Origin of the sequence: Streptomyces sp. CA2R106 (assembly GCF_037034245.1) — a bacterium.
In the GTDB taxonomy this organism is placed as follows: Bacteria; Actinomycetota; Actinomycetes; order Streptomycetales; family Streptomycetaceae; genus Actinacidiphila.
In genome coordinates this window covers 1-56811 of sequence record NZ_JBAGKC010000031.1, presented here as the reverse complement: position 1 = coordinate 56811, position 56811 = coordinate 1, and the positions used below count along the sequence as shown (strand labels likewise).

Genomic DNA, 56811 nt, shown 5'->3' with positions numbered 1-56811 from the left:
GCGGCGAGCAGCTCCTCGAACTCCTCGACGCCCGGGTGCAGATCGCGCGCCTCGTACGTCACCAGGGCGTGCCAGTCCGCGGGGTGGCGGGCGAGGTGGTCGCAGAGCGCCTCGGAGGCGCCCATCACGCCCAGCAGGCGGTCGCGCAGGGGCTTGGCGCTGGTCACGGTGTCCAGCAAGGTGTGGCGCTCGCCCGGGTCGAGCGCCTCGGCGAGCCGGACCAGGCCGAGCAGCGCCTGGTCGGGGTCGGCGGTGGCGCCGAGCGCTTCGAGGAGCACCGGATCGCCGCGGACGCCCGCGAGGGCGTCGTCCTGCAGCAGCCGCTCGGCGGCCGCGGCATCGGTGAACCCGTGCCGCAGCAGACGGGAGAACGTACTGCTGCGTCGACCCTGCATCGGCCCTCCCGGGGTCACCGCGGTTCGCCGCGCTGCGGCACATGACGGGCGGCCGACCTGCGCCGGCCGCCGTGACGAGCCTAGCCGTCCGGCCGGTCCGCGGCGCCCGGCGGGGCCTGCGGTCCGGCCGCGCCGGGCGTACGGGTCGGGGTGCCGGGCGTACGGGGCCACGGCGTACGGTCCGGTGCGGCCTGTGTACGGTCGGGGCCGGCCGGCGTACGGTCCGGGCCGCCCGGCACCAGCGCGCCGTCCCGTACGGTCCAGTGCCCGGCCGCGCCCGGGCGCCCCGCGAGGTAGTGCGCGATGTCCGCGTCCCGCCAGCCGCCCGCCTCGCGCAGGCCCGCCGCGAGGTGGTCGAGGTAGGCCGCCGACGGCACCGTCCAGGGCACCTCGGCCATCGCCCAGGGCGCGGTGAACGTCAGCAGCGGTACGCCGTCCAGCGAGCCGGCCCGCACCAGCGTCTCGTAGCGGCCCGGGCCCAGCCGGTCGCGGCCGGTGGCCAGCACCCGCGTCAGGTCCAGGTCGCGGCCGGGCGCGGCGTACATCTCCTGCGCGGCGATGTCCGAGAACTGGCCGACCGTGACCAGGTGCGCGCGGGCCAGCACGCGGCCGGGCGCGGCCGGGTCGTAGAAGGCGCGGCCGCCGCCCCACACCGGGGAGTGCGTGGCGAAGTACATCGTGCCGGGCAGTTCCCACGGCACCGACCGGGCCGGGGGCGTGGTGTCCCGGCACCCCGGGTACTCCCGCGCGCCGCCGGCCGGGCGGCCGCCGGCCAGGTACCGGTGCAGCCGCGCCAGGTGCGTGTTGGAGCCGTAGGAGACGTACCAGACCGTGCGGGCGCCCATCCCCCCAGTGTGGCGCGGGTGGGGCGCTACTGCATCGGAGTGGCACGGGTGCCGGGGCGGGTTCACAGTGGTAGGAGAGCCCGCGTTTCGCCGGCGGGCAGTCGAGAGAGAAGGGGCTTGCCCCATGACAACCGCGGAGAACTCTGCCAAGACCGGTCCCGGCCGCCACAAGGAGACCGCCGGGCGGACCACGATCGCCGACTCGGTGGTGGCCACGATCGCCGGGATCGCCACCCGGGAGGTCGAAGGGGTCCACGCGATGGGCGGCGGCGCCACCCGCGCGGTGGGGGCGGTCCGCGACCGGGTCGCCCGCTCCGACGCGCATACCCGCGGCGTCAAGGTCGAGGTCGGCGAGGAACAGGCCGCGATCGACCTCGATGTCGTCGTCCTCTACGGCACCCATATCGCCGAGACCGCCTCCGACATCCGGGGCAGCGTCACCAGCGCCGTCGAGCTCATGACGGGCCTGGAGGTCGTCGAGGTCAACGTCAACGTCCGCGACGTGCACGTACCCGGTGAGGAGTCCGACGAGGAGGAGGAGTCCCCCGGGCGCGTCCGCTGACCCCTCCGCCCCGGCAGGCGGCAGCCAAGCGGTCCTCGCCGAACCGCGGTGGACCCGGCGGACGATCCCGCCGGGCCCACCGCACGTGCCCGCCGACGCCCCGGAGAACCCGCGCTTACAGGTTCGGGAGGTTCTTGCGGAGCTCGAAGGCGGTGACCTCGGAGCGGTACTCCTCCCACTCCTGCTTCTTGTTGCGCAGGAACTGACGCCCCGCCCTGCCCACCTCCCGAACGACGACCGCACTGCCGCCCGACATGCGGCGGAGCGGTCGTCGTTGGTCGTTGCCGGTCACCCTTGGGCGACGGCTGACGGCCCAGGGACGGCCCGGATCATCCCCTGCCGGGGTCGGGCGTCATCGAGACGCGGCCCAGGGCGCGAGCTAGCAGCGCATCGTCTTGCGGACCAACCCACTGGATTACTTCGACCGGACGATCAGAGTCATTATTTTCTCTCGAATTAAACTCCCGGGCGGATTGGGCGAGCGGAATATTGGTGACAACCAGCAATCCGCCAAAAATTGAGCGCGACCGGACCTGGGATACCACCCTTTCCACATCCGAAGCGGTGAATTTTCCCCGAGTCCTGTACTTGGTTTCAATTAGCGCCAACCGCCCCCCGTGGTCTATGGCAGAAAAATCGGGTGGATAGTCCCTAAAATGCGCCACAACTTCGCTCGAAATCTTCCATAGTGCAGAATTAACGGCAGCCTCGTAGCTCCTTGCCATTACTTCCGGGGAACGTGATAGCGCAATTGTATCGACGACCTGCCGCGCCGAACGTACGTAAGACCTTGCACCGTCGACCGTCAGTAGCAGATCACCTCCGTGCACGACCCGGTTCCGCAGTTCTCGCAGGTCGTGGGCCGAACGGATTACCGCCGGAGGCACGAATCCTTGTCGTTCTACCCATTGGAGGGCATCCGCAATATTTCGCGACCCCTCCGCGAATCCATCCGACTGGGCATGGCGCAAGGCAGATTCGACCTCGCGCCATGCGCCTAGTACAGCGCCCGTCGGGTCACTACTGGCTAGATTCTCTAGTGCAGAGAACGCTACGGGATCGGACCGAATTCTTTGGTATGAATAGCTGGCGCCGCTACTTGGAGGAGGAGGCGTCTCGTCGTTCTCGCCATCCGAATCGAAAGATCGAGTAGGCTCCCCTGAATTATCTTCTCCATCGAGGCCATGAGGGCGCTCCTGGTTCAAGTCTGCAAGATCTGAAATACCCTGCTCCGAGCCGCCAGATCCGAGATCTGCAATCAACGCACTTTGCTCTTCGGCCGCCTCTCTACCCACGGCTTCGGCCAATCGTTGAAATGTGGCAGATCCGACCGGTGTTTGAAGGGACTCGATGCGCGTAAATAGAGCGGCAATCTGCCGCTTGAAGACGAATCCAAGCAGCAGAACAACGATAGGCCAGACAAGCGCCTTAACATATCCCAGGGCCAGTTCCCATGACATAGGTGAGAGTGTTCCATAACCTCTACCATGCCGTCCGGCCTTAAACGAGATCCGTCGGCCTTCAGGTAACGGTGCACTGTCGTGCTCTGCTCGCTTGCCCTTTACCCAGGGTGACGGGTCCCATGCTCACCGACGTCCTCCGCCGCGCCCGAGGCCGACTCACGCAAGTCGACTCGCGTGAGCCACTATTGACGCAGCGACGTTGCAGGGGACTTGCCACGCGCCTGACGACTCAGTGAGGAGACCGTGTGCCCGACCAGTCCAGCCCACGGGGCACGTTCCTGGCGATCGCCGGACAGCTCCGGGAACAGATCATGAACAACGAACTGCCGGACAGACTCCCATCCCATGCCGCCATCGTGCAGGAGTACGGCGTCTCCCGTGGGGTGGCCATCCGTGCCCTTGACGTTCTCAAAGACGAGGGGTTGATCGCTTCGGTGCCTGGCGGCCGATGGCGGGTTGTACGCGACCGCGAGCGAGACGATGTTCGACCGCTTACAGAGCGAATCACGGCCCTGATCGTCGAGAAGGGGTTGCAGATTGGCGACAGTGTCCCCAGCACCGCCGCGCTCTGCGAGCTGTTCGATGTGTCGCGGCCGACCGTGCGGCGGGCGCTGGACAAGTTGGAGGCGCAGGGGTTGTTGAGTGCGGGCAGTCAAGGGAAGGTTCGGACTGCGCTTGCTCTGCCGGGCCAGGAAGGGACTGCGAAGCCTTGAGCGATGGTGGACTGACGGCGTGGGCGTATCCGCTCGCTGAGTCGTTGCTCGCCGACGCACTGCCGCGGCGGTGGGCGCACGTGCAGGGGGTTGCCGCGCGGGCGCGGAGCCTCGCGCCGATCCTGGGCGAGGATGCGGAGCTCCTGGAAGCCGCCGCCGTGCTGCACGACATCGGGTACGCACCGGACTTGGTGAAGTCCGGGCTTCACCCGCTGGACGGGGCCCGGTACCTGCGGGAGGTGGCGCGGGCCGACGAACGGGTCGTGCGGCTGGTGGCGCACCATTCGTGTGCGTGGATGGAGGCCGAGGCGCGCGGGCTGGGCGCCGAGCTGGACGCGTTTCCGCACGTGGCGTCAGAGTTGGACGACGCGCTGTGCTACTGCGACATGAACACCACGCCGGACGGCACGCCGACGAACCCCATTGACCGGATCAACGAGATCACGGGCCGGTACGGGCCGGACAGCCTGATCGGCACGTTCATCCGCCGCGCCGAACCGGAGATCCTAGCCAGCACCGCCCGCGTGCTCGATCAGGTCGCCGCGGTGAAGCGTCAGCCGATGTAGGTACCGGGGCGAGACCGGTCAAGGGCGTGGTCGATGCGCAGCCGCATCGTGGGGTGCACGTCGTAGTTCTGCAGGTCGGCCACGGGCACCCAGCGCACTTGTACGGTCTCGCTGCTCGTACGCAGCTCGCCACCGACCGGCCGGGCGCGGAAGCACAAGCTGAACTGCTGCCGTGCCTCGCCATCGTCGTACAACATGATGTGCCCGGGGTCGGTGTAGACGCCGGACAGGTCGGTGACCTCGACTTCGAGACCGGTCTCCTCGCGCACTTCCCGGCGTACGGTGTCGCCGATCGACTCCCCCAGGTCGTGGCCGCCACCCGGCAGGGCCCAACGGCCGTTGTCCGAGCGCTGGATGAGCAGCACGTCGCCGGCGTCGTTCTGGACCAGGGCGACCGCGCCGGGGTACACCGAGTTGGCCGGCGGGGCGGCGGGGTCGTGCAGGAAGTCGGTGCGTCCCATGGTTCATGGCTCCCGTGATGTCGTGCTCGGTCACTTCGAGGGCGGCGGCCCACGTCTGATCAGGGACGCACGCGTGACGCCGTGGACGGCATGTACCGGGCCGCCGCTGCCGCGCCCGACGGCCCACAGACGGCCCAGGAGGGGTGAGGCGGCCCCGTCCGGCCGGTGGGGGCGCCACCGGCCGGACCTCCCGGGTGGCCCGGGAACACCCTCTGAGCTGCGCTTACAGGTTCGGGAGGTTCTTGCGGAGCTCGAAGGCGGTGACCTCCGAGCGGTACTCCTCCCACTCCTGCTTCTTGTTGCGCAGGAAGAAGTCGAAGACGTGCTCGCCGAGGGTCTCGGCGACGAGTTCGCTGCGCTCCATCAGGGAGATGGCCTCGCCGAGGTTCTGGGGGAGCGGTTCGATGCCGAGGGCGCGGCGCTCGGAGTCGCTGAGGGCCCACACGTCGTCGTCGGCGCCGGCGGGCAGTTCGTAGCCCTCCTGGATGCCCTTCATGCCCGCGGCGAGCAGGACGGCGTAGGACAGGTAGGGGTTGGCGCCGGCGTCCAGCGAGCGGACCTCGACCCGGGTGGAGCCGGTCTTCCCGGGCTTGTACATGGGCACCCGGATGAGCGCGGAGCGGTTGTTGTGGCCCCAGCAGATGTACGAGGGAGCCTCGCCGCCGGCGCCCGCGGTGCGCTGGGAGCCGCCCCAGATCCGCTTGTAGGAGTTGACCCACTGGTTGGTGACCGCGGCGGTCTCCGCGGCGTGCCGCAGCAGGCCCGCGATGAAGGACCGGCCCACCTTGGAGAGCTGGAACTCCGCACCGGACTCGTAGAAGGCGTTGCGGTCGCCCTCGAAGAGCGAGAGGTGGGTGTGCATGCCGGAGCCGGGGTACTCCGAGAACGGCTTGGGCATGAAGGTGGCGTGCACGCCCTGCTCCAGGGCGACCTGCTTCATCACCAGCCGGAAGGTCATCACGTTGTCCGCGGTGGACAGCGCGTCGGCGTAGCGCAGGTCGATCTCCTGCTGGCCGGGGGCGCCTTCGTGGTGCGAGAACTCCACCGAGATGCCCATCGACTCCAGCATCGTGATGGCCTGGCGGCGGAAGTCCATGCCGACGTTCTGCGGGGTGTGGTCGAAGTAGCCGGAGTTGTCCGCGGGCGTCGGCCGGGTGCCGTCCAGCGGGCGCTCCTTGAGCAGGAAGAACTCGATCTCGGGGTGGGTGTAGAAGGTGAAGCCGAGGTCGGAGGTCTTGGCCAGCACGCGCTTGAGGACGTAGCGCGGGTCGGCGTACGACGGGGAGCCGTCGGGCATCAGGATGTCGCAGAACATCCGGGCGGTGCCGGGTGCCTCAGCGCGCCAGGGCAGGATCTGGAAGGTGCTCGGGTCCGGCTTGGCGATCATGTCGGACTCGTACACCCGGGCGAAGCCCTCGATCGCGGAGCCGTCGAAGCCCATGCCCTCGTCGAACGCCTGCTCCAGTTCGGCGGGCGCGACGGCGACCGACTTCAGGTAGCCGAGCACGTCGGTGAACCACAGCCGTACGAAGCGGATGTCCCGCTCCTCCAGGGTGCGGAGAACGAACTCCTGCTGCTTGTCCATATGCTTCCATCCTCGCCGCTCAGCACCGCTCCCCCGCCGTCGCCATACCGGGGGATCAGGAGCATTGCACCACACCGTTTCGCACGCGTTGCGCGCGCCGCTCCTCCATGGTGCACCCCGGGCGAGGCGGGCGCCGCACCCTGTCCGGGCGGCGGCCCGGCCGCTCAGCCGAAGGTGTCGATGGCGGAGATCTTCCAGCTGCCCGCCTGGCGCACCGCGTCGACCGCGAGCATGGCGGCGGAGTAGGCGCTTCCGGCGTTCGCGCCCTTGGCGGTGGAGGTGTTGGACTGGTCGGCGTAGACCAGCACGCGGGCCCGGTCGCCGCTGATCATCTCCACGCCGGTGGCGGTGACCGTGGTGGTCAGCACCAGCTTCTGCTTGGGGGCGGCCGCCTTCACCTGCGCGATCATCGTGGCGTACTGCTGGACGGCCTTGCCGGTGAGCACCTTCTTCGCGGCGGCGTCGGTGCGGGCGGTGTTGCTGTAGTCGTAGGAGAAGACCGAGTTCACGTCCTGGGCGATCTGGCCCTTGACCTCGGCGGTGCGGGCGTTGTCGGTGAGCGCGGTGTTGGCGGTGGCCGCGTCGTCGTGCAGCGCGGACGCCTTGCCGGCCGCCCAGGCCGCGAAACCGCCGAGCAGCACCGTCAGTGCCGCCAGCAGCGCGACGGCGAGCGGGAAGCGGCCGGGCCGCCGCGCGAGGCGGGTCCGGGACGGCCCGACGGCGTCACCGCCGCCGTCCGCTTCCGGGTCCGTGTCCTCGTCCACCGCGGGTAGGGCGGCCGGTTCCGGCGCGGCGGGAGCCGCCGGGTCGGCGGGAGGGTCGGCGGCGGGACCGGCCGTACGGTCGGGGGCCGGCCGTACGACGGTGCGCGCGCCCACCGCGGCGAGTCTGCGCTGCCGGTTGATGAGGTGGCGGGTGGTGGTCGACATGGGCTGCGGTCCTCTCGCGTACGAACGTACGGCGTGCGGCATACGGCGGTGCTGCGGTGCGGGCGGGGCGGGCGGGGCGGCTGTGCGGGGGCGCGGGCGGCGCGCCGGTGCGGGGGTCAGTGGCCGGCGGTCGTCGTGGGGGTGGCGGTGGCGGTCGCGGGGGCGGTGTCCGTCGAGGTGGCCGCGCTGTCGCCCAGCGGCGCGTCGCCGAGCGCGCTGAGCTTCCACCCGGCCGCGGTGCGGGTCATCTCGCCGAGCAGCCGGCTCTCCTTCACCGCCGGCTTCGCCTTGGGCGCCTGCACGGTGATCTGGAGCGCGACCATCACGTCCGCCTTCCCCGTACGGTCGTCGAGGTCGGTGACCGCGCCGCTGAGCACCTTCGCGGTGCTGACCGTCTGCGCCTGCTGCACCTGCTTCTCGAAGGCGCTGCGGCCCTGGACGAGTTCGTCGTGCAGGTCGCCGGTGGTGCTCTGCTCCCACACCGCGAGCCCGGCCGCGACATGGGCGTGGTCGAGCGTGTTCAGGTTCTGCACCGCCTGCTCGCCCGCCGCCAGTACGGTGTCCCGGCTGCGCGCGAACGCCGCGTCGTCGTCATGGGCGGCGGAGTACCACGACCAGCCGGTCCACGCCGCCGCGACGGCCGCGGCCGCCACGAGGGCGACCGCCGCGCCGAGGACGGGCCGCCGCCCGGTCGGCGCGGGCCGGGTGTCCTTCGGCGCGGGCGCCGCTTCCTCGTCGGTCTCCGCGGGGGCCTTCGTGGAGACCTCGGCAGGGGCCTCGGCGGCCCGGGGGTCGTCCTTGCGCGGTGGGCGCGAGCCGAAACGCATACGTGGCATCTGCCTCTCCCCTAGCGGGCCTTGAGTGCGGTGATCCGCCAGTGGCCGTTGATCTGCTCGGCGGTGACCGAGAGTTGGGCGGCGGCACTGGTGGCGGTGGAACCCGCGCGCTGCGCGGTCTGGTCGAGGAAGACCAGCAGCCGGGCGCGGTCGCCGGTGAGGCTGACCACACCGGCCCGTACGACCCTGGTGGTGAGGGTGAGTTGCTGGGCGGCGACGTTCTGCTTGATCTGCGCGAACAGCGCCTGGTACTGGGTGGCCGCGGCGCCGGCGAGGACGCTGCGCGCGGCCTGCTCGGTGGCGTCGGTGCCGTCGGGCGTGTACGCGAAGATCTGGCTCAGCGCACTGCTGACGTCGCCGATCGCCTGGTCGGTGGTGGCGGTGTCGGTGAGCGCGCGGTTGCGGGTGGCCGCCGGGTCCTTGAGGTCCTGAGCGGCGTAGAGCAGCCCGCCGGAGCCGAGCAGCAGGGCGGCGACCACCGCTGCCCCAACGATGCGCCGCCACCCGTACGCGCGCGTGCGCCGCAGCAGCCCCCGGAGCCGTCCTCCCGGCACGCCGGCGTCCACGGGCTCGGCTTCGGACTCCGGCGGCTCGGGCTCGGTCGCAGCCGCGGGTTCGGTGTCCGCCCCGGCGTCGGCGTCCGCGTCGGTGTCCGCGTCCGTGTCCGCGAGGACCTGCTCGGTGTTGTCGATGGTCGTCATCTCGTTGTCCCTCGCCCTCAGCTCGCACCGATCGGGACCGCGGTGAGCGCGGCGAGTTTCCAGGTGCCGTCCGTACGGGACAGGTTGGCTTCGAAGCGTTTGCGGTCGGTGGTGGCCGTGCCCGCCGCGGGGGTGAGCCGGACCTGCACGGTGACGATGAGCTGCGCGGTGCCCGCGCGGGTGTCCAGCTCGGTGACGGCCGCGTCCGTGACGGTGCCGCGGGTGGAGGTGGCGGCCGCCTTCATCGTCGCGGTGTCGGACGCGTGGGTGCGGGTGAGCTGGGCGTGCAGCGGGCCGGTGGTCACGCCGAGCCAGTCGTCGAGGTCCCGGGCGACGTGGGCGGCGTCCACGGTGTTGAGCCGGGCGACCCCGCGCGTGCCCGCGGCCAGCGCGGCGTCGCGCGCCTTGCCGTACGACAGCGCGCCGTCGCCGCGGGTGTCGGCGTAGGACCAGGCGGAGTAGCCGGCCAGCAGCAGTGCGACGGTGAGGGCGGCGGCCCAGGCGACCGCGGTGCGCCGGGCCCGCAGCGCCCGGGCGGCGCGTGCGGTACGCCCGCGGGTGGGCGGACGGCTCTCGGGCGCGGGGTCCGGCTCGGCCGCACCATCCGGATCAGGCGGCTCCGCCACATCCTCGGGCTCGGGCTCCGCCGCCTTCGGGCTCTTCGTCGTCCCGCTCATCAGTGGTCCTCCAGTCCGAGCAGGCCCGCCATGGTGGTGGGCCCGGCGGCGGGCAGCGCGGGCAGCGCGAGGGCGCCGGGCAGCGCCGAAGCCGCGGTGGTGGTGGCGGCGCTCACGGTGGTGGTCGCGGAGGTGGTCGTCGGCAGGACGGAGCCGGGCTGCGCCGGGCTCGGCACTCCCCCGCCGCTGGGCGCGTGCGCGGAGCCGCGTACGTCGGTGCCGGAGGAGGCGGGCGCGGTGCAGGTGGCCGCGGTGTTGAAGGCGGTCGTCGGCGGGCTGGTGTCCAGGCCGTTGCGGTAGGTGGTGCTCCCGTACCCGGAGGTGCACGGCAGCGGCGAGAAGAAGGTGACCGCCATGCCGAAGTCGAGCTTGCCGTCCTTGACCGCCGAGGAGCCGGCGGCAGCCACGGCGGGCATCTTCACCAGGAACTCCTGGATGCCGTTCTGCCGGGTGACCGCGACGTCGGAGGTGGTCAGCAGGTTGGCCAGCACCACGCTGAGGTTGGGGCCGACGTCCCGCAGCAGCGCGCTGACCTGGGTCGCGGCGCCGGGGGCGGCGGCGATGAGCCGGCGCAGGTCGGTGTCGGAGTCGTCGAGCTGCTTGGCGAGCTGGTTGGCGCTGGTGGCGAAGTTCCTGATCGCGTCGGACTCGTCGACCTGGGTGTGCAGCACCGTCTGCCCGTCGTCGATCAGCTTGGTGTCGGTGGGCAGGTTCTCGTCGGCGGCGGTCAGGAACTCGCTGCTGGTGTCCAGCAGGGACTGGAGGTTGTCGCCCTGGCCGCTGAAGGCGAGGCCGAGTTCGTCGACGTCGGTGCGCAGGGCGTCCAGCGGCACGGACTTGGTGAGGTCGTTGACGCTGGTGAGCAGGTTGGTGACCGGCGCGGGCACCTTGGTGCTGGCCTGCACGATGGTCGAACCGCCGTGCAGGTAGGGCCCGTTGTCGGTGGCGGGTTGCAGGTCGATGTACTGCTCGCCGACCGCGGACAGGTTGGCGACGACCGCGGTGAGCCGGGCGGGGATGCGGGGGGCGGAGTTGTTGATCCGCAGTTCGGCCCGCACGCCGTCGGCGGTGAGCCGGATCGGGCCGACCCGGCCGACCGACACGCCCCGGTAGGTGACGTCGGAGTGCTCGAACAGGCCGCCGGTCTGCGGGAGTTGGACGTCCACCGTGTAGTAGCCGCGCAGGCCCACGTAGCGGCCGAGGTCGGCGTAGCGGACGCCGACGAAGCCGATCACGAGGACCGCGACGATCAGGAAGGCGAGGTTCTTGGCGAGGGTGGCGCGGGTCAGCATCAGTTGCTCCCCGGGGTGGTGGCCGACGAGGAGGAGGGCGAGGACGGCGGGGACGGCGAGGAGGAAGTGGAGGGCGCGGAGGAGGTGGCCGTCGAGCCGGTCACCGAGGGCAGGGGCAGCGGCAGGTCCTTCGCGGAGGTGCCGGACTTCTTCGCGGAGGAGGTGGCCATCAGGCCGGGGTAGTCGCTGTCGCCCGCCTGGAGTTCGGGGATGAGCTGGGTGCCGGCGCTCGCGGTGAGGTCGAGGTAGACGTTGAGGTAGTCGCCCTTGACGCCGTTGAGCACCTCGTCGGTGAACGGGTAGGTCAGCAGCACCTGGAGGGAGTCGGGCAGGTCGTCGCCGGCGTCGGCGAGCCGCTGGAGGGTGGGGGCCAGCGATCTGAGGTCGGCGACGATGTCGTCCTTGCTCCGGTTGACGGTGTCGGTGGCGACCCCGGAGAGGGTGTCGAGCGAGCGGAGCATGGTGACCAGCGAGCCGCGCTGCTGCTCCAGCACCTTCAGGCCGGGGCTCAGGGAGGTGAGGATGGTGCCGATCTTCTGGTCGCGGGTGGCGAGCGTCGCGGAGAGCTTGTTGACGCTGTCGAGGGCGTCGGTGATGTCCTTCTTGTGGGCGTTCAGGTCGGAGACGAGCGTGTCGACCTGGGTGAGCATGTCGCGCACCGCGGGTTCGTTGCCGCCCAGCGCCTTGTTCAGCTCGGTGCTGATGGTGTGGATCTGCTGGATGCCGCCGCCGTTGAGCACCAGGGAGAGCGCGCCGAAGACCTCTTCGACCTCGGGGTTGCGGTTGGTGTGCGAGGCGGGGATGGTGTCGCCGGACTCCAGCCGCCCGGTGGACGTCTCGGTGCTGGGCGGGGCGGTGAGTTCGATGTACTTCTCGCCGAGCAGGCTGGACTGCTCCAGCTGGGCGTAGGCGTTCGCCGGGAGCTTGACCTTGCCGTTGAGCTGCATCGTCACGACCGCCGACCAACTGCCGTGCGCCAGCGAGATCTTGGTGACGCGGCCCACGGCGACGTCGTTGACCCGCACCGACGCCTGCGGCACCAGGTCCAGCACGTCGGCGAAGCGGGCCTTGACGGTGTAGGGGTGGCTGCCGACGTCGGCGCCGCCGGGCAGCGGCATATTCTGCACGTTGGTGAAGGAGCAGCCGGTCAGGGTGAGGGCGGCGGCGGTGAGCAGGGCGGCGGCGGCCGCGTGGCGTGCGTTCACTTCGCCGCCCCCTTGCCGGCGGAACCGGCGGAACCGGCGGAACCCGATGAACCGGAGGAACCGGCCGTGCCGCCGGTCGTGGTGTCGCTGCCGTAGACGGTGCCGACCGGCGGCAGCGGCAGCGGCACCGCGTCGTCGGCGGCCGTACCGGATGTCGTGCCGGTGGTGCTCGCCGTACCGGTGGTGGTCGTCGTGTTCCGCTTGACCGCGGACGCGCCGGTGTCGGTCGGGTCCACGCTGCCGCCCATGCTCAGCTCGTTGATGTCGGCCCGGCCGTCGAGGGTGCCGGTCGCCGGGTTGTACGTGTTGAGCAGGTTGTCGGCGGCCAGCGGCGCGTCGTCGAGGAGTTCGGCGAGCGAGGCGCGCTGGTCGACGAGGGTCTGGGTGATCGGGGTGAGCTTGTCGATGCTGGCCTTGAGTCGGCTGCGGTTGTCCTGGATGAAGGTCTTCACCGAGCCGAGCGCGGTGGACAGCTGCTGGAGCGCGCCGCCCAGGTCCTCCTTGTCGTCGGCGAGGAAGCCGCTGACCGTGGAGAGCTGGTCGGTGGCGGTCTTCACCTTGCCGTCGTTGTTCTTGAGCATCGTGGTGAAGGACTGGAGGTAGGCGAGGGTCGCGTACAGGTCGCCGCTGTGGCCGTTGAGGGTCTTGGTGGCCTGGCCGAGCTGGTCGATGCTGTCGCCGATGTCCTTGCCGTTGCCCTTGAGGTTCTGCGCCCCGACGTCGAGCAGGTCGGACAGGGCGCCGTCGGTGTTGGCGCCGTCGGGGCCCAGCGCCTTGCTGAGCTGGGTGACGGAGGCGTAGAGCTGGTCGATCTCCACCGGGGTGGTGGTGCGGCTGGCCGGGATGACGCCGTGGTCGGGCAGTTGGGCGCCGCCGGTGTACGCCGGGGTGAGCTGGACGTAACGGTCGGCGACCACGCTGGGCGCGACGACCACGGCCCCGGCCTTGGCGGGCACCTTGATGCCGTGGTCCAGCCGCAGGGTCACCTTCACCTGCTTGCCCTGCGGCTTCACCGACTCCACCGTGCCGACCTTCACCCCGAGGATGCGCAGGTCTGAGCCGGCGTAGACGCCGACGGTGCGGTCGAAGTACGCGGTGACGTGCTTGCCGGACGGCCCGCCGAAGGCGACGAACCCGGCGGTGACGGCCCCGGCGGCGACGATCGCCAGTACGACCAGCACGGACAGGGCGCGCAGCGGCACCCGCGGCCGGCGGCCGGTGCGCGGCGGCCGGGGGGTGGTGCGGCGCAGCCGCCGCGGGAAGAGGGTCACGACGCTCCTCCGGTCGCCTTGGGCGGCATGCAGCCGGTGGTCGGCTGGGTGCCGCTGGGCAGGTAGTTCTTGGGCACCAGGCCGCACAGGTAGCTGTCGAACCAGCGGCCGTTGCCGAGGGTGTTGCCGACCACCTGGTAGTAGGGGCCGGCCAGGGCCAGCACCTTGTCGAGGCTGGCCTGGTTGGCGAGCAGCACCCCGGTGACGCGGTCGAGGGCGTCGAGGGTGGGGGCGAGCTGCTGGGTGTTGTCGGTGACCAGGCCGTTGAGCTGGGTGCCCAGGGACTGGGTGCCGGTGAGCAGGGAGTGGATGGCGGTCCGCCGCTTCTCGACCTCGCCGAGGAGCAGGTTGCCGTCGGAGATCAGCTGCTGGAAGCGGCTGTTCTGGTCGGAGAGGGTCTTGGTGAGCTGCTTGCTGCCGCTGAGCAGCGAGGCGAGTTGGGCGTCGCGGCTGGAGATGGTCTTGGACAGCGACGACAGTCCGGTCGCGGCGGTGCGCACGGAGTCCGGGGTGTCCTTGAAGGTGTCCGCGATCGCCTGGAAGCTGGCGGCGAGTTGCTTGGTGTCGATCGCGTCGAAGGTCTGCCCGAGGCCGTTGAACGCCTGCGTGACGTCGTACGGTGAGGTGGTGCGGGATTTGGGGATGGTGTCGCCGGGGTTCTGCTTGGTGTTGCCGAGCGGGTCCAGCGCGAGGTACTTCTCGCCGAGCAGCGTCTTGATGGCGATGGCGGCGGTGCTGGCGTTGCCGATCCAGGTGTGCCGGACCCGGAAGCTGACCTTGACCTGGGCGCCGTCCAGCCCGACGTGGGTGACCTTGCCGACCTTGACGCCGGCCACCCGTACCTCGTTGCCGCTCTTGATGCCGGCGGCTTCGGTGAAGTACGCGGAGTAGGTGGTGCCGCCGCCGATCAGCGGCAGCGCGTCGGCGTTGTAGGCGACCAGGCTGAGCAGGGCCAGCACCAGCAGGCCGACGATGCCGACCGCGACCTGGTTGCGTTCGCGCAGCGGCCGGAAGAGCGGGCCGCGCCGGGCGGGGTCGCGCAGGCGCAGCGCGGGGGCTCGCAGCGTCATGGCCGGCACCTCGATTCGGTGATCGCTATCCCGGTGGGCGGGGTGCTGCCGTCGGAGGTGGTCACGCCGTGCACGGTGGCCTGGCACAGGTAGAGGTTGAGCCAGGAGCCGTAGGAGGCCAGCCGGCCGATGGTCTGGAGCTTGCCGGGGGTGGTGGTGAGGAACTGCTGCAACTGGGGTGTGTTGTCGCCGAGGTTGGTGGAGACCCGGTTGAGCTGGGCGATGGAGTTCTTCAGCGGCTGCCGGCCGTCCTGGAGCAGGCCGGCGGTGCTGGTGGTGAGTTGGGAGATGGCGGTGATGGACTGGCCGATCGGCTTGCGGTCGGCGGAGAAGCCGGTGACGAGCTGCTGGAGCGAGGTGATCAGGTCGTTGAAGCCGGCCTCGCGGGTGTTGACGGTGGTCAGCACCGAGTTGAGGTTGTCGATCACCTGGCCGATCACCTGGTCCTTCGCGGCGAGCGTGGTGGTCAGCGTGCCGATGTTGCCGATCAGGCTGTCCACGGTGCCGCCCTCGCCCTGGAGGACCTGCACGATCTCCCCGGACAGCTGGTTGACGTCCTTCGGGGAGAGCCCCTCGAAGAGCGGCTGGAAGCCGTTGAAGAGTTCGGTGAGGTCGAGCGCGGGCTTGGTGCGGCTGAGTGGGATGGTGCCGCCGGGGTGCATGCCGGCGCCGACCGGGCCGCTGCCCTGCTCCAGGTCGATGTAGCGCTGGCCGACGAGGTTGAGGTACTTGATGGTGGCGGTCGCCGAGGCGGGCAGGGTGCGGTCCTTGCGGACGGAGAAGTGCACTTCGGCGACCCGGTGCCGGACCACCTTGATCGAGTCGACCTGGCCGACCTTGACCCCGGCGATGCGGACGCTGTCGCCCTTGTTGAGCCCGGTGGTGTCGGTGAACTCGGCGTTGTAGCCGGAGGTGCTGCCGACGCCGGCGCCGGCGATGCTCACCGCGAGCACCGTGGTGGCGAACGCGGTGACCAGGATGAAGATCAGCGACTTGACGATCGGTCCGGTCAGGCTGCGGCGGTTCACTTCACCGTCACCTCCGCCCCGCGGTAGACCGGCCCGGTCAGCAGGCTGCTCCAGTCCGGCAGCTTCGTGGGCGAGGTGTCCATGCTGGGCGCGAGCAACTCGTTGACCAGCTCGTTCTCCTGCGGCGAGTTGGCGACCGGGGTGGTGCCGCGGCCGGTGTACGGGACCGGGTAGCACTGCGGGTCGCCGCTCGCGTCGTACACCGGGGTGTCCTTGCCGGCGACGTACTTGCCGCGGGAGGCGACGGCGGTGACGTCGACGTGCAGGCCCGGTTCGTCGGTGCCCTTGCCGAGCGCCTTGTCCATCTCGGGCACGAAGTCCGCGAGGGTGCGCAGGGTGCAGGGGAAGGACGGGGCGTACTTCGCGAGCAGTTGGAGGGTGCCGCGGCTGTCGGCGGCGAGGTGGATCAGGTTCTGCTTGTTCTGCCGCAGGTAGGTGGTGATGTCCTGGGCGGTGGCGGTCGTCGAGCCGTACAGCGTGCTGAGGTTGGCCTGCTGCTCGGCGATGGTGCCGCTGGTTCTGGTGAAGTCGGTGAGGGCCTGCACGATGTCGGGCGCGGCCGCGTCGTAGGTGTTGCTGACCGTCACGAGCTGCTTGATGTCGTCGGTGAGCGCGGGCAGTTGGGGGTTGAGCCTGGTCAGGTAGCGGTCGAGCTGGACCAGGGTGGTGCCGAGTTCCTGGCCGCGGCCGTCGAGCGCGGTGGAGACCGCGTTGAGGGTGGCGGCGAGTTTCTGCGGCTGGACGGCCGTCAGCAGCGGCATCACGTTGTCCAGGACCTGTTCGAGTTCGACGGCGTCGGCCGACCGGTCCTGCGGGATGGTGGCGTGCGCGGCGAGCGTGGCGCCGGTGCCGGTGGTGCCCGTGCCGGTGGCGGCGCCGGCCGGCGGCACCAGCGCGACGAACCGCTCGCCGAAGAGCGTGGTGGGCAGCATCTGCGCGGTGACCCCGGCCGGGATGTGCCGCATCTGACCGGGGTCGATGGCGAGCGTCAGCCGGGCGCCGGCGCCGTCGGCGTGGATGGCGGTGACCCGGCCGACGACGACGCCGCGCATCTTCACGTCCGCGCCCTGGTTCATCTCGTTGCCGGCGCTGCCGGTCTCCACGGTGACCGTCACGGAGTGCGTGAACGACTTGTCGTAGACGGCCACCGCGAGCCAGGCCAGCAGCGCGGGCACCAGCAGGAAGACGATGCCCGCGGTGCGCCGGCGGGCGGTGCCGCCGAGGCGGCGCAGGCGCGGCCGGGCCGGGGGTGCGGGCGGCGCGGGCGCCGGCCCCGGGGTGCGGGTGTCGGTGGTGGTCATCCCGCCACCCGCACGGTGGTGGTGGCGCCCCACAGCGCCAGCGACAGGAAGAAGTCGGTGAGCGAGATGATCACGATCGCGTTGCGCACCGACCGGCCGACCGCGATACCCACACCGGCCGGGCCGCCCTTGGCGGTGAAGCCGTAGTAGCAGTGCGCGAGGATCACCACGACGCTGAAGATCAGCACCTTCAGTATGGACAGCAGTACGTCCTCCGGTGCGAGGAAGAGGTTGAAGTAGTGGTCGTAGGTGCCGGGCGACTGGCCGTTGAACCACACGGTCACCAGCCGGGACGCCGCGTAGCTGCTGAGCAGGCCGATGCCGTAGAGCGGGATGATCGCCACCACGCCGGCGATGATCCGGGTGGTGACGAGGTACGGCATCGAGCGCACGCCCATGCTCTCCAGCGCGTCGACCTCCTCGTTGATCCGCATCGCGCCGAGCTGCGCGGTGAACCCGGCGCCGACGGTCGCGGACAGCGCGAGCCCGGCGATCAGCGGCGCGATCTCGCGGGTGTTGAAGTAGGCGGAGATGAAGCCGGTGAACGCCGCGGTGCCCAGTTCGTTCATCGCCGCGTAGCCCTGGAGGCCGACGACGGTGCCGGTGGCCAGCGTCATGCCGATCATCACGCCGACGGTGCCGCCGATCACGCTCAGGCCCCCGCTGCCGAAGGCGACCTCGGCGAGCAGCCGCTGCACCTCCTTGAGGTAGCGGCGCAGGGTGCGCGGCACCCACAGCACGGCCTTGATGTGGAAGAGCAGGTGGTCGCCGGTGTCGTCGAGCCAGCGCAGCCAGCGGCCCGGCCGCACCCGGCGGGCGCGGGGCGGCGGCGCGGGGGGCCCGGGCGGCTCGGGCCGCGGGGCGTCCTTGTCGAGCAGGGCCATCGCTCAGGCTCCCTTCTGCGGCACGAGTTGGAGGTAGATCGCGGTGAGCACCACGTTCACCACGAACAGCAGCAGGAAGGTGATGACCACGGACTGGTTGACCGCGTCGCCGACGCCCTTGGGGCCGCCCTTGGGGTTCAGGCCGCGGTAGGCGGCGACGATCCCGGCGATGAAGCCGAAGATCAGCGCCTTGATCTCGGAGATGTACAGGTCCGGCAGCTGGGCCAGCGCGGAGAAGCTGGACAGGTACGCGCCGGGGGTGCCGTGCTGCACGATCACGTTGAAGAAGTAGCCGCCGGCGGTGCCGACCACCGAGACCAGGCCGTTGAGCAGCAGCGCGACGAGCATCGTGGCCAGCACCCGCGGCACGATCAGCCGCTGCACCGGCGAGACGCCCATCACCTCCATCGCGTCCAGCTCCTCGCGGATCTTCCGCGAGCCGAGGTCCGCGCAGATCGCGCTGCCGCCCGCACCGGCGATCAGCAGTGCCACGATCAGCGGGCTGGCCTGCTGGATCACCGCCAGGACGCTCGCGCCGCCGGTGAAGGACTGCGCGCCCAACTGCTGGGCGAGCGAGCCGACCTGGAGCGCGATCACCGCGCCGAACGGGATCGACACCAGGGCCGCGGGCAGGATCGTCACGCTCGCCACGAACCAGAACTGCTCGATCAGCTCGCGGACCTGGAAGGGCCGCCGGAAGGTGTCCCTGATGGTGGTCGCGCCGAGCGTCATCAGCTGCCCGGTCTGGCGCAGCGCCCCGGTGCCGGGGAAGGGGCGGCGCGGTACGGCGGGAGCGGGTGCGGGCGGGCGCGGCGCCGGCCCCGGCACCGGCGGCGCGCTCACGCGGTCACCCCCGCGGCGGGGCCGGTCCTCATGCGTGCTCCTCCTGTACGGGGGCGGCGACCGGGGCGAGACCGGCCTTCATCGCCGCGCGGGCGGCCGGCGGCAGGTCGTCCCACATCGCCAGCACCCGCGCCCGGCGGCGCTGCACGGCCGCGCGCGGCGGCAGTCCGGGGCTCGGTTCGAGCTGGGGTGCGATCCGGCGCGGCAGTTCGTCGACCGCGGTGAGCTGTTCGCGGGCGAGGGTGGCCTCGTCCTTCTCCTCGGCCATCCCGATCGGGCCTTCCTTGCGGCCGCCGAGGAACTGCCGTACGACCGGCTCGTCGCTGGTGAGCAGCAGTTCGCGCGGGCCGAAGGTGACCAGGCGGCGCCGGAAGAGCATCCCCATGTTGTCCGGCACCGTCGCGGCGATGTCGAGATTGTGGGTGACGATCAGCATGGTGGCGTCGATCTGCGCGTTGAGGTCGATCAGCTGCTGCGAGATGTAGGAGGTGCGCACCGGGTCGAGCCCGGAGTCCGGTTCGTCGCACAGGATGATCTGCGGGTCCAGCACCAGCGCGCGGGCCAGCCCGGCGCGTTTGCGCATGCCGCCGGAGATCTCGCCGGGCAGCTTCCGCTCGGAGCCGATCAGGCCGACCATGTCCATCCGCTCCATGACGATGCGGCGGATCTCCGACTCCTTCTTGCGGGTGTGCTCCCGCAGCGGGAAGGCGATGTTGTCGAAGAGGTTCATCGAGCCGAACAGCGCGCCGTCCTGGAACATCAGGCCGAAGAGCTTGCGGGTCTCATAGATGTCCCGCTCCTTGCCGCCGACCATGTCGACGCCGTTCACCAGCACCCGGCCGCGCTCGGGTTTGAGCAGGCCGATCACGGACTTCAGGAAGACGGTCTTGCCGGTGCCGGAGGGCCCGAGCATCACGCTGACCTCGCCGGCCGGCAGAGTGAGCGTCACGTCCTCCCAGACGGTCTGTTTGCCGAAGGACTTCGTCAGACCCTCGACGGTCACTTCGATTCCCATTGCACCTCCCGGGGGTGGTTGCGGTGGACGGACGGGTGGGGGACGTGAGTACGGTCGAACTCCGTACGGCGGGCCGTCACTTGGTGGACCCGGCGCGGACGGGGAGCTGGGGCAGCGGGATGTCGGGCTCGTCGCAGTTCTCGGGTGTGGTGCCGTCCATCGAGCACAGCGGCGCCTGGACGAAGTTGAGGGTGTTGCCGGGTCCCGACAGGGACGCCGTGAAGAGCGAGTCCAGGTTGTCGCCGTCGGGCGTGACACAGCCGGTGAACGGGGGGATGACCAGGTCGTCGTCCACGAGCGGTCCACCCGATGCGATCGTGTAGTCCGGTCTGCCGTCGTCCCCGGGCAGTCCCTCGTCCTGGCGTCCGGTGAGGACGACGTTCAACGGCTTGGTGGTGTGGCAGCCGGCTCCGAGGTGCATGGACACGCCGTTGACCTTCACGTTGCTGATCCGCAGATCCTGGTACCCGCCGACGACAGTGATCTGGGGAATTCCCTGCGACGGGTACCCGGAGCTGACCACGGTCATCGGGCCATCGGCGGCGAAGTCGACGTCGGCGGTGATGGGGACGAACCCGAAACTGAGGAACGTAGAATGGGAGGAGGGAAGTTCGATCCCGAGAAGGGAGTCGACCTCGTAGTAGTTCTCGCTCGTGTTGAGAGCCAGCCTGCGGTTCGAATTGAGGGTGGCCAACCCGGGCTTCCCACGAGGGTCGTTGACGATCATCGCGCCGCTGAGCTTGTTGACGTTGGAGAAGCCGGTGAAGTAACCGCACAGGATCACATCCGGATAGACGAACCCTGCGGGGGGCAGCACGATGGCGCCGGCCGGCGGAACCGGCAGCCGGCTCGGGTCCAGCTCGCCCTTCGGCGCCGCGCCGCAGGACGTCACGCCCGAGCGCGGCGGGGTGTCGAGCGGGACGATGGTGCTGCGGGTGCCGTCGGCCGGACTGCCGGCGGACGGGGAGGAGGACGCCGAACCGGACGGCGTACCGGCTGTTCCCGTGGGGCTGGTCGGAGCGCCGGTGCCGGACGTCGGGTCGCCGGTGCCGGGCACGGTGACCGTCGCGAGAGTGATGTCCTGGCCGGCCTTGGCCGCGCACAGGCCGGTGATGTCGGTGAGCGCGCCGGAGCCGGCGCCGTCCGCGGCGGTCGTGCTCCCGGAGTCGTCGGCCGCGGTGGCGGCGGCGGTGTCCGCGGAGGCGCCGCTGCTGTCGGAACCCGCCCCGCTCGTACCGGAGTCGTCGCCGGTGGACGGGTCCGGCGTGGGCGTGGCCGGGTCGGTGGGGGTGCTGGTCGCAGCCTGCGGGTGCAGCGTCAGGTCCAGGTCGCCGGCGGCGAAGACCAGGTCTCCCCCGGCGGTCACCGACACGCCGGGCACCTTGCCGGTGAAGACCAGGTCCAGGTCGCCGCTGCCCGCCACCGTGGTGGGCTGCGCGGTCAGGTCCGGCCAGACCGCCACAGTGCGCGAGGTGCCCTGCGTGACGTTGGTCTTCATGTCGGCGCTGCCGCCGAGGGTGTCGGCTTCGGCCGGGACCAGCGCGGTGACCGCGGCCCGCGGGATGCCCACGGTGAGCGTCAGGTCGCCCGGCTGGATCGGTTTGCCGACCACCCCGTCCGACGGGTAGGTCTGCTTGATGCCGACGCTGATGTCCTGCGGGTCCTGGCCCGCGCCGAACTGGCAGGTGTACGCGAGTGACACCCCGTCGGCCGCGCCGGTGGCCGCGGAGTCGGTGCCCGGCAGCAGCCCGGCCAGGAGCGCGGCGGCCGCGACGCCCGCGAGCTGCACCACTCGACGCGGACGCGGTCGGCTCACGCGCACGGCACCCCTCATTTCCGAACTCCTTTTCCAGCCCTGGCGGCAGGACATTACGTGTGGGTAATAAGGCCGGACAAGTGATCGAACACCCGAAGATCCGGCCAATTTCCGGAACCGGGGATTCTTGTCACCCCGTGACAAACCCCAACCGGAATTTTGTCCTCCAGTGAGTGCCCCCTCCTGGCGCAGGGACCCCGGCCTCGTGGCGCGGGCCGGGGTCCCTGGTGGTGCGGGTGGGCGGGGGGTGTGGCGATCCGCCCGTCAGGAGATCTGCCGGGTCACGGCGAGGTGATCTGGAGGGTGGTCGGCGAGACGGTGTAGTCGCCGGAGTACGTGGTGGCGTCACCGGAGTTGATCAGGCCGAGGCAGGTGCCCGACACGTTGTACGCGTGCAGGTTGCCGGTGCCCAGCACCTTCAGGTCGTGCGTGGAGTTGGTGTAGGTGACGTCCAGCGTGGCCGCCGTGGTGGAGCTGGCGCCGGCGAAGGTGGCGGTGCAGCCGAGGCCGCTGATGTGCGCCTTGACGCCGGTGAGGGTGCCGGTGGTGACGCCGCCGCTGTAGCTGACCGCGTTCAGGGCCCACGGGGTGCCGTCGGCCGTGACGGTGAAGGTGATGCCCAGCGGGCCGGAGCAGCTGGTCCACGCCACGGAGGCGATCGAGGCGATGCCGGTGCCGCTGGCACCGGTGGTGTTCGCCGCGGTGCCGGTCGCGGTGGACGTCTTGCAGGTGAGCGTGGTGCCGGTGGCGGTGTCCTTCAGGACGGTGTTGGTGGAGGTGCCGGTGAAGGCGCCGCCGCCGGTGACCGTCCACGTGCCGGCCGCGGAGGCCGGGCTGATGGCGAGGCCGAGGGCCGCGGCGAACGCGGCGCCGGTGACGACACCGCCCTTGACGAGAGGCGAGATCTTACGCACGGGCTGTTCCTTCCTGGGAGTTGACGTGCCTGATAAAACCGTCGTCCGCGCTGCTCGAAGCGCGAATTCGGTTGCGACTCACTACCTGGAACGTGGGGTACCGATTCCGGTCGGTTGCCCTTGCGGGGCAGGACGTTACGCACGGGTAACGAGACGGCGCAACAATCGGGCCGAAGAATCTCCACCGATCACTACCGGCCGGTATTTTTCTGTCACCGGGGCAACATCGCCGCCGGCGGCTTTGTAAAGGAGTGAGCACTTGCAGACCGCCGGCCCGCCCGTCGGCGTCCGCCGCGGCGCACCCCGCCGCCCCTGCGGTACGGTCGCCCCGCCGCGCCGGCCCGGGCCCGCGCGGCACCGGCCGACAACGTTTGCGTGTCCATGGGGCTGCGCTCCGTAGACGTTTGGTCTATCTTGCAGCGAGGTCACCGACGCGCGATGGGGCGCTGGGGAGGGGGCGGGGATGACCATCATGCGGCAGACCCCGGAGCACACCGAGTCGCCGGGGCCGATTCCGCGGGAGTTCGCCGCCATCATGCGCCCGGAACTGCCCAGCCTTTTAAAAGAGATGGCGGCTGAAATCGTCACCGCGATCCCCGAATACGGGCACCTCCTGGAGGGCCCGAACAGCCGGGTGATCAAAATCGGGATCGAGCAGAGCATCGCCACGTTCGTGGACCGGGTCGCCGCTCCCACCGCGACCACCTCGCTGCGCGACGACCTGTGCCGCCGGTTCGGCCGCTTCGAGGCGTACGAGGGCCGCAGCCTGGACAACCTCCAGGCCGCGTACCGGATCGGCTGCCAGGTGGCGCTGCGCCGGGTGCGCACGGTCGGGCGCCGCTACAACCTCTCCGCGTCCTTCATGCTCACCTTCGCCGACGCGCTCTTCGCCTACATGGGCGACCTGGCGGAGCTCTCCCGCGAGGGATACGTGCAGGCGCTCGCGGAGTTGGGCGAGGAACCGGACAACCGGCGGCGCCGGCTGCTGCGGCGGATACTCGGCGGCACCGCGGTGGCGCGCAGCGCGCTGGCCGAACTCGCCGAGCACGCGGCGTGGCCGCTGCCGGAGGAGGTCACGATGGTGGCCGTCGCCCCCGGCACCCGGCCGGCCCGGACCGCGCTCGACCGCGACGTGCTCCAGGACTTCGCCGACCCCGAGCCGCACTTACTCGTGCCGGGGGCGTTCACCGAGGAGCGGCGCGCCTCGCTGGCCGCCGCGCTCGGCGGCTGCCGGGCCGCGGTCGGACTGACCACGGGGCTCGGTGAGGCCGCCGACTCGCTGCGCTGGGCCCGGCACACCCTCGCACTGGCCGGCTCCGGGGTGGTCGGGGGCAGCGCGGCCGACGGGGCGGACGACGCGCTGGTCCTCAGCGAGGACCACCTGCTGCCGCTGTGGCTGCTGGGCGACCCGGCGCTGGCCGACCAGATGGCCCGCAAGTACCTCGCGCCGCTGGTCGGGCTGACCCCGGCGCAGCGCACCCGGCTGATCGACACCCTGCGGATCTGGCTGACCACCCGGGGCACCGCGGGCCAGGTCGCCGACCAGTTGGGCGTCCACCCGCAGACGGTCCGCTACCGCCTGCGCATCCTCGACCGCGCGTTCGGCGACCAACTCGCGCACCCGGATGACCGGTTCGCGACGGAGATCGCGCTGCGCGCCCTGCACCTGCGCCGCCACGGCGAGGACGGCACCGCGCCGGCGTAGCGCGCCGGCGTAGCGCGGGACGCCCCTCGTCCCGGCGTGCGGTACGCGGAACAAGGGGCGCCCGGGAGGGGTCAGGAGGCGTATGCCTCCAGTTCCGACAGCTGGCCCGCCGGCCAGCCGGTGTTCGCGGTGAAGGTGAGCCGCAGGTAGCGGGCGGCGGCCGAACTGAGCGTGACCGTCGCGGTGTTGCCCGAGGACGGGTCGAACGTGTAGTCCGCGGCGCCCTTGAGCGTGGTGAACGTCGAGCCGTCGGTGGACCCGAGCACGGAGAGGGTCTGGGTGCGGGTGGCCCACGCGGTGGCCGGCGGCAGCTTCAGCACCAGCCGCCCGAGGGTCCGGGTGGCGCCGAGGTCCACGGTCAGCGACTGCGGGAAGGCGTTGTCGGTGCTCTCCCAGTACGTACTGGCGTCGCCGTCCACCGCGTTGGACGCCGTGTAGACGTCCGCGTGCCCGGTGTCGGTGGCCGGCCGGCCCTGGGCGAGGTTGCCGTCGGAGGGCGGGGTGGTGCCCCCGGTGGAACCGCCGTCCGTCGAGCCGCTCGTCGTACCGCTCGTCGTACCGCCGTCCGTCGAGCCGCTCGTCGTACCTCCGCTGCTGTCGCCCCTGCCCGGCTGCGGCCAGGTGGTGCAGTCGCCCCAGGTGCCGGACCAACCGCTGTTGCCCGAGCCCTGGTTGACGGTGAAGGGCGTCAGGTCCGCCGGGTACGGGCAGTCGTAGACGCCGGTGGCGCCGGTGCCGGTGGCCGTGACATCGCTGAACGTCGCCGACCCGGGTGTCTCCGCCTGCACCACCACGGTGCCGGTGTTCGTCGCGGTCGCGCCGTCCACGGTCACACCGCTGACGTCGTAGCCGTGGCCGCCGCCGGAGACGAACTCGAAGTCGCTGTAGGGGCTGTCGACGAAGGTGGTGCCGGAGATCCGCACATCCACGGACGTGATCGCCGAGTCGTACGAGTCGACCCGCAGCGCCCCCATCGGGTGGCCCCAGTTGGGGTTCAGCGCGCCGGTGCGGATGAGGGTGTTCCCGGAGACCGTGACCTTGCCCGAGAGCGGGTTGAAGGGCTGGAGGAACGCCTGGTTGGAGATGGCCAGGCCGCTGCCGAGGGCGTTGGTGTCGGCAATGACGTTGTCGGACACGGTGTTGTCCGAACCGCCGTAGATCGCGATGCCGTTGGCGAGGTTGGGCTGCACGACGGTGTTGCCGGTGAAGGTGTTGCCGGTGTCCGGCGAGCCCAGCGACCACATGGCGAGCGAGTCGTCGCCCTGGTTGCGCAGGAAGTTGTTCCTGACGGTGACGCCCTGCGCGCTGCCGTCGAGGTTGAGCCCGTCGGCGGTGGTGCCGATGATCCGGCTGTCCTCGACCGTGAGGTTGTCGTTGTCGCCGGTCAGCCACAGGCCGCACTTCTCGCGCTGCACCCACATCCCGGAGACCACGGAGTTCGGGCCGAGGCTGCCGGTGACGAAGTTGTCGGGCGAGCTGTCGTTGCGGGTGCTGACGTCGCCGAACACCGCGAAGTCGTAGAGCTTGGTGTTGCCGGTGGCGGACGTCTGGTCGATGAAGTGCGAACTGTGCACCACCGAGTACCAGTTGCCCGCGCCGCGCAGCGTGACGTCGTCGACCGGGAGCTGCGAGGTGACCTTGAAGTCGCCGGCGGGTATCCACACCTCCTTGCCGGCGGCCTTGGCGTCGGTGATCGCCTGGCGGAACGCCTGGGTGGAGTCGCCGCTGCCGCTGGGGTCGGCGCCCTCGTCGATGACCGACACCGAGTCCGCCGGCTGCGCGGCGGCCGCCGCGACCTGCTCGAAGTCGGCGACGTCGATGGTGGCGGTGCCGGTGTCGCCGGAGTCGATCTGGAGCTTGACCGTGTCGCCGGCGGCGAGGTTCTGGCCGAGTTGCAGCCGGGAGTCGTCGAAGAAGTGGTGGGTCTTGGAGCCGGCGATGTTGCCGGTGTCCACGTAGCTGTACTGCGAGGTGACGGCGAGTTTCCGGCTCAGCTCGGTGCCGTTGACGTAGACCGAGAGGGTGCCGGAGGCGCCCTGCGGCAGGTTGTAGGCGACGTCGACGGCGTTCGCGGCCTTGGTGAGGGTGAACTCGACGTACTGGCCCTGGCCGAGGGTGACCGCCTGGCGGCCGGACGCCTCGGAGGCGACGGTGCCCTGGGTGTAGTCGGGGCCGATCACGGTGCCGTCGGTGTGCGCGGCTTCGGCCTCGTACTCCGTGAACGGCACCGAGGCGCCGCCGGCGGCGTCGAACGGGGAGACGGCCGATGCCTTGGCGGCGGGGCCGGCGGCGGTGGGGGCCGCCGAGGCGGTGGCGGTGGCGGTCAGGGCGATGAGTCCGCCCGCGGCCACTGCCGCCGCGGTGGCCGCGGCCAGCACGAGCGAGGAGCGACGTCTGGTGTCCATGGGGTGGGGGGCTTCCCTTCTGACGGGAGTCGCTGACGTGACGCACACCCTAGGGATGCCGAACACGTCACAGCAAGATGTCGATTGGATTTCGCAAGATTTGGATAGCTTGCAGAGATCTCGCAAATACCCTGCAAGAAACTTGCGGTAGCTGTACTAGAATCGACGCCATGACACGACGACTTGCCGAGGTGGCAAAGAAGGTCGGGGTGAGCGAGGCCACCGTCAGCCGCGTGCTGAACGGGAAGCCGGGCGTCTCCGATGCGACCCGGGCCGCGGTCCTCACCGCCCTTGACGTGCTCGGATACGAACGGCCCACCCAGCTGCGCGGCGAACGCGCCCGACTGGTCGGCATGGTCATGCCCGAGTTGCAGAACCCGATCTTCCCCGCGTTCGCCGAGGTGGTCGGCGGCGCGCTCGCCCAGCAGGGGTTCACCCCGGTGCTGTGCACGCAGACCGCCGGCGGCGTATCGGAGGCGGACTACGTGGAGTTGCTGCTCCAGCAGCACGTCTCCGGGGTGGTCTTCTTCGGCGGGCTCTACGCCCAGGCGGAGTCCCCGCACGACCACTACGCGCGCCTGGCCGAACGCAACCTGCCCACCGTGCTGATGAACGCCGCCATCGACCATCTCGACTTCCCCCGCGTCTCGTGCGACGACGCGGTGGCGGTCGAGCAGGCGATGAACCACCTCATCTCGCTCGGCCACCAGCGGATCGCGCTGGTGCTCGGCCCGCCGGACCACGTGCCCTCGCGCCGCAAACTGGCCGCCGCCCGCCGGGTGGACCCGTCGGTCACCGTGGAGCACGCGCTGTTCACGCTGGAGGGCGGGCAGGCCGCGGCGAGCCGGCTGCTGGCCCGCGGGAACACCGCGTTCATCTGCGCCTCCGACCTGCTCGCGCTCGGCACGATCCGGGCCGCCCGGCGCCGGCGGCTGTCCGTGCCCGGGGACGTCTCGGTGATCGGCTACGACGACTCCTCGCTGATGAACTGCACCGAGCCGCCGCTGACCACCGTGCGGCAGCCGATCGAGGCGATGGGGCGGGCCGCGGTGGACCTGCTCGCCGGGGAGATCAGCGGCGCCTCCGTCGACCACGACGAGCTGTTCTTCGAGCCGGAGTTGGTGGTCCGCGGCTCCACCGGCCCGGCCCGCGCCAACGCGTAGGCGCCGCCAAGGGACGTCCGCCACCCACGGGCGCGGGAGACCGCGCGACCTGCCCGCCGCCATGCCGCGCCGGGCCGGCCGCGCGGTCTCCCGCGCCCCTGCGCGTTCCCCGCCCGTCAGGGCACCCCTGAGCGCCCTCTCCCTGCTGTGACCAAGTCGTGTCTTTGCGAAATTCGCGCGACATCTTGCGGACATCTATCGGGTTAAGTACGTTGAGCCAACCCGGGACGGCGGCGCACTCTCGCGCCGGACGCATGTGCCTCACGTGCCACGGGGGTCCCAGATCGCAGTCCAACGACGCGCAGTGGTTCAGGGGAAGGGCAGAACATGAGCAGAATCGGCTACCGCAGACTGGTGGCAGTCGCTCTGGTCGCGGGGATCGGGTTGACCGGTACCGCGTGTTCCAGCAGCAAGAAGGACGGCTCGGGCAGCACCAGCAGCGCCGACGCCGCGACCCCCTTGGACCCGAAGACCAAGGTGACCATCAGCGTCGACTGCGAGCCGCCGACCACGAAGAAGGCCGAGCGCCGGGAGTGGACCGACGACGTCGCGGCGTTCAACAAGATCTATCCGAACGTCACGATCAAGAGCAAGGACGCCTTCCCCTGCGAGGACCCGGCCAAGTTCACCGCCCAACTCCAGGCCGGCACCCAGACGGACACGTTCTACTCGTACTACACCGACCTCGCGCAGGTGCTCGACGCCGGCCAGGCCGCCGACATCTCGGACTACGTCAACGCCAAGACGATCCCGAACCTGGCGAGCATCGACCCGAGCGTGCTGAACGTCCTCAAGGACGGCGGCAAGCTGTACGGGCTGCCCACCTCGAACTACAAGATGGGCCTGATCTACAACCGGAAGATCTTCCAGGAGGCCGGGCTCGACCCGAACAACCCGCCCACCACCTGGGACGAGATCCGCCAGGACGCCAAGGTGATCTCCGACAAGCTCGGCGGCAAGGGCATCACCGGCTACATGGACAACTCCGGCGGCAACCAGGGCGGTTGGCACCTGGTCTCGGAGATGAACGGCGTGGGCGTGCGCGCGGTCAGCGAGGACGGCACCAAGGCCGCCTTCGACACCGCCGCCACCAAGCAGGTACTCCAGACGCTGCACGACATGCGCTGGACCGACAAGTCGATGCCGGCCGACCCCGGTGTGCAGTGGGGCGACGTCCAGAAGGCGATGGGCACCGGCAAGATCGGCATGTACGTCGGCGCGCCCGACGATGTGACGCTGGAGGTCCAGCAGTACCACGCCGACTACAAGGACCTGGGCATGGCCCCGATCCCCGGCGGCAAGATCGCGCTCATGGGCGGCAACGACTACATGTTCAAGAAGTCGGACAGCCCCGACCAGATCAAGGCGGGCATCGCCTGGATCAACTTCAAGTACCTGACGCTGGGCAAGGGCCAGTTCAACTACGCCCGCACCAAGGCGGACGGCCTGCCGGTCGGCCTGCCCGAGCCGTTCTTCTTCACCGGCTCGGCCAAGGACCAGGACAACCAGCTCAAGACCGCCAGCGCCACCATCCCGGTGGACAACTTCAAGACGTACACCGGCGTCGACACCCCCGTGCTCGCCGAGCCGCCGAACGCGCAGAAGGTCTACACGGTGCTCGACACCGTGATGTCGGGCGTGCTGACCAACAAGGGCGCCGACATCGACAAGCTGCTCAAGACCGCGACCGACCAGGTCAACCAGCTGCTGGCCGCCAGCAGCTGACCGTACGCCCCGCGGGGCCGGTCCGGCGACCGGCCCCGCGGGCACCCGATCCGACCCGCGGCAGCATCCGCGCCACCCCAGCGTCAGCTCCACCTCCAGCTTCAGCCGAGGAGCCCCCATGGCGGCGACGACCGTCCCCGAGAACACGACCAAGCGCCACGCCGGGCGCCCGGCCGGCCCGGACCGGCCCGGCGCCAGACGCGGCCTGCCCCGCAAGGCGGCGGCGAACCTCCAGGCATACGGCTTCCTCGTCGGCGCGGTGGTCTGCTTCCTGGCCTTCTCCTGGTACCCGATGGTCCGGGAGTTCATCATGAGCTTCCAGGACAAGAAGCGCGGGGTGACCTCCTGGGTCGGGATGCGGAACCTCGACCGCGTCTACCACGACCCGTTCTTCTGGACCGCGTGGAAGAACACCGCCGAGTACACCGGCTACGCGCTGGTCATCGGCTTCGCGCTGCCGTTCTTCGTGGCGATCGTGCTCAACGAACTGCGGCACGCCCAGGCCTACCTGCGCATCCTGGTCTACCTGCCGGTGATGCTCCCGCCGGTCGCCGGCGGCCTGCTCTTCAAGTACTTCTACGACCCGGACTACGGGCTCTTCGACCACATCCTGAAGACCCTCCACCTGCCGACCTCGCAGTGGCTGGACTCCTCGCACACCGCGATGATCTCGGTGGTGATCGCGGCCACCTGGATGAGCATGGGCAGCGCCACCCTGGTCTACCTCGCCGCGCTCCAGAACATCCCCGGTGAACTGTACGAGGCGGCCGACCTGGACGGCGCCGGGCTGTGGAGCAAGATCTGGCACGTCACCATCCCGCAGACCCGCATGGTGCTCTCGCTGATGCTGCTGCTCCAGATCGTGGCGACCATGCAGGAGTTCACCAACGTCTTCGTGCTGGCCGGCGGCAACGGCCCGGAGAACTCCACGATGACCGTGGTCTACATGATCTACCAGTACGGATTCCGCTACAACAACCTCGGCAGCGCCGCCGCGCTCGGCCTGTTCCTGCTGCTGGTGCTGATCGTCTTCTCGGGCGTCTACACGCGGCTCAGCCGGACCGACGAGCAGGAGGGATGACGGACATGGCAGCCATCTCCACACCGCAGAACCGCACCCTGATCTCCGCGGCGGCGCTGAACCGCCGCAAGGGCCGGATCACCTACCGGATCGTGCTGACCGTGGTGCTGGTCGTCTTCACCCTGGTCTTCCTCGGCCCGCTGTACTGGATGGTCACCGGCGGCCTGAAGTCCGCGAGCGAGGTCGTCGCGAACCCGCCGACGTACTTCCCCAAGCACCCCAAGCCCGGCACCTACCACACCGCGTGGACCCAGCTGAAGCTCGCGCGGCTGCTGTTCAACACGCTGTACTACGCGTTCGGCGCGCTCGCCTTCCAGCTGGTCTTCGACGTCGCCGCCGCGTACGCGGTCTCCAAGCTGCGCCCGGTGTTCGGCAACGTGATCCTGGCCGGGATGCTGGCGACGCTGATGATCCCCTCGGCGGTGCTGATCGTCCCGCAGTACGTCACCGTGCTCGACCTGCCGCTGCTGCACCTGAACCTGGTCGGCACCCCGTGGGCGATCTGGCTGCCGACGGTGGCCAACGGCTTCAACATCTTCCTGCTGAAGCGGTTCTTCGACTCGATACCGAACGACCTGATGCACGCCGCCGCGATCGACGGCGCCGGGCCGCTGCGCACCCTGTGGTCGATCATCCTGCCGATGTCCCGGCCGATCCTCGGCGTGGTGTCGATCTTCGCGGTGGTCAACGTCTGGAAGGACTTCCTCTGGCCGATGCTGGTGGAGCCCGACCCGGACAAGCAGCCGATCAACCTCGGCATCAACTCGCTGTCGCAGGGCGTCCCGGAGAACGTGATCATCGCCGCGCTGGCCATCTCCGCGGTGCCCACCCTGCTGATCTTCCTGCTCTTCCAGCGCAACATCATGTCCGGTCTGACCGCGGGCGGCCTGAAGGGCTGACGCCCGCGGCACCGCCTGCGCACCACTTCCGCAGCACCCCTCAGCACTCCGCCGCCGGCCCCTGCCATCATCCCCGCGATCGGGGCCGGCGGCGGAGTCCCACCTGCCCGAAAGGACGTTGACGTGGCAGACACCCCTCAGCCCGAGGCCGACGAGAACTGGTGGCGCGACGCGGTCATCTACCAGGTCTACCCGCGGAGCTTCGCCGACAGCAACGGCGACGGGACCGGTGATCTCGCCGGCGTGCGGTCCCGGCTGCCGTACCTGGCCGAGCTGGGCGTCAACGCACTGTGGTTCAGCCCCTGGTACCCCTCGCCGATGGCCGACGGCGGCTACGACGTCGCCGACTACCGCGACGTGGAGCCGGTCTTCGGCTCGCTCGCCGAGGCCGAGAAGCTGATCTCCGAGGCCCTCGCGCTGGGCATCAGGACGATCATCGACATCGTGCCGAACCACGTCTCGGCCGCGCACCCCTGGTTCCGGGAGGCGCTGGCGGCCGGGCCCGGCTCGGCCGCGCGCGAACGGTTCTGGTTCCGGCCCGGCCGCGGCGCGCACGGCGAACTGCCGCCGAACAACTGGCCCTCGCAGTTCGGCGGACCGGCCTGGACCCGGACCACCGACCCCGACGGCACGCCCGGCGACTGGTTCCTGAACCTCTTCGACTCCGGCCAGCCGGACCTGAACTGGAACCACCCCGACGTGCTCGCCGAGCACGAGGACATCCTGCGGTTCTGGTTCGACCGCGGCGCCGGCGGCGTACGCATCGACTCCGCGGCCATGGTCTGCAAGGACCCCGACCTGCCCGACCTGCCAGACCCGGGCGCCGGCGCCGAGGCGGCGCTGCCCGCGCACCCCTACGTCGACCGGGACGACCTGCACGACATCTACCGGAGCTGGCGGCGGATCGCCGACTCCTACCCGGGCGTGCGCATCCTGGTCGGCGAGGTGTGGCTGCCGGACGCCGAGCGGTTCGCCCGCTACCTGCGGCCGGACGAGATGCACACCGCGTTCAACTTCGACTTCCTGGCCTGCCCGTGGGAACCGGACCGGCTGCGCACCTCGATCGACGTCACGCTCGCCGCGCACGCCCCGGTCAGCGCCCCCGCCACCTGGGTGCTGTGCAACCACGACGTGACCCGCACGGTGACCCGCTACGGCCGGGCCGACACCGGGTTCGACTTCGCCACCAAGGCGTTCGGGATACCGACCGACCTGGAGCTGGGCACCCGGCGGGCCCGCGCGGCCGCCCTGCTGACGCTGGCGCTGCCCGGGTCGGTCTACCTCTACCAGGGCGAGGAGCTGGGGCTGCCCGAGGTCGAGGACATCCCGACCGGCAAGTTGCAGGACCCGATGTACCTGCGCTCGGCCGGTACCAACCCCGGGCGCGACGGCTGCCGCGTACCGCTGCCGTGGTCCGGTGCCACCCCGCCGTTCGGCTTCGGACCGGACGGCTCGGCCGAGTCCTGGCTGCCCCAGCCGGTCCAGTGGGCCGCCCGCACCGCCGAGGTCCAGTCCGCCGACCCCGGGTCCATGCTCTCCCTGTACCGGGCGGCGATCCGGCTCCGCAAGGACACCCCGGAACTCGGCCACGGCACCGCCTTCACCTGGCTGGACAGCGCCCCCGGCGTGCTGGCCTTCCGCCGCTCCCCCGGCTTCGTCTGCGTCGTCAACCTCTCCCCCGACCCGGCTCCCCTCCCCGCGCACCGCACCCTGCTACTCACCTCCGCCCCCCTCGCCTCCGACGGCCTCCTCCCGCAGGACACCGCCGCCTGGCTCCTCGCGTAGCGCCGCCTCCCCCTGGGGCCGCCCTCCCCCACAGGCGGCCCCTTCGGTGTGCCCGCCCGCCGGAAGTCCCCCGGAAGCCGTGAGAAGTCCCCTCGGAAAGGAGGAGGGCGGGAGCGACATCGCGTCGGGGTGACGATTAGAGTGGGGGCGTGCCTCAACTACGTCTCGCTCTGAATCAGATCGACTCCCGTGTCGGCGACATCGCCGGGAACCGCGCGGAGGTGGTGCGCCGGGTCCGGTACGCGGCCGAGCAGGGGGCCCACCTCGTCGCGTTCCCGGAGATGATGCTGACCGGCTATCCCGTCGAGGACCTGGCGCTGCGGTCGTCCTTCGTGGAGGCGAGCCGGACGGCGCTGGTGGAGCTGGCCGCGGAACTGGCCGCGGCGGGCCTGGGCGCGCTGCCGGTGGTCGTCGGCTACCTCGGCCGCAGCGAGAACGCGCAGCCGAAGTACGGCCAGCCGGCCGGCGCGCCGCAGAACTGCGCGGCGGTGCTGCACGAGGGGAAGGTCGCGCTGCGGTTCGCCAAGCACCACCTGCCGAACTACGGGGTGTTCGACGAGTTCCGCTACTTCGTGCCCGGCGACACCATGCCGGTGGTGCGGGTCGGCGGCGTGGACGTGGCGCTGGCGATCTGCGAGGACCTGTGGCAGGACGGCGGCCGGGTGCCGGGCGCGCGGGAGGCCGGCGCGGGCCTGCTGCTGTCGGTGAACGCCTCGCCCTACGAGCGGGACAAGGACGACACCCGGCTGGAGCTGGTCCGCAGGCGGGCCCGGGAGGCCGGCTGCACCCTGGCGTACCTGGCGATGGTCGGCGGCCAGGACGAGCTGGTCTTCGACGGCGACTCGATCGTGGTCGGCGCGGACGGCGAGGTCATCGCGCGGGCGCCGCAGTTCACCGAGGAGTGCGTGCTGCTCGACCTGGAGCTGCCCGCGGCCGCCGCCGAGGTGCCGGCCGGGCGGGTCGCGGACGGCCTGGAACTGCGGCACGTGGTGCTGTCCGCCGAGCCGGTCCCGGCGTACACCCCCCGGTACCCCGGCACCGAGGCCGAGCCGCTGGGCGACGAGGCGGAGATCTACGGCGCGCTGGTCACGGGCCTGCGCGCATACGTCGCCAAGAACGGCTTCCGGTCGGTGCTGATCGGCCTGTCCGGCGGGATCGACTCGGCGCTGGTCGCCGCGCTGGCGTGCGACGCGATCGGGGCGGAGCACGTGTACGGCGTCTCGATGCCGTCGGCGTACTCCTCGGACCACTCCAAGGGCGACGCGGCCGAACTGGCCCGCCGTACCGGCCTGAACTTCCGTACGGTGTCGATCGCCCCGATGTTCGACGCGTACATGGAGTCGCTGAAGCTGACCGGCCTCGCCGAGGAGAACCTCCAGTCGCGGCTGCGCGGGGTGACGCTGATGGCGATCTCCAACCAGGAGGGCCAGATCGTGCTGGCCCCGGGCAACAAGAGCGAGCTGGCCGTGGGCTACTCCACGCTCTACGGCGACTCGGTGGGGGCGTACGGCCCGATCAAGGACGTCTACAAGACCACCGTCTTCCGCCTCGCCCGCTGGCGCAACGAGGACGCGGCCGCCCGCGGCGAGACCCCGCCGATCCCGGAGAACTCGATCAGCAAGCCGCCGAGCGCCGAACTGCGCCCGGGCCAGGTCGACACGGACTCGCTGCCGGACTACGACGTGCTGGACCGGGTCCTGGAGCTGTACGTCGACCGGGACCGGGGCCGCGAGGAGATCGTCGCCGCGGGGTACGACGAGGAGCTGGTCACGCGGGTGCTGAAGCTCACGGACACCGCCGAGTACAAGCGGCGGCAGTACCCGCCGGGCACCAAGATCTCGGCGAAGGGCTTCGGCAAGGACCGCCGCCTGCCCATCACCAACCGCTGGCGCGAGGGCGGCTGACCCCCCGCCGGGCCGGCCGCCCGCGGCGGGGGCGGCAACATTCGGCCCGGCCCGGAACTCTTGCCCGGGCCCGGGGGCGGCTGCTGTGATCCGGCCCATGGATGCTTCTGCTGCGGGGCCCGGCCGCTGACGGCGACGTACGACCGGATCGGGGTCGGGTACCGGGACGTGCGGCGCGCCGATCCGCGGCTGGCCGCCCTGATCGACCAGGCGCGTGTTCCTCGACCCCGACGTGCGCCGGGCGAACTCCACCTTCGCCCAACTGCCCGCCGCCGTCGTCGAACCGGCGATCGAGCGGCTGCGCGCGGACCTCGCCTCGGGCGCCTGGCACCGCCGCCACGCCGACCTGCTGGCCTTGGACGCCGTCGACTACGGCTACCGCCTCCTCGTCGCGGGGGGCTGACCCCCGCCCGGCAACGGCAGCGCGGCAACAGCGCGTTGGTCAGGGGACGTCGAGCCGGGCGGCCACCGGCAGGTGGTCGCTGCCGGTGCGGGGCAGCGTCCAGGACGAGACCGGCTCGATGCCCTTGACCATGATCTGGTCGATCCGCGCCATCGGGAAGGACGCCGGCCAGCTGAAGCCCATGCCGTTGCCCGCGGCGCCCTGGGTGGAGCGCATCTGCGAGGTGACGGAGGCGAGCGCGCGGTCGTTCATGGTGCCGTTGAGGTCGCCGAGGAGCACCACGTGCGGCAGGGTCTCCGCGGCGATCGCCGAACCGAGCGCGTCGGCGGCCCGGTCGCGCTGCCCGGCGGTGAACCCGGCGTCGAACTTGACGCGTACGGACGGCATGTGCGCGACGTACACCGCGACCTTGCCGTGCGGGGTGGCGGCGGTGGCGCGCATCGCCCGGGTCCAGCCGAGCCGGATGTCGACCGGACGCACCGAGCTGAGCGGGTACTTGCTCCACAGCCCGACGGTGCCCTGCACCGAGTGGTAGGGGTAGGCGGCCGCCAGGTCGCGGCTGTAGCGGGCGACCTGCCCGGCCGCCAGTTCCTCCAGCGCGACCACGTCCGCGTGCGCGGCGATCACGTCCTTGGCGGTGCCGTCCGGGTCGGGGTTGTCGGCGTTGACGTTGTGCGTGAGGACCGTGAGATTGCCGCCGGTCCCGGCCTTGTCGGTGAGCAGCCCGCCGAAGAGGTTGAACCACACCGCGGTCGGCAGCAGCACCGCGATCAGCGCGGTGACCGAGCGCCGCAGCAGCGCCACCACCAGCAGCACCGGCACGAGCAGGCCGAGCCAGGGCAGGAACGTCTCCAGCAGGCTGCCGAGGTTGCCGACCCGGTTGGGCACGTCGGCGTGGAAGAGCAGCAGTCCGGCGAGCACGACGGCGACCACCGCCGTGACGATGCCGCGCCGCCACATCCCCGCGGGCCGCCACCACCGCAGGAAGCGGGCGCGCAGCCGGTCCCGGGCCCCGGCCGCCCCGGCGTCCGGCCCCACCGGGTCCGTGCCGTCCGTGCTGGTGTCCGTGCCGTTCTGCGCCTGGGTCATAGAAGTCCTTGCCTGCCTGCCACTTGCCGGTGCTTCGAACCCTAGAGCCTGCCGCGGTGATCGCCGCGACCGCCGCGGCGCCGCGCCGCCCGGCACGCGGATCCGCCCGGCACGCGCATCCGCCGTACCGCACCTCCGTCGTACCGCCGCGGGCACGCGCGCCGGTAGGGAGCGCCGTCGTACCGTCACCGGTCGCCGACTCCGAGCGACCGACTCTACGGGATTCGTATGTGAAGCGACGGTCAGGTGCGGGTCGCGGGTTCCGCGGGCGGTACGGATCGCCCGGACTGTGACGAGACCTGGACATAAGCGGCCGGCGGCCGTGACGGCGGCCCGGTCCGCGGCCGTTCGCGGGTCAGGCGCGCGGGCGCATCCCGTCCAGCAGCGTGTCCACCACCCGGTCGGCGAGGTCCGCCGGGAGCGACGCGTCCGGGTAGAGCGTGGCGCGGGACAGCACCGGGCCGACCACCATGTCGCAGAGCAGTTCCAGGTCGGCGCCCAGCTCGGGGCGGATCTCGCCGCTGGCGATGCCGCGTTCCAGCACCGCGACGAGCATCCGGCGGCGGCCGGCGATCACGGTGTCGTGGTAGCGCTGCCACAGGCCGGGGTTGCTCCGCATCTGCGTCACCATGGTGCGCAGCAGCGCCGACTCCCGCTTGGCGAGGCCGCGCCGGCGGATGAACTCCACCGCGCGCACCAGGTCCTCGCGCAGGTCGCCGGTGCCCGCGCCGGCCGGTGGCGGCGGGCCCTCGACGGTGGCGAGCACGTCGAGCAGCAGCGCCTCCTTGCCGGGCCAGCGCCGGTACAGCGTGGCCTTGCCGACGCCCGCGTGCCGGGCGATGCCCTCCATCGTCAGCTCACCGATCTGGGTGCCGTCGGCGATCAGCCGCAGGACGGCGTCGATGACGGTGCCGTCGACGGCGGCGTTGCGCGGGCGTCCGCGGCCGGAGAGGCCCTCCGTCACTGCTCGGCACCCACCATCTCCCGCTCTCCCGAGCCGCCGCCGGGCGCCGGGGACAGCGCGGACTTGGGCGGCAGGAAGACGTAGGCGACGACGCCGCCGAGGATCGCGACGGTCGCCGAGGCGGTCGCGGTGATGTGCATGGCGTGGATGAACGCGTCGTCGGCGGGCCGCACCAGGCTCGCGCCGCCCGGACCGAGGCGCTGGGCCACCCCGAGGGTCGCCTCGATGGACTCGCCGGCCGCGTGCCGCTGGCCGGCGGGCAGGTGGCCGAGGTGGGAGCTGATGCCGTTGCGGTAGACGGTGGACATCACCGAGCCGAGCACGGCCACCCCGAGGGCGCCGCCGACCTGGCGGAAGGTGTTGTTGACCGCCGAGCCGGACCCGGCCTTCTCCCGCGGCAGCGCGGACATGATCATCACCGTGGCGGGCGGCATGATGTGCGCCATCGCGGTGCCCATCACGAAGAACAGCACCTCCAGCTCCCAGATCGGGGTGGTCCGGCCGAGCAGGAGGAAGCCGAGGAAGGCGATCCCGGTCAGCACCATGCCGCCCGCGCACACCGCGCGGGCGCCGATCCGGTCGACCAGCAGCCGGGCGCGCGGCGCGAAGATCATCTGCGAGGCGGCGAGCGGGATCAGCAGCAGCCCGGAGCGCAGGGCGCTGTAGCCGCGCACCGACTGGTTGTAGAAGACGACGAAGAAGGTCACGCCCATCAGCGCGAAGAAGACCAGGCCGATCGCGGCGACGGAGGCGGCGAACTGCCGCTTCTTGAAGTAGCGCACGTCCAGGGCGGGGTGGTCGCTGCGGGCTTCGTACCAGACGAACACCCCGAGGATGGCCAGGCCCGCCACGGAGGTGCCCCACACCTCGGGGCGGGTGAAGTCGCCGTACTGGCCGCCCTTGATGATGCCGTAGATCAGCAGTACCAGGCCGGCGATGGACAGCAGCACGCCCAGCGGGTCGAGCCGGCCGGGCCGGGGGTCCTTGGAGTCGGGCACGATCAGGAACATCGCGATCAGCGCGACGACCACGATGGGCACGTTGACCAGGAAGACCGAGCCCCACCAGAAGTGCTGGAGCAGCAGCCCGCCGGTGATCGGGCCGACCGCGATCGCCAGGCCCACCACGCCGGCCCAGATGCCGATGGCGCGCGGCTGCTCCTCGCGCTCGAAGACGTTCATGATGATCGCCAGGGTGGCCGGCATGATCAGCGCGCCGCCCAGGCCCATCACCCCGCGCCACGCGATCAGTTGCCCGGCGGTCCCCGCGAACGCGGAGAGCGCCGAGCCGCCGCCGAACACGAACATGCCGGCGAGCAGCACCTTCTTGCGGCCCAGCCGGTCGCCGAGCAGCCCGGCGGTGAACAGCAGGCCGGCGAAGACCAGGGTGTAGGAGTTGATCGCCCATTCCAGCTCGCTCTGGCTGGCGCCGAGCCCGGTCGGGGCCGGCTGGGCGATCGTCTTCATCGCCACGTTCAGGATCGAGTTGTCCAGCACCACGACCAGCAGGCTGAACAGCAGGACGGTGAGGATCGCCCAGCGGCGGCGATGGATCACCTCGGGCACTTTTGTGACTATCGCATCAGCGGCCATCCCCCGAGCCTACCGCTTTTACGATACGGCCCCGTCTCGTATCGCAAAGCCCCGGCAAAGCCCCCAGCTCAGCCGCGGATCGGCCGGGGCGCCCGGGAACGGTCACGGGGCGGGGGTTGCCCGCGGGCGGCGGCCGGGCGGGTCCGGGGGTTTCCCGGCGGGGCCGGGCGTGCCAGCATGGGAGGTGGTCCGGGGACGCCGTCAGGGCGCCTCGAGATGACAACTGAAGGAGCCGTCACCATGACGCAGCTTCCGGCTGCCCAGAAGGCCGCCGACAACCCGAAAGCCCTCTACGGCGGGTCCGGCACCCGCCGCGTGACCGTGCGCGACCTCGGCGCCGCCAAGGAGCGCGGCGAGAAGTGGCCCATGCTCACCGCGTACGACGCGATGACCGCGTCGGTCTTCGACGAGGCCGGCATCCCGGTGCTGCTCGTCGGGGACTCGATGGGGAACTGCCACCTCGGCTACGACACCACCGTGCCGGTCACGCTCGACCACATGGCGATGCTGTCCGCCGCCGTGGTGCGCGGCACCCGGCGGGCCCTGATCGTCGCCGACCTGACCTTCGGGTCGTACCAGGAGGGCCCGGTGCAGGCCCTGCGCAGCGCCACCCGGCTGGTGAAGGAGGCGGGCGTCGGCGCGGTGAAGCTGGAGGGCGGCCGGCGCTCGCTGGCGCAGACCGAGGCGCTGGTCGAGGCCGGCATCCCGGTCATGGCGCACATGGGGCTGACCCCGCAGTCCGTGCACACCCTGGGCTACCGCGTCCAGGGCCGCGGCGACGAGGCGGCGCACCGCCTGGTCCAGGACGCGAAGGCCGCGCAGGACGCGGGCGCCTTCGCGCTGGTGCTCGAACTGGTGCCGGCGGAGGTCGCCGCCGAGATCACCAACGCGCTGGAGATCCCGGTGATCGGGATCGGCGCCGGGCCGGACACCGACGCGCAGGTGCTGGTGTGGACCGACATGGCGGGGATGACCGGCGGGAAGGTGCCGCGCTTCACCAAGCAGTACGCGGACCTGCGCCGCACCCTGGGCGACGCGGCGAAGGCGTACGCGCAGGACGTGGTGGGCGGGGAGTTCCCGGCGGCGGAGCACACCTTCCACTGAGCGGGGGAGCACACCTTCCACTGACCTGACGCAGGCGGGCGGGTCCGGTACGCCGGGCCCGCCCGGACTTTTCCACCCCGCGATCTGAGACATTCCGCCCCCGCGCCCGTATGGACCGGTGAGCGCCGCGGCCGCGGCGACCCTCCACACCTCCGGGAAGCCGTCCGCCGATGTCTCGATCCGCGATACGCGAACTCGACCGGGAGCCGCCGGTGCGGCAGGATGCGCCCGTGGACGGACCCCCGCCGGAGATACCGGAACAGGCCGGCGCGGTGCGCCCGCCCGGTCCCGGCCCGGAGCCGGACCTCGGCCCCGACCGCTCGGGCCCGGAGGAAGACCTCATGCGGGCCCTGTACCGCGAGCACGCGGGCGCCCTGCTGACCTATGTCCTCAAGCTCGTCGCGGGCGACCGCCACCTCGCCGAGGACGTCGTCCAGGAAACCCTGCTGCGGGCCTGGAAGAACGCCGCCCGGCTCGACCCGCGGGCCCGCTCCCTGCGGCCCTGGCTGATCACGGTGGCCCGCCGGATCGTCATCGACGGCCACCGCAGCCGCCAGGCCCGCCCGCCGGAGACCTCGCCCGCCGTGCTCGACCAGCTGCCCGCGCGCGACGAACTGGAGCGCTCGCTGCGCCTGATGACGATCTCCGACGCCCTCCAGGACCTGTCCGAAGCCCACCGCGAGGCGCTCGTGGAGACGTACTTCAAGGGCCGTACGGTCAGCGAGGCCGCCGAGGAGCTGGGGCTGCCGCCCGGGACCGTGCGCTCCCGGGTCTTCTACGCGCTGCGCGCCGCACGGAACGCGCTGGAGGAGAGAGGGGTGACCACCTCGTGACCCCCATGCCGCCCCATGTGGACGTGGGCGCCTACCTGCTCGGGGCGCTGGACGACGCGGAGATGTCCGCGTTCGAGGAGCACCTCGCCGAGTGCGACGCCTGCGGGCGGCAGCTCGACGAGCTGAGCGGCGTGGTGCCGGTCCTCGCCGAGCTGCGCGCGGACGGTGTCGGGATGCCCGGGCCGCCCGGCGACGCGCTGCTGGAGCGGATGCTGCGGCAGGTCGCCGGTGAGCGCCGGGCGCGGCGCAGGCGCCGGCTGGTCGCGGTCGCGGTGGCCGCGGTGCTGGTGGTCGGCGGCCCGGCGATCGCGGTGCTGGCCACCCGCGGCGGCGGCTCGGCGGCCCCCGCTGCCGCCGCGCAGGACTCGGCGAGAAACCCGTCGACCGGGCTGTCGGCGGTGGTGGGCCTGACGGACAAGGCGTGGGGCACCGAGGTGAGCCTGCGGCTGGCCGGGGTCTACGGGCCGGACCACTGCCACCTGGACGCGGTCGGCCGCGACGACTCCCGGGAGACGGTCGCGACCTGGTCGGTGCCGCAGGCCGGCTACGGCACGGGCGCGCATCCCCAGGCGCTGACCGTCAGCGGTGCCACCGGCATGCACCCGACGGCAATCAGCCGGTTCGAGGTGCGCACGGCCGACGGCACCCTGCTGCTGACCATCCCGCAGTCCGGCACCCAGCCGACCGACCGGCCGCGCGGCACCACCGGCTGACCTGCGGCGCCGCCCCCGCCGCACCACCGGTCGGGCGGGGCGCCGACCGCCGACATCCCGCCGACAGGGCGCTGTCGGCGGGATGTCGGTGCCGTGTCGGTGGGCCCGTGCAGGGTGGTGGACATGACGACGCGACTGACAGACAACGGTGGGACCGCCGCCGTCGAGGTGCGCGGTCTGGTCAAGCACTACGGACCGACCAAGGCACTGGACGGGGTGGATCTGGAGGTGCGCCAGGGCACGGTACTCGGCGTGCTCGGCCCGAACGGGGCCGGCAAGACCACGCTGGTGCGGGTGCTGTCCACGCTGGTGCAGCCGGACGCGGGCACCGCGCGGGTGGCGGGCTTCGACGTCCTCAGGCAGCCCCGGCAGCTGCGCCGGGTGATCGGCCTGACCGGGCAGTACGCCTCGGTGGACGAGAAGCTGTCCGGCCGGGAGAACCTGTACATGATCGGGCGGCTGCTGGACCTGTCCCGCAAGGACGCCCGGGCCCGCGCGGACGAGCTGCTGGAGCGGTTCTCGCTCACGGAGGCCGCCAAGCGGCCGGCGATGCAGTACTCCGGCGGGATGCGCCGCCGGCTGGACCTGGCGGCGAGCATGATCGGCCGGCCCGCGGTGCTCTACCTGGACGAGCCGACCACGGGCCTGGACCCCCGCACCCGCAACGAGGTGTGGGACGAGGTGCAGCGGATGGTCGCCGACGGCGCCACGGTGCTGCTCACCACGCAGTACATGGAGGAGGCCGAGCAGCTCGCGAACGAGCTGACGGTCATCGACCGCGGCCGGATCATCGCCGGCGGCAAGGTGGCCGAGCTGAAGGCGAAGGTCGGCGGCCGGACCCTGCGGATCAGGCCGAGCGAGCCGGCCGCGGCGGCCGGAATGGCCGACGCGATCGCGTCGGCGGGCCTGGACGGCGTCGCCGGCGCCCGGATCGACGAGGACGGCCTGGTCAGCGTGCCGATCCTCAGCGACGACCAGCTCACCGCGGTGGTGGGCGTGCTGGGCTCGCGCGGTTACGGCATCGCGCACATCGACACCCATCTGCCCAGCCTGGACGAGGTGTTCCTCGCCATCACCGGCCAGAAGTCCTCGGCGGCGCCCGGGGAGCAGCAGGACGCGGACGGCACGGCCGACCGTGCGCAGGACACGACCAAGAACGTGGAGGTCCCGGTATGAGCACCGCGACGGCGACGGTGACCGCCCCGGCGCGGGTCGCCTCGGACGAGGGCAGGATCGGCCTGCGGGCCAACCTGCGGCACATCGGCGCCCTCGCGCGCCGCAACATGCTCCAGATCAGGCAGGACCCCGAGTCGATGTTCGACGCGGTGCTGATGCCGGTGATCTTCACCCTGCTGTTCGTGTACGTCTTCGGCGGCGCGATCTCCGGCAAGGGCCACCAGCACGAGTACGTGAACTACGTGGTGCCCGGGCTGATGGCGATGATGGGCATGAACCTGTCCATGGCGGTCGGCAGCGGCATCAACGACGACTTCCGCAAGGGGGTCATGGACCGGTTCCGCACCATGCCGATCGCCCGGTCCACGGTGCTGATCGCGAAGATCGTGGTGGAGGTCGGCCGGCTGCTGATCGCGATCGCGATCCTGCTGGGCATGGGCTTCGCGCTGGGCATGTCCATCGGGACGGACGTGATGCACCTGGCGGCGGCGATCGTGCTGTCCGTGGTCTTCGGCGCCTCGCTGATGTGGATCTTCATTCTGCTGGGCCTGACCATGAAGACCGCCCAGGCGGTGCAGGGGGTGGGCATGCTCGTACTGATGCCGTTGCAGTTCGGCAGTTCGATCTTCGCCAGTCCGACCACGATGCCGGGGTGGCTGCACAACTTCACCAAGGTCAATCCGCTCTCCAACCTCGCGGACGCCTCCCGGGCGCTGATCAACGGCGGGGCGGTGGCGCACTCGGTGTGGATGACACTGGCCTGGGCGGTCGGCATCACCGCGGTCACCGCGCCGCTGGCGGTCGCCCGCTTCCGCAAGAAGACCTGATCCACGGCGGGCCCCGGCGGGCGGCCCGGCCCGCGAGGAGCCCGGCCCGTACGGGCCCCGAGGAGCGGTCAGTCCACGTCGCACATCAAGGCGACGGCCCCGGCGACGTCGAGGCCGTCGCCTTCGGCGTACGCGGCGGCGTAGCCGTCCTCGCCGAGCAGTTCGCGCAGCCGGGCGCGGGTCCGTTCGATGTCCCGCTTCTCCAGCGGCGGGATCGCCACCGGCCGCAGCCGGTCGTGCGCCGCCAGCAGCCGGACCGCCCGGGTCAGCCGGGCCGGCCCGGCGCCGGGCTCGGCCGCACCGAGGAGCAGCAGCAGTTCGGCGACGGCGGGCGTCATCACCATCGCCACCCGGGGGGCGATCACCCGGGCCAGCGGGTGGGCGTTCATCGCGTTGACGCCCGCGGAGAGGATGGCCAGGCCGCCGGCCGGGTCACCGGAGCGGCCGACGAGGTAGCCGCGGACGCCCTCGAGCATCCCGTCGACGAACCCGGGCACCGGGAAGGCGTTCTCCTTGCTCTCCGCGACGGTCCGCTCGACCAGGGCCAGCGCCTCGGGCACCCGGTCCAGCCGGGAGAGCAGGCCCGCCAGCTGCACCCGGCCGTAGAAGGCGGCGCCGAAGCTGGAGTTGCCGAACCGCTCGGCGTCGGCGATGCCCTCGCGCATCACCCGCTCGCCCTCCTCCACCTCGCCCAGGCTCGCCAGCGCCTCGCCGAGCCGGACCAGCACCACCGGCACGTGCTGGTGCGCCCCGACCTTGCGGGCCAGCACGATGCCCTCGCGGCAGCAGCGGGCCGCGCGCTGCCAGTCGCCCATGTTGCCCGCGGCCTCGGCCTCGCCCGACAGGGTCTCCGCGGTGCCCCACTCGTCGCCGATCCGCTCGAACAGCTGCCGGCTCTCGCCGATGTCGGCGAGTGAGAGGTCGAGCCGTTCGCTGATGTCGTTGTTGACCTTCGCCCGCAGTTGCAGGGTGTAGGCCAGCTCCCAGGTCCGGCCGAAGCGCCGGCAGCACGCGATGGTCTCGTTCATCAGCTCGTGCACCCGGTCGAAGTTGCCGGAGAAGAACGCCCCGAAGGCGCGGGTGATGCCGGGCTGGCGGGCCGACTGCGGCAGGTGCGGCGGGTAGGTCTCGATGAGGGCGGCGCCGGCCCGGATGATCCGCTCGTTCGACCACCAGTCGTCCTCGCCGTCATGACTGGACAGCTCCATGACGTGGACGTAGCGGCGGGCCTCCAGCAGCTGTTCGCCCTCCAGCGGCGGCGGGTCGTCCAGCAGGCCGCGCTCCAGCGGCACCAGGCTCGGCGGCTCGGCGAACGGGTCGGGGCCGAGCGCGGCGACCACGGCGGGCCAGTGCCTGCGCTCCGAGACGTAGTTGCGCACCTCCCAGAACCAGGCGCAGCCGATCACCAGCAGCAGCGCCTCCTGCTCGTCGCCGCCCGCCACCGCCCGGCCCAGCGCGGCCCGCAGGTTGTCGTGCTCGGTCTCCAGCCGCTCGAACCACAGGAGTTGGCCGCGCTCGCGCAGCTTCGGGTCGGCGGTGCGGACGTACTCGCGGAAGTGCACGATGTGGCGGCGCTCGATCAGGGCGCGCTCGCCGGACGCGTCGAGCCGCTCGGCGGCGTACTCGGAGATGGTCTCCAGCATGCGGTAGCGGGTGCCGTCACCGTGCTGGTCGGCGAGGACCAGGGACTTGTCGACGAGGGAGGCGAGCAGGGCGGCGGTGTCGGGCGGGGCTATCCACTCGGCGGGCGCCCCGCGGGCGGGGTCACCGGTCACGGGGTCGGCAGTTCCGGGGGCGGGGTCGGCGGTTCCGTAGCCGGGCGCGGGGCCGGCGGTTCCGGGGGCCGGGTCGGCGCAGACCGCCTCGACCGCGTCCAGCGTCCAGCCGCCGCGGAAGACCGCGAGCCGGCGCAGCAGCACCCGCTCGGCCGGCTCCAGCAGGTCCCAGGACCAGTCCACGACGGCGCGCAGCGTCTGCTGCCGCGGCAGGAGCGTACGGCTGCCGCCGGTGAGCAGGCGGAAGCGGTCGTCGAGCCGGTCGGCGAGCTGGCGCGGCGAGAGGCTGCGCAGCCGGGCCGCGGCCAGCTCGATCGCCAGCGGCAGGCCGTCCAGCCGCCGGCAGAGCTCCGCGCACGCCATCGGGTCGTCGTCGACCCGGAAGCCGGGGCGGGCGGCGGCGCCGCGGTCGGCGAGCAGCCGCAGCGCGGTCGGGTCCGGCAGCGGGTCCAGCGGCCGCACCAGCTCGCCCGGCACGCCCAGCGGTTCGCGGCTGGTGGCGAGCACCGACAGGCGCGGGCAGGAGGCGAGCAGCGACGCGGTGAGGGCGGCGGCCGCGTCGATGACGTGCTCGCAGTTGTCCAGGACGAGCAGCAGTTCGCGGCCGGTGCAGTAGTCGACGAGCTGCCGGGTCGCGTCGCGCGCGCCGGCCGCCTCGGCCGCGAGCGCCACCCCGGCGGCGCTGCCGTGGTGCAGCAGCGTCTCGCGCAGCCCGAGCGAGCTGATCACCGCTTCGGGGAGGGTGCGCGGGTCGCTGACCGGGGCCAGTTCGGCGTACCAGACGCCGTCCGGCCAGCGGCCCGCGACCAGGTCCCCGGCCTCCTGCGACAGCCGGGTCTTGCCGGTGCCGCCCGGGCCGGTGATCGTCACCAGCCGGCCCTGCGCCAGGTCGTGCCGCACCGCCGCGAGGTCCCGCTCCCGGCCCACGAAGCTGGTCAGCCGGGCCCGGGCGTTGCCGGGCGCGCTCACGGTGCCGCCGTGCGGTTCCGCCCCGGCGCCGGGCGTGCGGTCGTACGTCCACCCGGCGGGTCCGGAGCCGTTCGCGCCGGGCGGCAGCACGGCGTCCGGGGTGCGCGCGGCGTCCGGGGCGGGCTCGGCGGGCGGGGGCTGGACGTGCGGGGGCTGGAGGAGTTCCGCGTGCAGGCGGCGCAGCTCCTCGCCGGGGTCGGTGCCGAGTTGCTCGGCCAGGTCCCGGCGGACCGCCTCGTAGGCGGTGAGGGCTTCCGCGGTGCGGCCGGCGGCGCGCAGGGCCCGCAGGTGCAGGGCGCGCAGCGGCTCGTCCAGCGGGTGCGCGGCGGCCAGTTCGGCGAGTTCGGGCAGCACCTGCCCGGCCCGGCCGAGGGCGAGGTCGGCGGTGAGGCGGTGCCGGTGGGCGTCCAGCCGCAGGGCCTCGCTGCGGACGGCGGCGGTGCCGCGGTCGGGCAGGTCGGCCAGCGCGGGGCCGCGCCACAGCGCGAGCGCGTCGCCGAGCAGCCCGCCGGCCTTGACCGGGTCGCCGTCGGCCAGGGCCCGGGCGCCTTCCTCGGCGAGCCGCTCGAAGCGGTACAGGTCCACGTCGTCGCGGGCGGCCTGGAGCCGGTAGCCGCCGCCGAGCGAGGCGACCGCGTCGTGGCCCAGCGCCCGCCGCAGCCGTCCGACCAGGGCCTGGAGCGCGCCGACGGCGTCGGCGGGCGGCTCGCCCTGCCACACCTCGTCGATCAGGGCGTCCGCGCCGACCACCCGGCCGGGCCGCAGCGCCAGCGCGGTGAGCAGCGCGCGCAGGCGCCCGCCCGCGAGGGCGACGGGGGCGCCGTCCTCCCGCAGGGCCTGGGTGGGGCCGAGGATCGTGTATCGCACGGCCCCATTCTTACGGAGTCGGCGCGGCCGGTGTCACGAGGTGCGGCGCCCGGTACGGCCCGCTCGGGCCGGTGCCGGCCGTCCCCCGGGTGGCGCACCGGGCGGAACCGGGGCCGGCCGCCGTCCGTTCTGCGGACGAGGCACGTGTCCGAGCCCGCCCGGGATGGCATGATCGGGCGGCACCGCACCCGAACCCCGCCCCGCGAGGAGCCCGTACATGACCGTCACCCCGCTGCGTATGACCAGGAGAGGCGAGAACCGCCGGATCAGCCCGGTGTTCCTCGGCATCACCGCGGTGATGGTGGTCTCCGGCTGGGCGGTGTGGTCGGGCTACGCGTCCGACGCCGGCTTCGCGGTGTTCCTGTTCGTGCTCTCCGGCTGGCTGTTCTCGCTGTGCCTGCACGAGTACGCGCACGCCCGCACCGCCCTGCACAGCGGCGACACCAGCATCGAGGCCAAGGGCTATCTGACGCTGAACCCGCTGAAGTACGCCAACGCGGCGCTGTCGATCCTGCTGCCGCTGATCTTCGTGGTCCTGGGCGGTATCGGCCTGCCGGGCGGCGCGGTGCTCATCGAGCGCAACCGCATCCGCGGCCGGCTGCGGCACAGCCTGATCTCGGCGGCGGGCCCGCTGGTCAACGTGGCCTTCGCGGTACTGCTGATGCTGCCCTTCACGCTCGGTCTCGCCGACTCCTGGCCGCAGGACTTCCGGGCCGCCCTGGGGTTCCTCGGGCTGCTCCAGGTGACCGCGGCGATCATGAACTTCCTGCCGATCCCGGGCCTCGACGGCTACGGCGTGCTGGAGCCGTGGCTGTCGTACGAGGTGCGCCGGCAGGTGCAGCCGTTCGCGCCGTTCGGGATGCTCGCGGTTTTCGGGGTGCTCTACATCCACTCGGTCAACGTGAAGTTCTTCAACGCGATGTACCACGTCATGACGTGGTTCAAGGTGCCGGACTGGATGCCGTCCTACGGCTACTACCTCTTCCAGTTCTGGCGCCACTGAGCGGCGCGGGACACTGCCGCGCCGCCTCACCCGGCGGTGTGCTGCTGCCCGGCGGCCGCCGCCAGCTTGGCCCTGCGGTAGTAGTACCAGCACATGTTGCTGGTCAGACCGGCGAGCAGCACCCAGACCACCCCGATCCAGTGGCCGTTGACGAAGGAGACCACCGCGGCCGCCACGGCCAGCAGGCACACGATCAGGGAGTAGAGGGCGAGGCGGGGCATGGCGGTCGGGCTCCTGTGCTGGTCGGGGGTGCGGCGGGAGGTTCGGCGGGGGGATTCGGCCGGGGCCGGGCCGGTCACACGTCGGTGAGGCGCAGGCCGGCGTGGGCCTTGTAGCGGCGGTTGACGGAGATCAGGTTGGCCACCAGGGACTCGACCTGGTGGGCGTTGCGCAGGCGTCCGGCGAAGACACCGCGCATGCCGGGGATGCGGCCGGCGAGGGCCTGTACGAGGTCGGTGTCCTTGCGGGAGTCGCCGAGCACCATCACGTCGGTGTCGATCGTCTCCACCCCCGGGTCCTGGAGCAGCACCGCGGACAGGTGGTGGAAGGCGGCGGTGACGCGGGAGTCCGGGAGCAGCGCGGCGGCCTGCTGGGCGGCGCTGCCCTCGTCGGGGGTGAGCGCGTAGGCGCCCTGCTTGTCGAAGCCGAGCGGGTTGACGCAGTCGACGACGAGCTTGCCGGTGAGCGGCTCGCGCAGCGCCTCGAGGGTCTTCGCGTGGCCCTCCCAGGGGACGGCCACGATCACGATGTCGCTGCGGCGGGCGCACTCGGCGTTGTCCGCGCCCTGCACGCCGGTGGCGCCGAACTCGCCCGCGGCCAGTTCGTCCGCGGCGGCCTGGGCGCGGGCGGCGTCGCGCGAGCCGATCACCACGGACTGCCCGGCCCGCGCCAGGCGGTAGGCCAGGCCCCGGCCCTGGTCGCCGGTGCCGCCCAGCACCCCCACGGTCAGGTCGGACACGTCGGGCAGCGCCCAGGGGTCCTTGGCTGCGGGCTTCTTCACGTCGTCAGCGGTCATGACCCCTATCTTCCCACCGGCCGCCCTCCCGCCCGCTTCCGGGCGGCTACGCGGGCAGCGCGTCGTCGGCGGTCGTGTCGTCGGGGACGTCGGCCGGGCTGTCGGCGGGGGCGGCCGGTTCCACCGGAGGCGCGTTCCGCGAGTCGTACGCCATCAGGGCGGGCAGGAACAGCGCCAGCAGGCCCACGGAGGCGACGCAGGCCAGCCCGCCGGACCAGACCGAGATCCGCGCGGTGCCGAGCGCGGCGACGCCGCCGGAGCGGACCTGCCCGAGCTGCGGCCCGGTGGAGTACGACAGCAGCTCGATCCCGGCCAGCCGCCCGCGCAGGGAGTCGGGGATGGTCTCGTTCCACATGGTGGAGCGGCCGATGCCGCTGACCATGTCGCAGGCGCCGGCCGCCCCGAGGAAGACCAGCACCACCCAGATGTGGCCGGTCCAGCCCGCGCAGGCCATCGCCAGCCCCCAGCCGGCGGCCGCGTAGACCACCATCCGGCCGTGCCGCCGCACCCGCGTGGCCCAGCCGCTGGTGAGGCTGACCAGCAGCGAGCCGACCGACCCGGCGGCGTACATCAGGCCGAGCGACCAGCGGGCGTGCAGGTCGTCGGCGAGGAAGGGGAAGATCGCGGCCGGGTAGGCGAAGAACATCGCGGCCATGTCGATCAGGTAGGTGCCCAGCAGTTCCTTGCGGCTCCAGGCGTAGCGGGCGCCCTCGGCGATGCCGCGCAGCGACGGCGGGCGGGCGTCGTGGGCGGCGGGCGAGCGGCGCAAGAACACGCTGAGGGCGACGGAGACGGCGAAGGTGGCCGCGTCGACGCCGTAGGACCAGCCCAGGCCCGCGTAGGCGATGACCAGGCCCGCGGCGGAGGGGCCGGCGATCGCGCCGATCTGCCAGCGCAGGGCGTTCAGCGAGGCGGCCGCGGCCAGTTGGTCGCGGGGCACGATGCGCGGCACGATCGCGTCCAGCGCGGGCCGTTGCAGGCCGGCGAGCGCGCTGGACAGGGCGGCGCCGGCGTACAGCGGCCACACCGCGGGGTGCGGGGCGAGCGCGTTGGCCAGCAGGCCGACCACCAGCAGGCCCTGCGCGGCCTCGGCGGCGACGATCAGCGTCTTGCGGTCGACGGCGTCGGCGAGCGCGCCGCCGTAGAGCCCGAAGACGATCAGCGGCACGAGCTCGACCGCGCCCACCGCGCCGACCGCGACCGCCGAGCCGGTGATGTCCTTGATCTGGACCGGCAGCGCGACCATCGTCAGGAAGCTGCCGAAGTTCGTCACCACCCCCGCGGTCCACATCAGCCGGAAGTCGCGGGAACTGCGCCAGGGCGCGAGGTCGGGCAGGAGACGCTTCAGCTTCACCCGGGTGAATCTGCCGGGCGCAGGGGGGCGCGGGCAACGTGTTTTCCGGCACGTCCGCCGCCCGCGGTGCAGGTCAGGCGGGTGGACGGCGCCTGGCGGGCGGTGCCTTGGGCCCGGGGGCTCAGTCCTGGGCGTCCCAGTCGTCGTTGCGCTCCGCGACGCGCTCCATCGCGTGCTCGGCCTCCGCCTTGGTCGGGTAGGGCCCGAAGCGGTTCTTCGCCGGGCAGTCCGGCCCCTCCTCGACCCGCTGGTGCTTCAGGCAGTAGAACCACTCGCCCGGCTTGCCCGCGGGCTTGTCCGCCTTGTGGAACACCATGACGCTCTCCCTCGCTCGCGGCCGCCACCGGCCGTGTCCCGACGCCGCCCGCCGTAGGCGGCCGCACGGCCCGGACCTCCTCATCGTGCCCGATCTCCCGTGGATACACTCGTCGGCATGTCTGGTCAGTCGCCGCTCGTGCCCGGCACTCTGTCCCCCTCCCGCCAGGTCCCGGGGTCGATCCCGCGGCCCGAGTACGTCGGCCGGCCGGGCCCCGCCGCGTACACCGGCTCCGAGGTGCAGGACGAGGAGACCGTCGAACGGATGCGGGTCGCCTCGCGGATCGCGGCGCGGGCGATGGCCGAGGCCGCGAAGGCGGTGGCGCCGGGGGTGACGACGGACGAGCTGGACCGGATCGCCCACACCTACATGGTCGACCACCGGGCCTACCCCTCCGACCTGGGCTACCGCGGCTTCCCCAAGTCGATCTGCACCTCCGTCAACGAGGTCATCTGCCACGGCATTCCGGACTCGACGGTGCTGCGCGACGGCGACATCGTCAACCTCGACGTCACCGCGTTCATCCACGGCGTGCACGGCGACTGCAACGCGACGTATCTCGTGGGCGACGTGGCCGAGGAGTCGCGGCTGCTGGTGGAGCGCACCGAGGAGGCGCTGAACCGGGCGATCAAGGCGGTCCGGCCGGGCCGCCGGCTGAATGTGATCGGGCGGGTCATCGAGTCGTACGCCAAGCGCTTCGGCTACGGCGTGGTGCGGGACTTCACCGGGCACGGCATCCACACCGCCTTCCACTCGGGCCTGATCGTGCCGCATTACGACGACCCGCGGGCGACCACGGTGCTGCGGCCCGGGATGACCTTCACCATCGAGCCGATGCTCACGCTGGGCACCCACGAGTACGACATGTGGGCGGACGGCTGGACGGTCGTCACCAAGGACCGCAGGCGCACGGCCCAGTTCGAGCACACGCTGGTCGTGACGGCCGACGGCGCCGAGGTCCTCACGCTCCCCTGACGGGCGGCGCCCGGTAGGGTTTGCGGCGATCCCCATCGGGTACGAAGGAGAGCCGACGCGCCATGATCCGCCGCAGGTTGTGCCTCGGGGCCGCCGCCATCGCGCTGACCGTGCCGCTGGCCGGCTGCGTGACCGTGCACGGCGAGCGCGCACTTGTTCCGTCGCTCCGGCCCGCCGAGGCGGCCAAGGTGCTGGCGGACTTCGCCGCGCAGAACAACAAGGCGACCAGGGCCTACGACGAGCAGGCGATCACCGCCGCCGAGGCGGGGCCGCTGGGTGCGATCGACCAGGCCGGGGTACGCGCGAAGCACGCCAACAACCCGGGCGGGAACAAGAGTTACTCGCCGCTGAAGTTCTCCGACGCGAAGTTCCTCATCCCCGAGCAGCGCGGCTGGCCGAAGTTCTTCGTCGCGGAGGCGAAGACGAACCGCAACGGGGACGCGCGCTGGCTGCTGGTGTTCCGCCACGGCGGGGCGCGGCAGCCGTGGAAGGCCGACTTCCTCGGGGTGGCCACGGCGGACGAACTGCCGGACTTCGCCGTCGACAAGGCCGGGCACGCCGAGGCGGTGCCGCTGGCGGGTACCGATCTGGCGGTGCAGCCGGGGCAGTTGAGCGCGCAGTACGCGAACTACCTCGACAGCGGTGCCGGTGCGTCCGGGGGTTCCGGCAAGTCCGGTGCTTCCGGCGGGTCCGGTTCCGGGTCCGGGAAGAACGGGGCCGCTGCGGCCGGGGTGTTCGCGGACGGGCCGGCCACCTCCGGGCTCAAGGACAGCCGCGCGAAGTCCGCGCACACCGCCAGCACCGTGACGCAGTACGCCGACCAGGCCGATGTCGCGGGCGACTTCGCGCCGGTCGCGCTGCGCACCACCGACGGCGGCGCCGTCGTCTTCTTCGGCTCCCGCCACCAGTCGCGGGCGACCTTCCGCGCCGACCACCCGCTCACCCTCGACGACGACACCAAGGCGCTCACCTCCGGCACCCCGAAGACGTCGATCACCCTCTACCGGGTGGCGCAGAGCATGGTGCGGGTGCCGCCGAAGAAGGCGGGCGCGAAGGTCACGTTCGTGAGCTACCTGACGGGCCTGGTCTCGGCGAAGGGCGAGTAACCGGGCCGGGAGCCGAACCATCGGCCGGGCCGCCGGCGGGCGGTGCGGGTCGGCGCCTGGCGGGCGTGCCGGTGTCAGCGGCCCCAGGCGACCGGCGCGGGCTCGAACTCGTAGCCGAACTGGGCGCAGGCGTCGGTGAGGATGGCGAGCACCGGCAGCGGGTCGGGCAGCGGCAGGTCCGGGCCATGGCCGTCGAGCCACTGGACGCTGTGGCCGGAGGGCAGCCGCGCGGGCGGCAGCAGGACGTAACTGCCGCGGCAGTGCCAGCGGATGCCGGGGTGCTCGTCGGCGGTCTCGGGGTGGCTGTCCAGCGCGCAGGGCCACCACTCGTCCTCGTCGGCGGGGGTGCCGCGGGTGGCGGTGAAGAACAGCAGCCGCTCCTCGCCGTGGGCGGCGACCGGCCCGAGCGTCGCCGCGTCGGCCGTCAGCCGCTCCAGGGCGAGCCGGCCGGCGTCCGCAGGCACGTCGAGCACGTCGTGGCCGATGCCGGTCGCGGTGACGAAGTTCGCCAGCGGGTGGGTGCGCAGCCAGTCCTCGACGCGCTGGGGATCGGTGGACGCCTGGGTCTGCCAGGCGAGCGAGACCGGGTGCAGGCCGGGGATCGGACAGCCGATCCGCTCGCAGGAACAGCCGTAGTTCTCCGGGTGGGCAGCCGGGACCAGCCGGAAGCCGGCCACGGCCGCGGCCCGGGTCAGCTCGTCGCGCCGCGGGTCGGGGCCGGCGGGGCCGGAGCGGGAGCCGCGCGCGGCGCGCGGTGTCCGGGCGGGGCGGACCGGGCGGGTGGGGCGCTCGGCGGGCGAGTCGGACGAGCCGCTGTCCGCGCCGCGGCGCAACCAGTCGGACAACCTGTTCCTGCCTGCCATCGAGCTCCTTCCCTCGCCCCTGGGCCACCGCGATACCCGACACGGTACGCCGACGGTGGAGGCAATCCTGCCTCCTACCTGGATTGAACAGCCACTCGGGGTGGAAGTCTTCCCGTGCAACCTTTACCGACGAGATGTCGGCAAGACCTTGACCGATCGAACGCGGCACGTCTTACTTAGGTATACCTAACTCGTTGACTTCCGGGAGACCGCCTTGCCGCCGCTGCCTGTCGCCACGCCCTTCTCGACCGTCATCCGCACCGCGAGCCAGGACCTGCACACCGAGGTCAACAACACCTCGTTCATGAGCGACATGCTCGGCGGGCGGCTCGGCGTCGAGGCGTACGCCCGCTACACCGAGCAGCTGTGGTTCGTCTACCGCGCGCTGGAGGACGGCGCGGCCGCGCTCGCCGGCGACCCCGTGGCCGGGCCCTTCCTCTTCCCCGAGCTCTCGCGGGTGCCCTCCCTGGAGCGGGACCTCGCACACCTGCGCGGGCCCGGCTGGCAGCAACGGGCCACCCCCGTGCCCGCCACCGCCGCGTACGCCGCCCGCATCGCCGAGGTCGCGGACACCTGGCCGGCGGGCTACGTCGCCCACCACTACACCCGCTACCTCGGGGACCTCTCCGGCGGGCAGGTCGTGCGCGACACCGCGCAGAAGACCTGGGGGTTCGACCACAAGGGGGACGGCGTCCGCTTCTACGTCTTTGACGGCATCCCCAACCCCGCCGCCTTCAAGCGGTCCTACCGCGCCCTGCTCGACGCGCTCCCCCTCGACGCCCCCGAACAGGCCCGCGTCATCGCCGAGTCCCGCCGCGCCTTCACCTTCAACGGCGCCCTCCTCGCCGACCTCGCCACCGCCTGACGTCTTTTGGCGGCGCCGTGTTCCCCCGGGTGCGCTGATTCCCCCCGGGGGGCGGTCTACGGCGGGCCGTCGCGGCCGAGCATGCCCGTCAAGCAAGGGCCATGCGCAGGTCTCGGGCCAGGCCCGGAGCCATGTCGCAGATCGTGTCGCAGAGGGCCGCCGTCCGTTCCCGGACGAGCCCGCTGCGGTATGCAGGCGGCAGGTTCTCCCACACTCCATGGGCCCTTTCGGCGGCCTCTGCGCTGTCCCCTTCGGCGCTGAGGCAGGCCGCCCTGTCGATGTCCAGCAGGGCTCGGGTCATCACGGAAGGCGTCCGCGTCAGGGCGAGGGCGGCGTCCTGTTCGGCGTACGCGTCCTTTGTGCTGCCCAGCAGGGTGAACGTCTGGGAGAGGTGGACGTGGTGCTTCTGCAACGGGTAGCCGAACCAGGTGTCGGCGGCCTGGGAGCCGTCCAGTTGCCCGGCGATGGTGCGAGCGTCGGCCACCCCGCGCAGCGCGCCCATGCGGTCACCGTTCGCGGCAAGCGCCCGCGCGCCGACGGCCGCGGCAAGCGCCGCTGACGCGGAGGGCGCCCGCCCGGCTGCGGCGCGGGCCTGGACCGACAAGGCGGCGGCCGCTTCCGGGGCACCGTAGTTGAGCGGCACCATCGCATGGCGGGCGAGCGTCCAGGCGAGCATCTGACGGTCACCGGACTCCCTGGCGGCCCGTTCAGCGGTGGCGAACCAGCGATGGGCTTCACGCTGGTCCCCGCGATCATGCTGAACGATCGCCACCAGCCCGGCGATCCCGGCCGCCGTACGGGCGAGCTGGGTGCGGGCGGCTGCCGGGTGCGGCCGGTTGAGCACATCCCGGAGCAGATCCAGGTCCGCACGCATCTGCCCGAGGACATCCGTGGGGGGCCGGCCCCGATAGCCACCGCGGTGGCGCTCGAACGCGCCTTCCAGGTAAGCGAGGTCCCCCGCGTCCGAACCCGTCAGGGCGGTGTCGATGCCCTGCCGCGCCGTCGCGAGCCCGGACAGCGCTCCCGGTTCCGTTGCGGCAACCGCGAACACCCCGAGGAAGTGCCGTCTGTCCACCGCCGTACCGTCCTCTCCGCCGCCGCCCGCAACTCCCACGCCGCCCCCTTCAACGGTACGGGCCCCCGGCGCCGGATGAACAGCATGAACGGGGCACATGCCTGCATGTTCGAGCACGGCCTCGGTTGTCGGGCTGCGCGCGTGCTGGGCCGCACGCTCCAACTCGGAAAGGGGCGTGTCGAGAGCGCGGGCCAGGTACGGCAGCCATACGTCAGGAATACGCACGCCCCGCTCCCAACGCGACACCTCATGCCGCGTGATCGACGTCGTACCGGATAACTCGGAAAGAAACGCGGCCAGTCGGCTCTGCGACCTTCCCGTGCGGTTCCGCAGCCCTGTGAGGTAGGCGCCGAACTGGCGGCGCCGTTCATCGTCGTTCACGCTGACCCTCCTCAAGCCGTCTGGCCCCCTCCCGGCCCCCTGTCTGGCTCCCCACCCGAATGGCTTCAAGCGTTTCGATGGACCGGATGGACCCCGGCGGCCGTGCGAGCGGCCCCGGGGCGTGGCCGATCCGTCACCGTTCCGAGGAGCAGCAGATCGACATGCAGGAAACTACTGGGTTTGCGGGCCTGGACACGGACCCGGCGCATCGCCTGTCGCCAGCGGCATTGCTGGAGGACCTCTCGTAGCTCGGTCGCAGCAGAACCCGAACCCTTCGGACCACATCGGAGAAAAGGAAGAGACGCCCGCATGGAGAACGACGACGACATCACGATCGGCGACGGCAACGGAAACGGGAATGCCAGGGGTAAGAACGTCCGGGCGGTGGACCGGTTTTCGGCACGGGCGCTGTACGCCAACCGGCTCGCGTACGAACGCGAACGCTCCGGGATGAGCCTGGTGCAACTCGGCGAGAAATGCCGGTACGAGCAGTCGTACCTGCACCGC

The 56811-nt window shown here is 71.9% G+C and carries 51 protein-coding genes and 2 pseudogenes (1 of these 53 only partly in view); 21 read left to right on the top strand and 32 right to left on the bottom strand.

Translation table 11 applies throughout. The features are described from left to right. Both WA788_RS30285 and WA788_RS30280 read right to left on the bottom strand, forming a co-directional pair. On the bottom strand, positions 1-395 hold the start of the coding sequence (locus WA788_RS30285) for a bifunctional [glutamine synthetase] adenylyltransferase/[glutamine synthetase]-adenylyl-L-tyrosine phosphorylase (protein WP_335982734.1). 2647 nt of this gene lie to the left of the window's left edge; 395 of the gene's 3042 nt are visible here — the first part of the coding sequence; the start codon lies at positions 393-395; the stop codon falls past the left edge of the window. 80 nt (positions 396-475) lie between these two features. Then, the gene (locus WA788_RS30280; RefSeq protein ID WP_335982731.1) at positions 476-1240 is read right to left on the bottom strand and encodes a histone deacetylase; all 765 of its coding nucleotides are present in this window, start codon (positions 1238-1240) and stop codon (positions 476-478) included. A gap of 124 nt (positions 1241-1364) precedes the next feature. Between WA788_RS30280 and WA788_RS30275 the strand changes: the two genes are divergently transcribed. Next, positions 1365-1802, top strand: coding sequence for an Asp23/Gls24 family envelope stress response protein (locus WA788_RS30275; protein ID WP_335982729.1), 438 nt, complete (start codon positions 1365-1367; stop codon positions 1800-1802). 115 nt (positions 1803-1917) lie between these two features. Here WA788_RS30275 and WA788_RS36135 read toward each other — a convergent pair. Continuing rightward, positions 1918-2004: pseudogene (locus WA788_RS36135) on the bottom strand (glutamine synthetase); the annotation flags it as partial. A 127-nt stretch (positions 2005-2131) separates the two neighbouring features. Further along, a complete protein-coding gene (locus tag WA788_RS30265; RefSeq protein WP_335982722.1) occupies positions 2132-3262 on the bottom strand; it encodes a hypothetical protein in 1131 nt (376 codons plus the stop codon). Between the two features lie 248 nt (positions 3263-3510). On the opposite strand from WA788_RS30265, the gene WA788_RS30260 reads away from it, so the two are divergent. Further along, positions 3511-3978, top strand: a complete 468-nt coding sequence (locus WA788_RS30260; RefSeq protein ID WP_335982720.1) for a GntR family transcriptional regulator — start codon at positions 3511-3513, stop codon at positions 3976-3978. Beyond that, positions 3975-4544, top strand: coding sequence for an HD domain-containing protein (locus tag WA788_RS30255; RefSeq protein WP_335982717.1), 570 nt, complete (start codon positions 3975-3977; stop codon positions 4542-4544). The genes WA788_RS30260 and WA788_RS30255 overlap by 4 nt, the downstream gene beginning before the upstream one ends. On the opposite strand, the gene WA788_RS30250 is transcribed toward WA788_RS30255, so the two are convergent. The 17 genes from WA788_RS30250 to WA788_RS30170 form a co-directional block, all read right to left on the bottom strand. Then, entirely contained in the window at positions 4532-5005 is a 474-nt protein-coding gene (locus WA788_RS30250; protein WP_335982713.1) for an NUDIX domain-containing protein, read from the bottom strand. The two genes, WA788_RS30255 and WA788_RS30250, sit on opposite strands and share 13 nt — an antisense overlap. 223 nt (positions 5006-5228) lie before the next feature. Further along, on the bottom strand, positions 5229-6590 hold the full coding sequence (glnA, locus tag WA788_RS30245) for a type I glutamate--ammonia ligase (protein WP_335982711.1): 1362 nt from the start codon (positions 6588-6590) through the stop codon (positions 5229-5231). Positions 6591-6754: 164 nt separating this feature from the next. Next, positions 6755-7519: a hypothetical protein gene (locus WA788_RS30240; protein WP_335982708.1), complete on the bottom strand. Its 765-nt coding sequence runs from the start codon at positions 7517-7519 to the stop codon at positions 6755-6757. A 116-nt stretch (positions 7520-7635) separates the two neighbouring features. Continuing rightward, on the bottom strand, positions 7636-8355 hold the full coding sequence (locus tag WA788_RS30235) for a hypothetical protein (RefSeq protein WP_443034117.1): 720 nt from the start codon (positions 8353-8355) through the stop codon (positions 7636-7638). A gap of 11 nt (positions 8356-8366) precedes the next feature. Further along, positions 8367-9056 (bottom strand): hypothetical protein, encoded by a 690-nt coding sequence (locus WA788_RS30230; protein ID WP_335982705.1) that lies wholly within the window; start codon positions 9054-9056, stop codon positions 8367-8369. Between the two features lie 17 nt (positions 9057-9073). Next, positions 9074-9733, bottom strand: a complete 660-nt coding sequence (locus tag WA788_RS30225) for a hypothetical protein (protein ID WP_335982703.1) — start codon at positions 9731-9733, stop codon at positions 9074-9076. Continuing rightward, entirely contained in the window at positions 9733-11025 is a 1293-nt protein-coding gene (locus tag WA788_RS30220; RefSeq protein ID WP_335982700.1) for an MlaD family protein, read from the bottom strand. Before WA788_RS30220 ends, WA788_RS30225 begins: the two co-directional genes overlap by 1 nt. Beyond that, positions 11025-12230, bottom strand: a complete 1206-nt coding sequence (locus WA788_RS30215; protein WP_443034116.1) for an MCE family protein — start codon at positions 12228-12230, stop codon at positions 11025-11027. Before WA788_RS30215 ends, WA788_RS30220 begins: the two co-directional genes overlap by 1 nt. Next, positions 12227-13432: an MCE family protein gene (locus WA788_RS30210; protein WP_443034120.1), complete on the bottom strand. Its 1206-nt coding sequence runs from the start codon at positions 13430-13432 to the stop codon at positions 12227-12229. The genes WA788_RS30215 and WA788_RS30210 overlap by 4 nt, the downstream gene beginning before the upstream one ends. 65 nt (positions 13433-13497) lie before the next feature. Then, positions 13498-14571 (bottom strand): MCE family protein, encoded by a 1074-nt coding sequence (locus tag WA788_RS30205; RefSeq protein ID WP_335982696.1) that lies wholly within the window; start codon positions 14569-14571, stop codon positions 13498-13500. After that, positions 14568-15599 carry an MCE family protein gene (locus WA788_RS30200; protein WP_335982694.1) on the bottom strand — a complete coding sequence of 344 codons (1032 nt, stop codon included), beginning with the start codon at positions 15597-15599 and terminating at the stop codon, positions 14568-14570. Before WA788_RS30200 ends, WA788_RS30205 begins: the two co-directional genes overlap by 4 nt. After that, entirely contained in the window at positions 15596-16900 is a 1305-nt protein-coding gene (locus tag WA788_RS30195) for an MCE family protein (protein ID WP_335982693.1), read from the bottom strand. The genes WA788_RS30200 and WA788_RS30195 overlap by 4 nt, the downstream gene beginning before the upstream one ends. Further along, positions 16897-17784, bottom strand: a complete 888-nt coding sequence (locus tag WA788_RS30190; RefSeq protein ID WP_335982690.1) for an MlaE family ABC transporter permease — start codon at positions 17782-17784, stop codon at positions 16897-16899. Before WA788_RS30190 ends, WA788_RS30195 begins: the two co-directional genes overlap by 4 nt. Positions 17785-17787: 3 nt before the next feature. Then, positions 17788-18627: an MlaE family ABC transporter permease gene (locus WA788_RS30185; RefSeq protein ID WP_335982688.1), complete on the bottom strand. Its 840-nt coding sequence runs from the start codon at positions 18625-18627 to the stop codon at positions 17788-17790. Positions 18628-18655: 28 nt separating this feature from the next. Continuing rightward, a complete protein-coding gene (locus WA788_RS30180; RefSeq protein ID WP_335982685.1) occupies positions 18656-19642 on the bottom strand; it encodes an ABC transporter ATP-binding protein in 987 nt (328 codons plus the stop codon). Positions 19643-19718: 76 nt separating this feature from the next. Continuing rightward, positions 19719-21458 carry a DUF6801 domain-containing protein gene (locus WA788_RS30175; protein ID WP_335982682.1) on the bottom strand — a complete coding sequence of 580 codons (1740 nt, stop codon included), beginning with the start codon at positions 21456-21458 and terminating at the stop codon, positions 19719-19721. 281 nt (positions 21459-21739) lie between these two features. Further along, complete coding sequence (locus tag WA788_RS30170) at positions 21740-22372, bottom strand: hypothetical protein (RefSeq protein ID WP_335982679.1); 633 nt, start codon at positions 22370-22372, stop codon at positions 21740-21742. A 463-nt stretch (positions 22373-22835) separates the two neighbouring features. Here WA788_RS30170 and WA788_RS30165 point away from each other — a divergent pair, with 463 nt between their 5' ends. Continuing rightward, positions 22836-24077 (top strand): helix-turn-helix domain-containing protein, encoded by a 1242-nt coding sequence (locus WA788_RS30165; protein ID WP_335982677.1) that lies wholly within the window; start codon positions 22836-22838, stop codon positions 24075-24077. A gap of 71 nt (positions 24078-24148) precedes the next feature. Here the strand turns inward: WA788_RS30165 and WA788_RS30160 are convergent, their stop codons facing one another. Next, positions 24149-26482: a discoidin domain-containing protein gene (locus WA788_RS30160; protein ID WP_335982675.1), complete on the bottom strand. Its 2334-nt coding sequence runs from the start codon at positions 26480-26482 to the stop codon at positions 24149-24151. 170 nt (positions 26483-26652) lie between these two features. On the opposite strand from WA788_RS30160, the gene WA788_RS30155 reads away from it, so the two are divergent. The 7 genes from WA788_RS30155 (at position 26653) to WA788_RS30125 (ending at position 35442) form a co-directional block, all read left to right on the top strand. Further along, positions 26653-27645, top strand: coding sequence for a LacI family DNA-binding transcriptional regulator (locus WA788_RS30155; RefSeq protein ID WP_335982672.1), 993 nt, complete (start codon positions 26653-26655; stop codon positions 27643-27645). Between the two features lie 327 nt (positions 27646-27972). After that, on the top strand, positions 27973-29370 hold the full coding sequence (locus WA788_RS30150) for an ABC transporter substrate-binding protein (RefSeq protein WP_335982670.1): 1398 nt from the start codon (positions 27973-27975) through the stop codon (positions 29368-29370). Between the two features lie 118 nt (positions 29371-29488). Continuing rightward, positions 29489-30451, top strand: coding sequence for a carbohydrate ABC transporter permease (locus WA788_RS30145; RefSeq protein WP_335982667.1), 963 nt, complete (start codon positions 29489-29491; stop codon positions 30449-30451). Positions 30452-30456: 5 nt separating this feature from the next. Beyond that, on the top strand, positions 30457-31350 hold the full coding sequence (locus tag WA788_RS30140; protein WP_335982664.1) for a carbohydrate ABC transporter permease: 894 nt from the start codon (positions 30457-30459) through the stop codon (positions 31348-31350). Between the two features lie 123 nt (positions 31351-31473). Then, on the top strand, positions 31474-33135 hold the full coding sequence (locus WA788_RS30135; protein WP_335982660.1) for a glycoside hydrolase family 13 protein: 1662 nt from the start codon (positions 31474-31476) through the stop codon (positions 33133-33135). 149 nt (positions 33136-33284) lie between these two features. After that, positions 33285-35039 carry an NAD+ synthase gene (locus tag WA788_RS30130; protein ID WP_335982658.1) on the top strand — a complete coding sequence of 585 codons (1755 nt, stop codon included), beginning with the start codon at positions 33285-33287 and terminating at the stop codon, positions 35037-35039. A gap of 214 nt (positions 35040-35253) precedes the next feature. After that, positions 35254-35442 (top strand): hypothetical protein, encoded by a 189-nt coding sequence (locus WA788_RS30125; protein ID WP_443034115.1) that lies wholly within the window; start codon positions 35254-35256, stop codon positions 35440-35442. Between the two features lie 39 nt (positions 35443-35481). On the opposite strand, the gene WA788_RS30120 is transcribed toward WA788_RS30125, so the two are convergent. The 3 genes from WA788_RS30120 to WA788_RS30110 all read right to left on the bottom strand — a co-directional run bounded on the left by WA788_RS30120 (position 35482) and on the right by WA788_RS30110 (position 39087). Beyond that, positions 35482-36402: an endonuclease/exonuclease/phosphatase family protein gene (locus tag WA788_RS30120; protein ID WP_435133053.1), complete on the bottom strand. Its 921-nt coding sequence runs from the start codon at positions 36400-36402 to the stop codon at positions 35482-35484. Positions 36403-36886: 484 nt separating this feature from the next. Next, positions 36887-37495, bottom strand: coding sequence for a TetR/AcrR family transcriptional regulator (locus tag WA788_RS30115; RefSeq protein WP_335982653.1), 609 nt, complete (start codon positions 37493-37495; stop codon positions 36887-36889). Next, positions 37492-39087 (bottom strand): MFS transporter, encoded by a 1596-nt coding sequence (locus tag WA788_RS30110; RefSeq protein WP_335982652.1) that lies wholly within the window; start codon positions 39085-39087, stop codon positions 37492-37494. Before WA788_RS30110 ends, WA788_RS30115 begins: the two co-directional genes overlap by 4 nt. A 240-nt stretch (positions 39088-39327) precedes the next feature. Between WA788_RS30110 and panB the strand changes: the two genes are divergently transcribed. The 5 genes from panB (at position 39328) to WA788_RS30085 (ending at position 43740) form a co-directional block, all read left to right on the top strand. After that, the gene (gene panB, locus WA788_RS30105) at positions 39328-40191 is read left to right on the top strand and encodes a 3-methyl-2-oxobutanoate hydroxymethyltransferase (protein WP_335982650.1); all 864 of its coding nucleotides are present in this window, start codon (positions 39328-39330) and stop codon (positions 40189-40191) included. 341 nt (positions 40192-40532) lie between these two features. Continuing rightward, positions 40533-41024 carry a sigma-70 family RNA polymerase sigma factor gene (locus WA788_RS30100; RefSeq protein ID WP_335982774.1) on the top strand — a complete coding sequence of 164 codons (492 nt, stop codon included), beginning with the start codon at positions 40533-40535 and terminating at the stop codon, positions 41022-41024. A gap of 5 nt (positions 41025-41029) precedes the next feature. Continuing rightward, a complete protein-coding gene (locus WA788_RS30095; protein ID WP_335982772.1) occupies positions 41030-41737 on the top strand; it encodes an anti-sigma factor family protein in 708 nt (235 codons plus the stop codon). Between the two features lie 123 nt (positions 41738-41860). Further along, on the top strand, positions 41861-42913 hold the full coding sequence (locus WA788_RS30090) for an ATP-binding cassette domain-containing protein (protein WP_335982648.1): 1053 nt from the start codon (positions 41861-41863) through the stop codon (positions 42911-42913). After that, positions 42910-43740 carry an ABC transporter permease gene (locus tag WA788_RS30085; RefSeq protein WP_335982646.1) on the top strand — a complete coding sequence of 277 codons (831 nt, stop codon included), beginning with the start codon at positions 42910-42912 and terminating at the stop codon, positions 43738-43740. Before WA788_RS30090 ends, WA788_RS30085 begins: the two co-directional genes overlap by 4 nt. A 68-nt stretch (positions 43741-43808) precedes the next feature. Here WA788_RS30085 and WA788_RS30080 read toward each other — a convergent pair whose 3' ends face one another. Then, positions 43809-47351 (bottom strand): AfsR/SARP family transcriptional regulator, encoded by a 3543-nt coding sequence (locus tag WA788_RS30080; protein ID WP_335982644.1) that lies wholly within the window; start codon positions 47349-47351, stop codon positions 43809-43811. 217 nt (positions 47352-47568) lie between these two features. Here WA788_RS30080 and WA788_RS30075 point away from each other — a divergent pair, with 217 nt between their 5' ends. Next, positions 47569-48354 (top strand): site-2 protease family protein, encoded by a 786-nt coding sequence (locus tag WA788_RS30075; protein WP_335982642.1) that lies wholly within the window; start codon positions 47569-47571, stop codon positions 48352-48354. Positions 48355-48380: 26 nt separating this feature from the next. Here WA788_RS30075 and WA788_RS30070 read toward each other — a convergent pair whose 3' ends face one another. The 4 genes from WA788_RS30070 to WA788_RS30055 form a co-directional block, all read right to left on the bottom strand. Continuing rightward, positions 48381-48575 (bottom strand): hypothetical protein, encoded by a 195-nt coding sequence (locus WA788_RS30070; RefSeq protein WP_335982639.1) that lies wholly within the window; start codon positions 48573-48575, stop codon positions 48381-48383. A 74-nt stretch (positions 48576-48649) separates the two neighbouring features. Then, a complete protein-coding gene (gene npdG, locus WA788_RS30065; RefSeq protein WP_335982635.1) occupies positions 48650-49369 on the bottom strand; it encodes an NADPH-dependent F420 reductase in 720 nt (239 codons plus the stop codon). A 46-nt stretch (positions 49370-49415) separates the two neighbouring features. Next, positions 49416-50717 carry an MFS transporter gene (locus tag WA788_RS30060; RefSeq protein ID WP_443034119.1) on the bottom strand — a complete coding sequence of 434 codons (1302 nt, stop codon included), beginning with the start codon at positions 50715-50717 and terminating at the stop codon, positions 49416-49418. Positions 50718-50844: 127 nt separating this feature from the next. Continuing rightward, positions 50845-51039 (bottom strand): hypothetical protein, encoded by a 195-nt coding sequence (locus WA788_RS30055; protein ID WP_335982630.1) that lies wholly within the window; start codon positions 51037-51039, stop codon positions 50845-50847. Positions 51040-51156: 117 nt separating this feature from the next. Between WA788_RS30055 and map the strand changes: the two genes are divergently transcribed. Together map and WA788_RS30045 are read left to right on the top strand one after the other, a co-directional pair. Beyond that, entirely contained in the window at positions 51157-52014 is an 858-nt protein-coding gene (gene map / locus WA788_RS30050; protein WP_335982628.1) for a type I methionyl aminopeptidase, read from the top strand. A gap of 62 nt (positions 52015-52076) precedes the next feature. After that, complete coding sequence (locus WA788_RS30045; RefSeq protein ID WP_335982626.1) at positions 52077-53120, top strand: hypothetical protein; 1044 nt, start codon at positions 52077-52079, stop codon at positions 53118-53120. A 74-nt stretch (positions 53121-53194) separates the two neighbouring features. On the opposite strand, the gene WA788_RS30040 is transcribed toward WA788_RS30045, so the two are convergent. Continuing rightward, positions 53195-53983, bottom strand: a complete 789-nt coding sequence (locus WA788_RS30040) for a bifunctional DNA primase/polymerase (RefSeq protein ID WP_335982624.1) — start codon at positions 53981-53983, stop codon at positions 53195-53197. 214 nt (positions 53984-54197) lie between these two features. Here WA788_RS30040 and WA788_RS30035 point away from each other — a divergent pair, with 214 nt between their 5' ends. Continuing rightward, a complete protein-coding gene (locus WA788_RS30035) occupies positions 54198-54848 on the top strand; it encodes a biliverdin-producing heme oxygenase (protein WP_335982622.1) in 651 nt (216 codons plus the stop codon). An 88-nt stretch (positions 54849-54936) separates the two neighbouring features. Here the strand turns inward: WA788_RS30035 and WA788_RS30030 are convergent, their stop codons facing one another. Next, positions 54937-56304: a helix-turn-helix domain-containing protein gene (locus WA788_RS30030; protein ID WP_335982619.1), complete on the bottom strand. Its 1368-nt coding sequence runs from the start codon at positions 56302-56304 to the stop codon at positions 54937-54939. A 309-nt stretch (positions 56305-56613) separates the two neighbouring features. Between WA788_RS30030 and WA788_RS30025 the strand changes: the two are divergent. Continuing rightward, positions 56614-56811: pseudogene (locus WA788_RS30025) on the top strand (hypothetical protein); the annotation flags it as partial.

Excerpts from the sequence above, each read along its gene's own strand:
- WA788_RS30280 (WP_335982731.1), bottom strand. The coding sequence starts at position 1,240 with ATGGGCGCCCGCACGGTCTGGTACGTCTCCTACGGCTCCAACACGCAC.
- WA788_RS30275 (WP_335982729.1), top strand. The coding sequence starts at position 1,365 with ATGACAACCGCGGAGAACTCTGCCAAGACCGGTCCCGGCCGCCACAAG.
- WA788_RS30265 (WP_335982722.1), bottom strand. The coding sequence starts at position 3,262 with ATGTCATGGGAACTGGCCCTGGGATATGTTAAGGCGCTTGTCTGGCCT.
- WA788_RS30250 (WP_335982713.1), bottom strand. The coding sequence starts at position 5,005 with ATGGGACGCACCGACTTCCTGCACGACCCCGCCGCCCCGCCGGCCAAC.
- glnA (WP_335982711.1), bottom strand. The coding sequence starts at position 6,590 with ATGGACAAGCAGCAGGAGTTCGTTCTCCGCACCCTGGAGGAGCGGGAC.
- WA788_RS30240 (WP_335982708.1), bottom strand. The coding sequence starts at position 7,519 with ATGTCGACCACCACCCGCCACCTCATCAACCGGCAGCGCAGACTCGCC.
- WA788_RS30235 (WP_443034117.1), bottom strand. The coding sequence starts at position 8,355 with ATGCCACGTATGCGTTTCGGCTCGCGCCCACCGCGCAAGGACGACCCC.
- WA788_RS30230 (WP_335982705.1), bottom strand. The coding sequence starts at position 9,056 with ATGACGACCATCGACAACACCGAGCAGGTCCTCGCGGACACGGACGCG.
- WA788_RS30225 (WP_335982703.1), bottom strand. The coding sequence starts at position 9,733 with ATGAGCGGGACGACGAAGAGCCCGAAGGCGGCGGAGCCCGAGCCCGAG.
- WA788_RS30220 (WP_335982700.1), bottom strand. The coding sequence starts at position 11,025 with ATGCTGACCCGCGCCACCCTCGCCAAGAACCTCGCCTTCCTGATCGTC.
- WA788_RS30205 (WP_335982696.1), bottom strand. The coding sequence starts at position 14,571 with ATGACGCTGCGAGCCCCCGCGCTGCGCCTGCGCGACCCCGCCCGGCGC.
- WA788_RS30195 (WP_335982693.1), bottom strand. The coding sequence starts at position 16,900 with ATGACCACCACCGACACCCGCACCCCGGGGCCGGCGCCCGCGCCGCCC.
- WA788_RS30190 (WP_335982690.1), bottom strand. The coding sequence starts at position 17,784 with ATGGCCCTGCTCGACAAGGACGCCCCGCGGCCCGAGCCGCCCGGGCCC.
- WA788_RS30180 (WP_335982685.1), bottom strand. The coding sequence starts at position 19,642 with ATGGGAATCGAAGTGACCGTCGAGGGTCTGACGAAGTCCTTCGGCAAA.
- WA788_RS30165 (WP_335982677.1), top strand. The coding sequence starts at position 22,836 with ATGACCATCATGCGGCAGACCCCGGAGCACACCGAGTCGCCGGGGCCG.
- WA788_RS30160 (WP_335982675.1), bottom strand. The coding sequence starts at position 26,482 with ATGGACACCAGACGTCGCTCCTCGCTCGTGCTGGCCGCGGCCACCGCG.
- WA788_RS30155 (WP_335982672.1), top strand. The coding sequence starts at position 26,653 with ATGACACGACGACTTGCCGAGGTGGCAAAGAAGGTCGGGGTGAGCGAG.
- WA788_RS30150 (WP_335982670.1), top strand. The coding sequence starts at position 27,973 with ATGAGCAGAATCGGCTACCGCAGACTGGTGGCAGTCGCTCTGGTCGCG.
- WA788_RS30145 (WP_335982667.1), top strand. The coding sequence starts at position 29,489 with ATGGCGGCGACGACCGTCCCCGAGAACACGACCAAGCGCCACGCCGGG.
- WA788_RS30140 (WP_335982664.1), top strand. The coding sequence starts at position 30,457 with ATGGCAGCCATCTCCACACCGCAGAACCGCACCCTGATCTCCGCGGCG.
- WA788_RS30120 (WP_435133053.1), bottom strand. The coding sequence starts at position 36,402 with ATGTGGCGGCGCGGCATCGTCACGGCGGTGGTCGCCGTCGTGCTCGCC.
- WA788_RS30110 (WP_335982652.1), bottom strand. The coding sequence starts at position 39,087 with ATGGCCGCTGATGCGATAGTCACAAAAGTGCCCGAGGTGATCCATCGC.
- panB (WP_335982650.1), top strand. The coding sequence starts at position 39,328 with ATGACGCAGCTTCCGGCTGCCCAGAAGGCCGCCGACAACCCGAAAGCC.
- WA788_RS30100 (WP_335982774.1), top strand. The coding sequence starts at position 40,533 with ATGCGGGCCCTGTACCGCGAGCACGCGGGCGCCCTGCTGACCTATGTC.
- WA788_RS30095 (WP_335982772.1), top strand. The coding sequence starts at position 41,030 with ATGCCGCCCCATGTGGACGTGGGCGCCTACCTGCTCGGGGCGCTGGAC.
- WA788_RS30090 (WP_335982648.1), top strand. The coding sequence starts at position 41,861 with ATGACGACGCGACTGACAGACAACGGTGGGACCGCCGCCGTCGAGGTG.
- WA788_RS30085 (WP_335982646.1), top strand. The coding sequence starts at position 42,910 with ATGAGCACCGCGACGGCGACGGTGACCGCCCCGGCGCGGGTCGCCTCG.
- WA788_RS30075 (WP_335982642.1), top strand. The coding sequence starts at position 47,569 with ATGACCGTCACCCCGCTGCGTATGACCAGGAGAGGCGAGAACCGCCGG.
- WA788_RS30070 (WP_335982639.1), bottom strand. The coding sequence starts at position 48,575 with ATGCCCCGCCTCGCCCTCTACTCCCTGATCGTGTGCCTGCTGGCCGTG.
- npdG (WP_335982635.1), bottom strand. The coding sequence starts at position 49,369 with ATGACCGCTGACGACGTGAAGAAGCCCGCAGCCAAGGACCCCTGGGCG.
- WA788_RS30055 (WP_335982630.1), bottom strand. The coding sequence starts at position 51,039 with ATGGTGTTCCACAAGGCGGACAAGCCCGCGGGCAAGCCGGGCGAGTGG.
- map (WP_335982628.1), top strand. The coding sequence starts at position 51,157 with ATGTCTGGTCAGTCGCCGCTCGTGCCCGGCACTCTGTCCCCCTCCCGC.
- WA788_RS30045 (WP_335982626.1), top strand. The coding sequence starts at position 52,077 with ATGATCCGCCGCAGGTTGTGCCTCGGGGCCGCCGCCATCGCGCTGACC.
- WA788_RS30040 (WP_335982624.1), bottom strand. The coding sequence starts at position 53,983 with ATGGCAGGCAGGAACAGGTTGTCCGACTGGTTGCGCCGCGGCGCGGAC.